The following is a 57,671-nucleotide window of genomic DNA, read 5'->3' as shown; positions in this document are numbered from 1 at the left end:
CATCATATGATGTGTACAATACCCGGTGGTATCCGACTCGAACTAATTTGCGGATAAGGATTAATAATGACGAATGAATCTTTGCCTATCTGGCATCAAGGCGAATTGACCATCCAACAGTGGACAGGTACCACCGAAAAAATGGCTCATATAGGCCCTAGATTCATTCGAGAATTCTTGCAACAGCAACATCGAGACTTCTTTGAATCTTTAACGATGATTTTTATTGGCTATGAAGATCGTCTGTCTGGCATCCAAGCGAGCGTGTTATTTGGAGATAGTGGCTTTATTCAATCAATTACCGAGACAGAATTGAGGATTAATACCCAAAATTCGATAGGTGATTTTATACTTGATGCATTAGATATAGGAGATAGAATAGGTTTATTGGGTATCGAGTTTAATAGCAAAAGACGCAATCGAGCCAATGGTATAATAATAGATAGTAGCCAAAAATATATTACAGTGAAGATATTACAAAGTTATGGTAATTGTCCTAAGTACATTCAACCTAAAACTTTGTTAAATAACCATCGATATGGCGATTTTTCTAACGTAACTCGTTATAAATTACAACCTAAAGACCTCACTTTGATCACCAATGCTGATAGCCTTTTTATCGCGAGCAGTTTCAACGACGGTAAACATATAAATAACCGAGGATCAGATATATCCCACCGCGGAGGCAATTCAGGTTTTGTCTCGACTAATTCCAACGGACAATTAATCATGCAGGATTATGTTGGAAATGGTTTTTTTAATACATTAGGCAATCTACATGAAAATCCGATTGCGACGTTACTTTTTTTAGATTGGCAAAATGGCCACGTGTTAAAAATAATGGCAAAAAGTGAAATTTTCTACGATAAGAATATATTGTCAGGAGCAACTCAAACAACAGGTATAACCTTATGCTTTACTCCAAAAAAGATAGAATACATTTCAAATAGTCTTGCTTATCTAACTAAAACCAAGCTTATATAACTAATATAGAAATCATATTTTATATTAATATCATATTTATTAAATTTCAATTAATAATTTTAATATTTAACTATAAAACTCAAACGTTCATTTCATTCTGTAATTCTTTTAATTGTTCTAAGATATGGATAAATTTCTTTCCAAATGGAGTGGCAACATATTCCACTTTTGGTGGAACTTGATTATATTCGATTCGATCAATGATACCAAATTCGACATTTTTCCGTAGGCACTCATTCAGAACCTTTGTTGTTAATCCTTCAACGCTACGCACCATTTCTCCTGGTCTATTAATATCTTCCGCCAATAGTTGATAGACAGTTAATGACCACTTGCATCTAAATACACTTTCAATCATACGAGCACTTCGCTCTGGAGCTGAATTTCTCATAAATATTTTTTTGTTATTATTCATAAAGATATACCTATTAGTTCCTACCTTACTTAATTGTACCTACTTTTTTGTGGCAAACAATCCTTGTAGCCTTTGTTTCGTACAATACATACTAACAAGGAATGGAACATGGAAAATACAAACCAACCAATTGCACTTATCATTGGCGGAACAAGTGGAATGGGATATGAGAGCGCAAAACAACTACTCAATAGAAACATAAAAACCGTTATCGTAGGACGAAACCAAGAAAAGCTAAATAGAGCTAAAGCAGAACTCTCATCATTCGGAGATATTAGCACAATTCAAGCTGATTTATATAATAACAATGATATTAACAATATTATTAATTTTGTTGTCAATAGTAAATTTCATATTAAATATTTACTTAATTCAGCTGGCTATTTTAAACCAAAATCATTTATTGAACATGATAATTCTGATTATGATATTTATCATGAATTAAACCGAGCAATATTTTTTATATCACAAGCGGTATCCAAAAACATGATTGCTCACAATGGTGGTTCCATTGTAAATATTGGCTCTATGTGGGCGAAGCAAGCAATTAAAGCCACGCCTTCTTCTGCTTACTCGATGGCAAAAGCAGGACTGCATGCATTAACACAACATTTAGCGATGGAGTTAGGTGATCATAATATTCGTGTTAATGCGATATCGCCAGCATTGGTCAATTCAACCATTTTTGAGTCATTTATTGAGCCTAGTGCTATGGATGAAACTCTGGCGACATTCAATGGTTTTCACCCAATCGGTCGAATTGGTCAACCTGAAGACATAGCAAACGTAGTGAATTTATTGCTTAGTGACGATTCCAGTTGGGTTACAGGCGCAATTTGGGATGTCGATGGCGGCGTAATAGCAGGTAGAAATTAACCCTTAACTACAATTTAACTGGCTCGAAAAATTAACTCACTAAAGAGGATCAGAGCTGATCCTCTTTAAATTCTACAAGGTGAGAAATGGATTCTACCTGGAGGAATATAATGCTGAAGGGCAAATCTTAATTGGCCGCTTCTATCGTGCCTTTAAAGGTGTCTGTTAAGAAATCACTAATCTCGTCAGAGTGATAAATAGCCATAATTTTCTTGTATAACTCTTTATCTTTGTCTTCTTCTCTTGCTGCAACTACCATTACCGCTAAAGGTGCGTCTTTTGGCTCTAAGTAGATACCTTGTTTGTTAGGATCAAGGCCCGAAGACATGACATAGTTCATGGTAATAGCCGCCGCGTCTACATCGTCAAGTGTTCGTGGTAATTGAGCGGCATCCACTTCAACAAATTCAATGTTTTTAGGATTACTAGCTATATCATTCAAAGAAGCTTTAAATCCCACGTTTTCTTTTAACGTAATCAATCCTGCACTTTCGAGTAATAGTAAACCGCGTCCACCATTAGTTGGATCGTTCGGAATCGCAATTCGTGCATTTTCAGGGATCGCGTCCAGTGTCTTATATTTATTAGAGTAAACACCCATGCGCATTAAAATTGAACGGCCAATAGAGACTAAATTACTACTGTGATTATCATTAAAGTTATCTAGAAACGGTTGATGTTGATAGCTGTTAAGGTTGATGCTTCCATCACTTAGTGCGGCATTAGGCGTAATATAATCTGAGAACTCCACTACCTGAATATTGATCCCTTGCTTCGCCGCTTCTTTGGCAACCGCCTCCACAACTTGTGCGTGTGGACCAACAGTCGCACCAATTTTAATAACCGATTCTTCCTTTTGTTCACACCCTACTACGCCGAGTACGAGAGCCAATGCCAGTAGCGATGTTGTGATTTTTTTGTAGCTTTTCATGATAACTCCATTTAAAAATTAGAAGACGTTTAGATGTCCAGACAGCTATACTAGCGATTAACACGATTTGGTCAATAGATTTATTAAAATGAAGCTTAAAAAAGAGTAAATTAAGCTTAAAAAAGAACAATATGGGAAGTCGAGGTTAAGAATACCGACCAACCACCGCTTAAGCAGCGCTACTTAAGCGGTGGTAACAGTTTTAAAAGGGTCGAATGCTGTGGCTGAATGTTGTAATGTCATGTGCATTATTATTTATAAACGGTTGAAAAGGCAGACAGCTATTTGATCTCATTCAGTTGATTTACCTATTCAACAATCTAGGAGAATATAATGAAAGTTTCATTTTTCAGTGCTAAACGCTATGACCGAAAAAGCTTTGAACTGCATAAAAAGAATGTGATTAATAGTGATGAACTACAATTTGAATATTTCGATACTGTACTGAATGAAAAAACGGCCAGCCTTGCACAAAACAATGATGCTGTGTGCGCTTTTGTCAATGATGATTTAGGCGAGGCAACACTCAAAGTCCTCTGCGAGCAAGGCGTAAAACTGTTATTGATGCGATGTGCAGGCTTTAACAATGTCGACTTGGATGCTGCCAAGCGCTACGGCATACGAGTATCCAGAGTCCCTGCCTATTCTCCTGAATCGGTAGCAGAACATGCAATCGCTCTTATGATGACACTTAACCGTCGGATTCATAAAGCTTATCAGCGTACCCGAGATGCAAATTTCTCGTTGGAAGGATTAACCGGAATGAATATTTTCGGTAAAACAGCAGGGGTTGTAGGCACAGGAAAAATTGGGTTGGCGACGCTGCGGATCCTTAAAGGTTTTGGCTGTAAACTACTGGCATTTGACCCATATCCTAATGAAGAAGCAAAAGCATTAGGGGTAGAATATGTTAGTTTGCACACCTTACTTGCACAATCTCATATTATTTCACTTCATTGCCCATTAACCACTGAAAATACTTTTTTAATCAATAAAGAAGCGTTCAGTCAAATGCAAAAAGGAACGCTTTTAATCAATACCAGTCGTGGAAAACTGGTTGATTCACAAAGCTGCATCGATGCATTAAAAGATGGGACACTGGGCGGCTTAGCGTTAGATGTTTATGAACATGAGAAAGAACTGTTTTTTGAGGATTTGTCCGCAGAAGTCATTCAAGATGACATATTTCGCCGACTTTCAGCCTGCCACAATGTTATTTTTACAGGTCATCAAGCCTTCCTTACCGATGAAGCACTGCAAAATATTGCAGAAACCACTCTATCCAATATAGTGGCCTATCGTAAAGGTGAGACCAATGGCAACGAAGTAACGCCACACGTTTTTGATAATAGTTAGCCCAAAAACAGTTAACCGAAAAAATTCCCAGCAAGTTGCTTGTTTAAAAACTGCTTTTAAATATACACAGGCTCACCTTTTCGTTTTAGGTGAGCCATAGTTTAGCCACCCTACCCACCTAAAATACGACCTAGCCAAATACATTAAAAGCCAACTTAGCGGGACATTAGAGCCGTTTTAGAACACTTGAATTGATATCACTAATGGTTTTGCAGCCTAATTGAGCCATGGTTCTTTCCACCTCTTGCTTTAACATACTCATCATATTTGTTGCACCTTGCTTGCCGTCTGCTGCCAATGCATATAAGAAAGGACGGCCAATCAACACTCCGTTAGCCCCCAGAGCGATGGCTTTTACGATATCGGTACCTCGTCTAAAACCACTATCAACCAACAACAACTTATCTTCTCCCATCACTGATCTGACCGTCTGAATCATTTCTATTGGCGAAATAGTACCGTCGAGCTGACGTCCACCATGATTAGACAAAACCACACCGTCGCATCCACATTCCATTGCTTTTTTTGCATCGTGTTCGTTCAAAATACCTTTGACTATCAACTTACCCTGCCAAACTTCTCTGATCCAACTCAATACAGACCAATCCAATGTTGGGTCCATTTGTTCTGCAAAATAAGCTGCAGCACCGACACCTTTTTGATATTCCTGTGGAAGATAACGCGCGAGATTACCAAACCCCGGGATCCCTTGAGGCAAAATCACTTTTGCCACCCACCAAGGATGCATTGCTATGTTTATATTACTTTTTAAAGATAGATGTAGTGGTTTTGAATAGTGTCTTTTATCCCGTTCACGATTTCCAAAATAGACGGCATCCACAGAAACAACTAAAGTACGACAGCCTTGGTTCTTTGCCCTTTCTAACAGATCCCTTGTTACCGCACGGTCTCGTAATACGTACAGTTGAAACCAGTAGTTAGGTAGTTGGTGTTGACCTATATCTTCAATGGAACTAGTGGAAACCGTACTTTGAATATAAGGAATATCTATATCTCGTGAGGCAAGTGCCAGATGTTCATCTGCTCGATGACATAACATGCCATTGTAGCCTGTTGGCGCAACCGCAAAAGGAGCTGAATACGAGTTATCAAGCCAGGTAACGGAAGTGTCACACGTGTCACAGTCGACCAACACGGATGGAACAAAGCCCCATTTATCGAAAGCATCTCGATTTAATTTCATCGTTGATTCGCTTTCTGCTCCCCCATCGACATAGTCAAAAACAAACTTAGGAAGGAGGAATTTCGCCTTTTTTCTATAGTCATCACTATTTAAGATCATGTACTTTCCTTTTTACATGCATAGTGTCAATGTCGATCATCACTGACATTCAAAAAATGTGTCGTATACATCGCATCATGTTACATTACATGTATATACAATAAAAGTGTCGAGTAATAGACTCGCGGATAAAACATAAAAAGTAGTATCCAATAACGAAATGTAGAGTAAGGGTATGGGTTAGATTTTATTTATTATCGAGTTTTAATTGAGAGAGTATTGCATATTCCCACCAATCTTGTATAAATATGTCTATACAAGATTAAGGATGACACTATTTTATGATGCAGTATTTTTTTAATAAAGCCCTAGTGGGTAATGCTTGGGCAGAAGATGTTCTTGTATACGTCGATAGTAGTGGTGTGATCACGTCAATAAACGAAGGTGCACCTTGCCCCACCGATGCTAAAAAACTCAATGGCTTAGTAATCCCTTCTATGCCAAACCTCCACTCTCATGCATTTCAGCGTGCCATGGCTGGTCTGGCTGAAGTTGCCGGTGATCCTGATGACAGTTTCTGGACTTGGCGCCAACAAATGTACGCTTTAGTTGGGCAATTGACACCTGAGCAAGTGGGTATTATTGCTCGTTATCTCTATGTTGACATGTTGAAAGGTGGTTATACACAAGTCGCCGAATTTAATTACCTTCATCACGATAAGAATGGCGACCCATACAAGCAAGATGATATGGCAATTCAGTTACAACAGGCCGCCAAAAGTGTCGGCATTGGGCAAACTTTACTGCCTGTTTTATATACGTATAGCGGCTTTGGCCAACAACGCCCAGATGAAATACAAAAACGTTTTATTCAAACAACTCAACAATACCTAGAACGGTTCCATCACTTACAAACACAATGTTCATCTTTGAATAGTTTAGGTATTTGTTTTCATTCTTTACGCGCTGTTAGCAAAGCGCAAATTCAGCATATTTTAGCGGAACTGCCTGCTGATTTACCGATCCATATTCATATTGCAGAACAGATAAAAGAGGTGAACGACTGTCTCGACTGGAGCGGTCTTCGTCCAGTGGAATACTTATTTGAGCACTTTACTGTCGATAAACGTTGGTGCTTGATTCATGCCACGCATCTAACCGACAAAGAAGTAGCCTCGATTGCGCAAAGTGGCGCAATTGCAGGCATTTGCCCAACAACAGAGGCTAATCTTGGCGATGGATTATTTCCTGCGGGCGAATTCTTATCTCAGCATGGTAATTGGGGGATCGGATCAGACAGCCACGTATCAGTGAGCGCATTAGAAGAGTTGCGCTGGTTTGAATATGGGCAGCGATTAAGACAACAAAAGCGTAATCGTTTAGCGTCAGAAGTTCAACCTTCTGTTGGGCAATCGCTCTGGACTCAAGCAGCCAAAGGGGGTGCACAAGCTTGCGGTGTTGCAATCGGTGAAATTAAGGTTGGATGCCGTGCTGATTGGTTAGAGTTAAAAGAAACGGAATGGTTATCGGGTTTATCTTATTCGCAACAGTTGAATCGTTGGTTGTTCTCCGGCGAAAAATCACAAATAAACCATGTCTATGTTGCAGGAAAGCAAGTAATTAAAAATGGTGATCATGAGCTCGACCAAGAACTAAACGCACAGTTTGCCGAAGTCATGGACACATTATTTACTTAGCCTCGTATTTAAAAATGCTCTTAGTGTGGTTATCTTCATTTGGATATTGCTATTAGTACGCCATCGCCATCTTTTACCACGATATCCCACAGAGACCAAACTTGAGTCGGTTTAATAACCAGTAAGCTATTGACTGGCAATTTTATTTGTATATTTTCCATAGAATAGTGCTTCAAACATATACTGCATTCCGTATGCGCATAAAATGCGTTCAATAAAATATTGGCTTCGCTAGACACGCCCAATGATTGTGGTGCACGCACGACCGTTACCGTCGACGATGTATCGGTATCGCGCACCATGATGTTCAGATCGTCAATCGAGCCTTGATTCAATATAGCATTGGTTTTATCCCCGCCAGAAAAGCAAGCCATATCCAAAGCATTGTCTAATTGATGTGTGTATTGATGATGTTGATCGTGCCGATTACTGTGCTGTAACAGCATACCGTTACCTGACAGTAAAATAAGCGTGCGATGCAAGCCGCTAAAATCGGAAAATAAACCATCTTGTACAACACTGGCCTGGCTAATACGATAACGAAGACCATGTTTATCGTCACTACGTACGATCTCAAGCGTACTGCCAAGTCCGTTCTTCCAAGGCATACATTTAAAATCACTCGACGACATTACCTCATAATCAGGCGTTATCTCATTATTGGTCATCATTTCTATATTAGGCATTCATTGCCACCTTGTTGTTGGAAAATCAGCGCGATCTTTCTAGTTAAATCAATTTCTATACTATCTATGTCTATATTATCTATTTCTCGATATCTTTACTTCTTTACTTCTTTACTTCTTTACTTCTTTACTTCTTTACATAGAAACAGATAAAAAATCGCGCTGGAAAACAATAACAAACGCTACTGGATGAGTGAATCAAGCAATGAATCGTCCGCAAAATGTGGAATGGTAACGGTCAGGTTTGGTTCGGCGGCCATGGCGCGTTTAATCGCAAATACCGCCCCTTCATTTCTCGCCCAGCTTCGTCGAGAGATGCCATTATTGACATCCCAATGAAGCATAGATTTTAGCTTTTTATCGCTCTCTTCCGACCCATCAAGCATCATTCCAAAACCGCCGTTAATTACTTCTCCCCAACCAACGCCACCGCCATTATGGATACTCACCCAAGTTGCGCCTCGGAATGAATCTCCAATAACATTTTGAATCGCCATATCCGCAGTGAACCTTGAGCCATCGTAAATATTCGACGTTTCACGATAAGGTGAGTCGGTACCAGAAACATCATGATGATCTCGTCCCAGGATAACCGGAGCAGAAATGGTCCCATCCTTAATAGCCTCATTAAACGCTTCTGCAATTCTCATGCGACCTTCTGCATCGGCGTATAAAATTCGCGCCTGAGATCCAACCACTAATTTGTTCTCTTTTGCTTGTCGAATCCAAAGCAAGTTATCGGCAATTTGTTGTTTTATTTCTTCTGGTGCCTCTTGATGCATTGCTTCTAACACATCGCCTGCGATTTTATCGGTCATATCAAGGTCTTTAGCATCGGAAGACGAACAAACCCACCTAAATGGACCAAAACCATAATCGAAACACATAGGTCCCATAATATCTTGGACATAAGATGGGTATTTAAAGGAGCCATCCTGATTAACAATATCAGCTTCAGCGCGACTTGCTTCCAAAAGAAAGGCGTTGCCATAATCGAAGAAATACATTCCTTTAGCCGTCAGTTTGTTAATTGCTTCTACATGCCTTTTTAGCGTGTCTTGCACCGCTTGTTTAAATTGCTCTGGTTGATTGGCCATCATTTCATTGGATTGCTCAAAACTATAACCGACAGGGTAATATCCTCCGGCCCAAGGGTTATGTAATGAGGTCTGATCCGAACCTAAGTCAATAGTAATATCTTCATCAACCAAGCGTTCCCAAAGATCAACAATATTACCTACATACGCAAGCGATACTGGCGCATGTTGTTCGATGGCGAGTTTCATTCTGGTAATGATTTTATCTAGATCTTCGTGGACTTCATCAACCCAGCCTTGCTGATGTCTTTTATAGGCCGCTTTAGGGTTAATTTCGGCAACTACGCCAATGGTTTTGGCGATCACTGCGGCTTTAGGTTGTGCACCACTCATACCACCTAGTCCAGAGGTGACGAACACTGGTAACTTAGATTTATCGCGATTTTTTTGCATTCTTACGGCATTTAATACTGTGATCATTGTCCCATGTACAATACCTTGAGGGCCAATATACATAAAAGATCCAGCCGTCATCTGTCCATATTGAGTGACACCTAGCGCACTAAATTTCTCCCAATCATCCGGTTTTGAATAATTTGGGATCATCATTCCATTGGTAACGACCACTCTTGGCGCATTCTTATTGGATGGATACAGCCCCATCGGATGCCCAGAGTAAAGGACCAAGGTTTGCTCATCCGTCATCTCTGCCAAATATTTCATGGTTAAACGATATTGAACCCAATTGGAAAAAACGGCGCCATTGCCACCGTAGGTGATCAGTTCTTCAGGGTGTTGAGCAATCGCATTGTCAAGGTTGTTATTTAGCATCAACATAATCGCTGCGGCTTGCTTAGACTGGTGTGGAAATTCATTAATCGAGCGAGCCTTCATCTCGTAGTCAGGCTTGTATCGATACATGTAAATTCTGCCGTATTGCTGTAACTCTTGATAAAACTCTTTAGCAAGAACGGCATGGTGCTCTGTATCGAAATATCTCAACGCATTTTTCAGCGCCAATTTTTTTTCATCAGATGTCAGAATGTCTTTTCTTTTCGGCGCATGGCTCAGGCTGCTATCCCTTTCTCGTTTTGCAGGCAATGTTTTAGGAATGCCTTCTAATACCAATGCCTTAAAATTTTTCTCGCTCATCATAGGACTCCTTTACTATTTTGAAAATTAACGAACATACTGTTGATTGCCTGTGCTGATTAAGGTACTAATTAATTGCTTTAAAATAGGTTTAAGCTGCTGCGTTTTAACAACATCGAGTTGATACCGATTTGCTGCATCCGTTAAGGCCTTATCCGTCAAATAAGTTGCTTGCGATAACTCTAACTGAATGGCGTGGATATCCTGCTCTGGTTGGCCAAAACATCGGGTGATATAGCCCCCTTTAAATCGACCATTACTCACTTGATTAAAACCACTATTGGCTATGACTTCTTCTATGCTTGAAAGTAAGGCTGAAGCACTAGCCGCTCCGTCATTATTACCAAAGTTAAAGTGAGGTAACTTACCATCAAATAACATCGGCACTTGCTCGGCGATACTATGCGCGTCAAACAGAATAGCGTAGCCGAACTGCTGTTTAATACGATCAAGCTCATGCCCGATTTTTTGATGGTAAGGGCGCCAAATATCGCTTTTTATCTGCTCTTTTAGTTCAGCTGAATGTTGCTGACCGGATAAAAACACCGCTTGATCGGAAAATAAAATCTCTGGGAAAAGACCCGTGGTTTTACTTGTGTACAAAGGTTTATCATCAATAGGTCGGTTTAAATCAACTACATAGCGTGAATAACTTGCGCTGATCACACTGACATTCAATTCTGATAAAAAATCATATAATTCAGCAAGATACCAATCCGTATCGGGCAAGTTTTTCGCTTGCTCTGTTAGACGTTGTTCCATGTTCGGTAACAATGACGTACCACTGTGCGGCATACTCACTAGAACAGGACTATTTCCTTGCTGAAAATGGAAAGGGCTTGTGATCTCATGCATGTTGAATCTCTCCTGATTTCACTCGGGTTTTTAGCACATCACCACCAATCCAATAGCTGAGTTCGCCGGGACTTTCTACGTCCCAACAAACAAAATCTGCGACTTTTCCAAGGCTCAAATCTCCATGCGTTGCAGATAACCCTAAGGCTTGCGCGGCATGCACCGTGGTGGCAGCTAAAGCTTCTTCTGGTGTTAAATCAAATAAAGTGCACGCCATATTCATCATCAATCGAAGTGACAGAACCGGTGATGTACCCGGATTAGCGTCGGTTGCAATGGCCATCGGAACATTATATTTCCGCAGCAAATCAATTGGTGGTTTCTGCGTTTCTCTAAGGGTAAAAAAGGCCCCCGGTAGTAAGACGGCAACCGTTGCCGAATCTGCCATAGCGGAGACATCAGCTTCAGTCATAAACTCAAGATGATCGGCAGATAAGGCCTGATAACGCGCGGCCAATGATGAACCGCCCAAAGAGGACAATTGCTCAGCGTGCAACTTAACCGGTAATCCAAGGGAATGCGCGGTTTTGAAATACTTTTCTACCTGTTTAGGATTAAATGCGATGCCTTCACAAAACGCGTCAACTGCATCGGCAAGTTCCAATCTTGCTACTTCAGGCAGAACCTGATCACATAAATAATCAATATACTCGTCTGCTCGGTCTTTATACTCGATTGGTAAGGCATGTGCGGCTAAACAAGTTGTGCGAATATCAACCGATAACTCCTCAGCTAAAGAACGGGCTACTTGTAGCATTTTTATTTCATGTTCAAGCGATAAGCCATAACCAGATTTGATCTCTAAGGTGGTCACGCCATCTTTTATTAATGAAATCAAACGACGTTTTGCCGAAGCAACTAATTGTGCATGGCTTTCTGTTCGTGTTGCATTGACGGATGCGGCAATCCCACCGCCCTGTTCAGCGATCTCTTTATAACTCACACCATTGAGCCTTTGTTCAAATTCATTGGCGCGATTGCCACCAAAAACCAGATGCGTGTGGCAATCAATTAAACCGGGCGTCACCCATCCTCCAGCCAAGTCATTCTGCTGTTTCGCTTCATAGTTCGGTAAATCAATCTGTTTACCAATCCACGCGATACGGCCATTTTTTACACCAATCGCCGCATCTTCGATCTGGTGATATCGCCCGTTAGTCATGCTAGCGAGATGAAATCCAAACCAGATCGAATCAAATTCTATATGATTATTCATGCAATCCCCCTTTAACAGCTAGGTAGCAGTCCTTCAGGCATAAGCTTGTTATGTACCGCCTCTGCCAATAAGTCGTTCGCTTTCTCAATATCTAGCGCGAAATAACGATCTTTATCATAAAACGGTACTTTTGCTCGAAGCTCAGCTTTGACTTGTTGTAACACTTCAGATGAGGCAAGAGGAGCTCGAAAATCTAATCCCTGTATGGCAGATAAAAACTCAACTGCCAAAATTCCACGGGTATTTTCAGACATATCTTTTAAACGACGAGCAGCAAAAGTGGCCATTGAAACGTGATCTTCTTGGTTAGCCGAAGTGGGTAAACTGTCAACTGAAGCAGGATGCGCATAAGTTTTATTTTCACTGGCTAACGCAGCAGCCGTTACTTGAGCAATCATAAATCCTGAGTTTACACCACCATTATTAACCAAAAATGGCGGTAAGTTGCTCAAACTGCTATCAATTAGTAAAGCCATACGACGTTCTGACAAACTGCCAATTTCAGCAATCGCCAATGCAAGATTATCAGCAGCAAACGCGACGGGTTCTGCATGGAAATTTCCGCCTGAAATAATATCGTCTTCCGCGGCAAAAACTAATGGGTTATCAGATACCGAGTTTGCTTCGACTAACAATGTTTCAGCTGAGTGACGAATTTGATCTAAACACGCCCCCATCACCTGTGGTTGACAACGTAACGAATATGGATCTTGAACTTTCTCACAATCAACATGAGACAAACTCAATTCGCTACTCTCAGTTAATAAATGACGATAAGCAGTCGCTGCATCTATCTGACCTTGATGTCCACGAACTTGGTGTATTCTGTCATCAAATGGACGACGGCTGCCAAGGGCCGCTTCTACCGATAATGATCCACAAACAATCGCCGATGCATACAGATCTTCGGCATAAAATAATCCTTCTAAAGCAAACGCCGTGGATGCCTGCGTGCCATTCAGTAGCGCTAAACCTTCTTTGGGTGCCAACGTTATTGGCTCTAAGCCAGCAATCGCTAAAGCAGCTTGTCCGGAAATAATTTCGCCTTTGTAACGTGCTCGACCTTCACCAAGAAGTATCGCGCTCATATGAGCCAGTGGAGCAAGATCGCCCGACGCACCAACCGAGCCTTTTTGTGGAATACACGGATACACTTGCTTGTTGACTAACGTCATAAGCGCTTCAATTACCGATAAGCGAATGCCGGAGAATCCGCGAGCAAGGCTGTTTACCTTTAATGTCATAATTAACTTAACAGTCGCATCGTTCATCAGCTCACCGATACCAGCGGCATGCGACAGCACAATGCTGCGCTGCAATTGATCAAGGTCTTCTGCCGCTATACGGGTATTCGCAAGTAAACCAAAGCCGGTGTTAATACCATATACCGCGCGATCTTCAGCTATTACATCATTTACTACCTGTGTACTCGCATCAATACCTGCCACTGCATTTTTATCTAAGGTTAATGACACTTGTTCTCGGCTGATGTGGCGCAATTCAGCTAGCGTTAATTTCCCTGGTTTTATTGTCAATTCAAACATGAACAATGTTCTCCGTAACGTCTGTTAATTCAAGTTATATGTTTGTATACCACTGATTGAGATCAGGCTCAGACTGTATCATTGCAACAAATTAACCTTACATGTATATACAAGTCATTACAAATGATAAGAGCAAATCAAATTTAGTACAAGATATTTTTATAGAAGTCGCTATCAGAAAAAAAGCAAAGTACCAATACCTTACTTTTAGATAACGAGATAAATGAACGCCATCAACAAATAATGTCCCGATGACCTGTATAGACGATGCTAATCTATATGGATGCTAAATATCCACCATCAACATATATCACCTGCCCAGTTATATATTTTGAGGCATCAGAAGCTAAAAATATGGCACTGCCGATCAAGTCATCCAGTTCACCAAACCTTTGTTGAGGAATTTTACCCAACATAGATTCACACCAATCACTATCGTTATAAAAAATCTCGGTCATCTCTGTCTGAAAATAGCCAGGTCCAATGCCATTAACACGTATCCCTTGTGATGCCCATTCGGTACTCAACGCTCTTGTCATACCTAAAATACCAGATTTAGATGCACCATAAGGCACCGCGCCAGGAACACCTACTTCACTTGTAAGAGAACACAAATTAATAATGACCCCGTCTCCTTTTTCGATCATCTTTTTGGCCGCGGCCTGAGCACAAAAAAACGCACCTTTCAGATTGGTATCAACCACTTTATCCCAAATATCTTCTGTTACATCAATAGAAGAGCAAACCTGTTCTACGCCCGCATTATTAACAAGAACATCTACACTGCCGAGTTGGCTAAAGGCAGAATCAATACTGGCTTGGTTTGATACATCTAATTCTAATGTCGTTATGCTGCCCGAAACGTCCCCAATCAAGCAAATCGCTTTCTCTAGCCGATTTTTAGAACGAGCAGCTAACACCACATTCGCTCCTTCTTGTGCAAACGCTTTTGCTATAGCGAAACCAATACCGCGACTTGCCCCAGTAACAACAACGGTCTTATTAGATATAGAGAAACGTGATTTGGTCATAATACACCTCGAATTTATGGACAAATAATAGCTTTAAGATAAGGCGCCGGTTTGTCCCTTAACCTTTGATAAGTTGAAGGAATATCTTCTATTGGAATAGGCAATGAAATGAGTTTTTCTAATTTTGGCGTTAATTTTTCCAATAGTTCAATAACCTCCATTTGCTCATGTTGAAATACACTGCATCCAATTAGATGAAGTTCTTTCTCGACAACAGATAAAATATCAATCTCTTTATTTGAATGCGGCAAACCAACTAAAGCAATACGCCCAGCAGGACGTATCTCTTGAACTAGAGTATTAATAACAGAAGGGATACCAGTTGCATCAACGCCAAACGAATATTGGTCGAATGACGTAAGGCTCATTATATTTTGTAACAATGCCTTCCTATCAACATTTGGCTCTGACAAATCGATTTCACAATCATATAACTCTTGGAGTAATAGCGCGGTTAACCCTCCTATTGTTCCACCACCAAACACCTTAATTCTTTCTCCTCTATTTGGTGCTAATTGATTAACGGTACGCAATGCCACCCCTAAAGGCTCACTAAGCACAGCGATAGAAGGAGCAAGTTCAATCGGTACTTTAAGTAACGAGGTTTGAGATATTGTTACAAATTGGGCAAATCCACCATTGCACACTTCACCAACAAATCCTAAATGTTCACAATGGTTAAACGCCTGATCTAGACATGCAGGACAATGTCCACAATATGAGCGCGAATCGGCAACGACTTGATCTCCAACAGCAAAACCCTTAACGTCACAACCAACCTCAATAACAGTGCCACAAAATTCGTGCCCAGGAGTAACAGGCACAGATGCCAACCATTGCCCTGTTTTAAAATTATGTATATCTGAGCCACAAATACCTGCTGCGGTAACACGAATTTTAACGCTATCACCAAAAATTGGATCTTCAGAAATATCTTCAATTCGAATATCACCGATTCCATACAATCGTGCTGCTTTCATATTAACGCCCTCTTTTAAGGTGTCTCTAATGAGTCTACCCAATGGCTTAGCCCTGCATCATTGGAACTTGCTAGACTTACCGCAAGCGCAAAACCAAGTGCAGAACTGTAGGCAGTATTCGAATTGTCTGCAGATGCCCTTAAGTTCATAACCAAGGTCGGACAACAGAATAAACCTAATCGAATTATTTCTTTCCAGTGAGCAGGTAAGGCATTTTTATCGGCCAAAAACTGTATCAGTGGCTTCCAATAATGCGTCATTTTTGAATCTAAAAATGACTGACGTAATGGGGTTAAATCCCAATTATGATTGATGTGAATCGTCGATGTTTCATCGTTAAAATACACATTGATATCATAGTTACTCTCCACTTCTTTTGGTTCATACAGCCAATATGGGTGAGCAAATATATTATGAAACGTTGCTTTTATTTCAGATAAAAGTGCAGGAATATATTCACCAGCAAAAGCAGGATCAAACATAGACAAACTTGGCTTATCTGATTGTTCGAACCACACATTGGCATTATGCGCATCACCATGCGCGGTTACGACACCATGATTCGCTAAGTTGATAGGATCAAGAACGTTTGAAGCTTGCTGAAATAGCTCAAAAATAGTGTGAGGATAATCAATCCCATTTATCTGCCATTTTGCATTGGCAAAGGTATCCCAATCCAGCACTACACTGCCAAGCGCGAAAGTTTTACCTACGTAAAATTTAGCGACTCTACCACCAAATCCTACAGGGTTTACCTTGTCCACCAATCGGCGATAAAAAAGTTGATGAATAGCTTCAGAGTTTACTTGTGTCTTGGTTCCTACTCGATACGAGTTCAATGTTTTTCCTAATACAAGTTTATCAAAAGCAACTTGAGCTTCGATAACCGGAGCCATATTTGCCCAGTCCTTTTGCATTTCTATCGTTCTACATACGTCAGCAAGGCGTTGTTCGTCTCGTTTGGTATACAGCAATATTTGCCGACCTGGCTCTTTACAGGCAAACACCGGCACATCAACTGGAAAACCATGTTGCTTGAGTAACTCAGCTCTATAGTATTCCTCGATAGAGTGTTCTTCTCCCTCTTCGTGGTGATATTTAAAAAAATAATCCGATGAATCGATGAGCGATACAATACCGTTCAGCGAATTCAAGCTGTATTGATCTCGGTTAATGGTAAGCTGTTTAACTTCAACACCTGTTATCTGGGATATAAGAAGCATCAATTTGGCCCGCGCTTCATCCCATTGTGCAAGTTTACTTAATGCATGAGCTTCTGCCGCTAATGGCTGTTTATGAACAGGTAAATTCATAAATTATCCTAATATATCAGTACGTTTACTTGAGACCGCCAAGGCATGACTTGAAAACCCTTCGTACTCAGCAAAACACTTGGCTTTCTCAGCAAGTTCGGTGTACCCCTCTTTCGTTACATAACCAATCGAGATTCGTTTCATATAATCAAATACAGATAGCGGTCCAGCCGTTTTAGCTGCGGAGTTTGTTGGAAGAACAGCGTTAGGACCTAACACAAAATTACCTAAAGAGACTGGCGTATAATTACCCAGCAATATTTCCCCAGCATTGCGAATTTTTGTCATTATCGCCATAGGTTCTGCCGCTAATATTTCTAGATGCTCCGGAGCATATTGATTAACAAATTCAATGGCATCGACAAAGGTCTTAGTTAAAATAATTCCACCATGTTCTCCACAAAGTACGGCCTGTGAAAAATTGGCTCTTTGCTCCGTTAGCTCTTTCCAATATCCCGGAATGGCTTTAATTGCTTCATCAACAACTCGCTGAGATGATGTCACTAGGAATGCAGAGGAATCAGGGCCATGCTCGGATTCAATAAGAAGATCAAGTGCCGCAAGTCTGCCGTCAACCGTTTCATCAGCCAGAATCACACTCTCACTAGGTCCTGCCGGAACTCCTGGGTCTAGCAGATGAGTCAATTGTTTTTTCGCTGCCACAACCCAAGGACTGCCAGGGCCAACAATTTTTAAACATTTTGGCACAGATTCAGTACCATAAGCGACCGCAGCAACACCTTGTGCTCCACCACACTTATACACCTCTTTAATTCCAACTAAACGAGCGGCAACTAACGTGGCATCATCCACTTTTCCATCTGGACCCGGAGGAGTAATAACAACTGGGCGTAATACACCAGCCACCACAGCAGGCACCGCAGTCATAATTAAAACACTAGGAAACGATCCTTTACCACGAGGCACGTAACAAGCAACCGAATCTATCGGAACATGTCTATCGCCAGCAAAAGCACCTGGTTTCATTTCCTTTAACCACATCTCTTCTGGCTTTTGTGCTTCATGGAACACTCTAACATTCTCAACGGAGTATTTAATCGTTTCAATAATCTCTGGATCAAGATTATTGAACGCCGCTTCAAATTCACTTTCTTCTGCTTTGATAGAAAAATGTTCAGGGATCACACCATCAAAATCACGACCAAATTGAATTAGTGCTTCATCCCCTTGTTCTTTTACCTTAGCAATAATAGGCGTCACTTTATCGCTAAAGAATGAAAGGTCAGATTCCGTTCTAGCCAATAACTCTTGTGGGATTTCTTTATTATCAGTTAAATCAAAAAAAGAAATATTCATTTTTTACATCCTTATAAATTTATACCATTTCTAATGGCTGACTGATTCTGTCATAGATATGTTTCTGGAAATTGGCAAAGGTTTCGGTACGGGTAATAGAAATAGGTCTTGGCCTTGGTATATCGATATTCAATGTGTCGTCAATTGCACCAGGCTTCATAATCACCACTCGATCAGCAAGATAAACGGCTTCTTCAATATCATGGGTAACAAACATAACCGTTAGGCGATGCTTTTCCCAAACCTCAAGTAACAGTTGCTGCATCTGATGACGAGTCATAGCATCCAGAGCACCAAAAGGTTCATCCATCAATAAGATTTTTGGTCGATAAGATAACGCTCTTGCGATAGCAACACGTTGCTTCATGCCGCCAGATAATTCAGAAGGGAACTTATCTGCTGCTTGACTCAATTTAACCAATTCTATATGTTCTTGAGCTCTTTCTTTACAATCCACACCAGTATAACCAGCCGCTTTTAAGGCAAATTCAATATTCTGTCGTACGGTGAGCCATGGTAATAACGTATATGATTGAAATACGACACCTCTATCAATACCTGGTCCTTGAATGGGATTATCATCGACAAGAACATCACCTGAATCAAAACCTTCTAATCCTGCTGCGATAGAAAGTAAGGTACTTTTACCACACCCCGATGCACCAACAATAGCAACAAATTCATTATTGGCTAAGGTAAGGTCGATACCATTCAAGACGGTATGCATTTGCTTTTTCTTGCCGGGATAACTTTTAACTAGGTTCTTTATAGTTAAGGAAGACATACTTATCCTTGTTTGTTATATCGGAAAAGGAACTTCTCAGCGGCACGCATGATTTGATCAGTAATTAAACCTAATAAACCTAATAACAATATGTAGCCAATGATAGTATCTGTTTGAAAATAACGCTGGGATACGACAATTCTGTAACCTAGGCCAGAAGTAGAAGCAACAAGCTCTGCTAGTACTAACCAAGTCCAAGCCCACCCTAAACTAATTCTTAACGCATCCCATATATTGGGTAGAGCAGCAGGTAAGACTATTTTTAACAAAATTTTGCTGTCACTCATTCCTAGAGTTCGCCCAAGACCAATGAAATCTTTTGGAACTCGTTTTACGGCATCAATCATCATAAGCACTTGCTGGAAAAAAGTGCCGATCCAAATAACCAAAAATTTCTGAATATCATCGGTACCAGTCCAAAGAATGGTCAATGGTACAAAAGCAACCACTGGCATATAGCGAATAAAATCGACCAACGGCTCGACAATCGCCTTAATCACTCCATAACATCCTGCTAGAATACCAATCAAAATCGACATTACTGAGGAAATAAAAAAAGCAATTGTAATACGGTAGAGACTACTCTGCATATCCTCAAACAAGGTGCCGTCGCTGGCTAGACTAATAAGACGAGTGACAACTTGTTCTAAACCTGGTAAAAAAATTGGCTTAACTCTGCCTGTTGAGGTTACGAACCACCATACAAAAAACAGCACAAAGAAAGTCATTACACCAATGACAATTGCTTGTGTTTTACTTGGCGTTTGTCCAATAGTTAAAAATGAACGTTTCAAAACGGTACCCTGCTTTGGCTTAGTTTCAACAGGAGAGCTTTCGCTCTCCAGATTCGTTTCAGACATAAAAATCCTTATTCTTTTTCAATGAATGAAGAATCAATAACCTGACTGAAAGTTAATTGGGTTGAAATAATGTTGGCCTCATTCGCTGCTTTGAGAATATGAGGGTAGGTTTCATTCTTAAACTCGTCTGCTAACATACTTTTGTTTGCTGCAACATCGAGGTATTTAACGCCATCGAAAGCCGTTTCCAGATCCTTGGGATCCGCGCCAACTGCTTTGGAAATGATTGCACGTCCTCGAGATGTATTAGTATTATATTCATTTAGAGAATCAGCCCAGACATTGATTAATGCGGTTACTTGCTCTGGATTGTCATCAATTACCGACTGACGAACCACAAGTACATCACTAATCAGCCCCGGATCAGATGCGCCTGAATACAACATTTTTATTGATGAGTCGTTCTTTTTTGCAACGGTTAAATAAGGTTCATAAGTAACGGCAATAGGTACTTGGCCTGCGATAAGAGCACTACCGGCATTTGATGCTGGCATAGGTATTGGGCTAATATCATCTATAGTTAACCCAACTGAACTTAATGCACTATGTAACAAAATATCACTAGTAGTGCCTTCTTCATACGCGATACGCTTGCCTTTTAAATCTTCTAATGATGTTATATCACTAGAAACAATCAATGCATCCGCAGTTTCACTTTGGTCAAGCAACATGACAACTTTAACGGGTAAGCCAGCGGAAATCATTCCCATTGCGGTATGAGTTGCAATATTCGCGGCATCAATTTGACCACTCGCTAAGGCGGCATTAATATCTTTATCTTCAGCAAAGTTAATCACATCAACTTTATCGAATCCTTCCTTTTTAAATAATTTATCTTCAGACGCTATATGCCAAAGCCCATAACCTAACCAAGGTTCTATTCCCATTTTTAACTGTCCTAAACCAGCGGCTAACGCATTAGAGGAACAAGCAAGTGCTATTGAAAACGCGACGCTTTTACAAAATGTTTTACTGTGTTTTAACATCATTATCTGACTCTCCATGTGATAAATATTTTATTTGAATAGATATGTATAGATGAGCAAGCAGATTCTATGCCATCCCCGTGTTCATTATTTAATTTGAACAACAAGGCTTCTCCTAGCTAACGCTTCATTTTATCGACAGTATTGATAAAATACGTTTTAAATTATTGTTTATATTGAATATTTATAAATATAAAGGCAGGTTTTTTTTTATACATTATGTCAAATGAAACGTAGTATTGACGCCAAAATTTAAATGCTATTCAGCTAACGAGCGCTATAAGAGAACGGACTAAAATAAAAGAACCTCGCGACTCTTAACTAAATTTTATCCAGATTAAGCTAATTTATCCCGTGTTCTATCTGAATTTCAGCAAGAATCAATCTTATATATACATGTACGATCGTTTCTAGGTTTTATCCAAGCTTATTTTTATTAACACAATTAGTGGATAAAAAGTATGCGTAGAATATCTTGTTATTGACGCACTACTCTCGCTCAACTCACCATAATAGGGCGCAAAACTGGTGCGAGCGATTCACATAATGCAAATGGTCTCGACCATTTAATCGATGTTATTACCTATACCTATTTGGCAGCTGGATCCGTTTTAGACACAATCTGTAGAGCTTTTCTTTTACGCATTAGAGACATACTATATAAGCATGCTGTTCTGGCTTTTCAAAAGTGAGCACATCAACAAGTTGTATATACGTGTACATAAAAATACTGATTTTTTGTCAACAATTTTTGCAAGTTAATAAGTTATAAAATTAACAAATATCAGCATTTATTATTTATAACTCAAGATAAAATGGTTGACAGTCCCTACGATAATAACTGTACAAGAAGGAATGGCGGAGGCCTAGGTTACAATATGAATGATTAAGGAAGTAAGTTTTGTCCGGCTTCGTTCATCATACTACTTTGGTTTACCTAGACTCCGTAAACATATTAGTTTGTTGAAGGATAGTGAATCGTCACTTGGTACTGTTTTCCTTCCTCTATATTTTTAATTACATTGCCACTTATCGGTTGCCCATCAACTACAATGCTGATGTGAGCGTTATCATGACTCTGGATATAATCAATGTTAAACGTCGCTTTTCTAAATAAGCGGATTACCTGTGCTTTATTCCAATGAGAAGGAAGTTGGGGGGTTATCTCAAGCCCTTGTGCACAACCTTTTAAGCCGAACATCTGCTCGATAATCAATCTATATATCCATGCCCCCGTCCCCGTATTAAATAGGTTGCTTGAACGACCTGCGGTTTTTGGGTACTGGTAGTATGCGCCGCGATAATAATTGGGGATATAGATAGGTAACTGGCCACGTTGCTCAAAAGTATTACCGTCACTTAACATTTTTCTAATCACGTCATAAGCTCGATCAGACTCGGAAATGCTATAAAGACTCGCGGCGTAAAATGCAGCTGCATGATTATATACCGAACCATTTTCTGCGCTTCCCGGCCATTTTTGTGTCACTCGACCAACATCTTCCCGCATTTTAGTGTAAGCAGGTGCTAACAGCATGACGCCATAAGGAGTAACAAGCTGTTTATCGACGGCAGTCAGCATGGTTTGCTGTTGGTCTTTATCGCAAATATTAGCCAAAATTGCCCAACTTTGTGCATTAAGATAAATTCGACCTTCTTTATCTTCTGCAATACCAAAAGTAACACCGTCGTCGGTAATGCCTCGAGCATACCAATCTTGTTGCCATAGGTGTTTATTAACAGCAACTTTAAGATCTTGAATTGTTTTAGAGAAACCTAATAATGTCTCTTGATCGTTATGCTGTCGACTGATTTCACTCCAAAGTTGTAAACTATAACTGAGAGCTTGAGCAAGCCAACCCGATACCCCTTTGCCTTTGTGTCCTACCATATTCATAGGGTCACACCAATCTCCTTGCGCGATATAAGGCAACCCACGAGAATCTCGTGATTGAGTCATAAAGCGCATCGCTTGATTCATATGCTCAAGGACACTACTTTTTTCTCTATTATCTTTCCATTCGATTTCTTCAAATAGAATTTGAGTGTCGTTGGTTTCATTCAGATACGCTTGCAAAATTAGCGAGAGCCAGACGCCATGGTCAGTGTGCGGGACTTGATTTATGAATTTTAATTCTGCTTCTGGCGTTAACAATATTCCATCAGGCATTTCACCATTGCAATGTTGCTGAGCCAACGCAGTCAGTATCACTTTTCGACATGCCGTTGAGTCAATGTATGCCATACCCATACCGTCTTGTAGTAGGTTTCGTGTTTGAGGATCGGTGGTTAAACGGTGGGTATCACCATGGTAAAACACTTGTCTAGGCAACCAGTGATTTACGAAATGATCAAAATTAGTGTCCGATGTTTCTATATCAATAACACCTTGGCCTGACATCACATAATCTTTGTAAACCTTAGTCTCTAATACTGGCTCCTTCTTGCCAAAATGCAGCTGTTTTATTTCTGCAACTTCTTGTCTATTTAAAGCCGGACCAAAAATCAAATTAACTTTTTCACTAGCTAATGAGGAAAGAGAAAAACAATATTGCATCGCGCAAATCGGCATTTCATAACTGGATTCACCATTCGAAAGATTGCTCCCTTTTTGCAACGCAGTTGGATTATGTAACCCTCCCTGCCCTTCGAACGCTTCCATTCTAATTTCAAAATAATCGGGTGTTCGGTCAGCAAGCAGATAGGTAGTGTCTTTTAGTGATGCGTTTTTCGAATAATCTTCTACTTTCTGATATGGAGTAATCGAGGTGCAAATAATGCCATTTAACTCATGATCAAAATGACCGCCCATATTCATCCAAGACATATAACCCACCGGAAAATAAGGAACCAAAGACACTCGTCTTTGACATTCTGAAAGGTTTTCTATTGAAACAGTCCAAAGTTCCGCAGCATGCGTCGCACTTAAAGTGAGATAAACATGAACACGAATATTGAGTTTCTCTACCGTCCACTGTATGTCAGCAAGCCCGGGCGCATATTGGTAGCAATCGAGCTCACCTTTTACTGGCGCGAACGGCGCTGAAAATAACTCACCCGTTTCATCATCTCTGACATAGAAGAAACGGCCAGGATGATGAGCGAAATAAGGTTGCTCAGGTTGCATAAAACTTTTGGCAGCTAAGTTAGGTGCATGAGCGTATTTTTGCGGTTCAGGGTTCATATACTGTGCAACCGCATAGCCCTGACAATTCATATGAATCATCATCTTTTTATTCCAAAGATAGCCTGCCGAATTAGGAACTAACGTGGGGTCAGACAATAAAAATCGTTTTCCATTTTCAATAAACTTTGACATCAGAGCTCACTTTTATAAAGGTTGATAATGCATCAAATTCTCATCAGAACGGTATGCTTTATAGTATTAACTGGACTCTCGAATACTTAGCTGTGGAACAAAATGCGTTTGAATAGGTAACTGCTCGCCATAACATAAATTTAATAATTGATGGCAAGCATTTCGCGAAACTTCTTCTAAAGGAGTATGCACACTAGTCATTGTAGGAGAGGTGTAAGCAGCAATATCAATGTCATCATAACCGACAACTGCAACCTCTTTTCCCACAACAATACCATTGGCATTGAGTTCAGACATGGCAGCCATTGCGCTGTTATCATTACCGCAAAATAGAGCAGTAAATGGTTTGTTTTTCGCGATTAGAGTTTTGGTTGCTTCGAGACCTTGAGCAAAACTATACCCTCCCGAAACGATAAGGTCGGTATCGATATTGATGTTATTTTCAGCAAGCACATCCATAAAACCTTGATGGCGCTTTTGTGCATCTTGTGCATTCATACGACCAGTTACTATCGCAAAAGCAGTGTGCCCTAAACTGACCAGATGTTCAGCAGCTAAGCGGCCGCCTAAGTAATGATCAATGCTGAATGATTTATTGGGCAAATCAGGAAGTTCTCGATTTAAAAAAATGATATTAGCGTATCTGGATTCAACTTTAACCAGTTCGACAATAGACAATTCAGGGCACGACATAAGAATGCCATCACAATCTCTTTCTATTAGATAATCTAAACACTTCAACCTTTCTTGGTCGGTATGAGCATCTTCTGCATTAGCCAAAATAATATGCTTATCTCGTTTTCTTAGCTCTCTTTCGATTGTTTGTAGCATTTTGCGGTGAAATGAGCCGGAAAACGAAGGAACCCAAAGCCCGATAATATTGGATTTTTTTGATGAAAGAGAACGAGCCATGCTATTTGGACGGTATTGTAAGGCGAGCATGGCTGCATCAATTTTCTCTCGTGCTTTATCAGAAACAGACTGGCTCCCAGAAATATGCCTGGAAACGGTTCCAACCCCAACTCCAGCTAATTTTGCTACATCTTTTATTGTTGCCATATTGTGTTTTATCTGCGCGTTTTCCAATGTAATACACATATTCTAGAGTCTTTTTATTCCTTTTTGTAGTGATAATTACCTCAATTTCGTAAACATCATCAAAATGTGACCGGTAACACAAGACTAAAGATTAGACAAAACTTAGAGTAGAATAACTAGATATTTTTGATGTATAAATAAATACATGGAATCGGTTCCATTTGTATATTTGAGTATCCTACAACTTATATAACATACAAAAACAAAAGGTACATATGATGAAGAATAAATTAACGTTAGCTATCGCACTTGTTACTACTTCTTTCGGAGTGGCGGCAAAAGAAGAAGCTGAAGTCATGCACTGGTGGACATCTGGTGGAGAATCAGCAGCAATTAAAGTATTAGCTAATGCTTATGAAAAAGAAGGCGGAGTTTGGAAAGACAGCGCCATTGCAGGGGGATCTAATGCACGTTCAGCCGCTATCAATCGCATGATTGGAGGCTCACCTACTACTGCTGCCTTATTTAATACTTCTCAGCAATACCATGAGATGATTGCGGAAGATATGTTGAATAACATTGATGTAGTAGCAAAAGCCAACAACTGGGATCAAATTCTTCCTCAACCAACTCTCGATGCCATTAAAGTGAATGGACATTTTTATGCAGCCCCGGTCAATATTCACATGCCGGGGTGGTTCTGGTACTCAAAGGAAGCATTTGAAAAAGCGGGCATTGATAAAGAACCACAAACAACTGAAGAATTATTTTCAACATTGGATAAGTTAAAAATCGCTGGCTACATACCACTAGCATTGGGTGGGCAAAGTTGGCAAGAAAATCTGTTATTTGCCACTGTATTAAGTAATGTCGGTGGTAAAGATCTTTATCTAGATGCGCTTGGCAAGCGAGATAAGGAAACACTAGATTCAGCCGAGTTTAGACAGGTTGTTGATACCTTTCTTAAATTAAAACCTTATGTAGACTCAGGCTCTCCAGGACGAAACTGGAATGATACAACATCATTAGTAATCAATGATAAAGCAGGGATCCAAGTGATGGGCGATTGGGCAAAAGGTGAATTTACTCAAGCCAAAAAAGTAGTTGATGAGGATTTTGGTTGTTTCCCTGGCTTAGGCGATGATTCGCTATACATTGTTGGTGGTGATGTATTTGTTTTCCCTAAAACCGATGATAAAACGCAAATGCAAGCTCAACATAAACTGGTTGAAACAATGTTAATGCCAAGCACACAAATCGCATTTAATAACCTTAAAGGTTCGATTCCTGTACGTACCGATTTAGATGTTTCCTCAATGGATAGTTGCGCCCAAAAAGGAGCAGAAATTCTTAAGGTAGTCGAACGTCAAATACCTGATGGTTCTATGCTAATGGAAGAATACTTATACGGTTCATTAAAAGATGCAGTAACAGAAGTCTGGAACGGTAAAAATATGACGACTGATAAAGCCGTCGGGATTTTCACGCAAGCTTTACGTAATTAATATCGATTATGCACCTAGCCGAAAAGCTAGGTGCTATCGTTAGGATACGAATGAAAGGAATGACAATGGATATCGTTGTAATGAAGCGGCATATGAGGCGAAACTTACTCGCGTACTTAGCTGTAATCCCCATGGCACTAACCGTATTTATTGCTTACATGGGCACCATGTTTTGGTCAGTTCGATTATCTTTTAGTAGCTCGAGAATGTTACCTAAAAGTGACTTTGTTGGATTTGCACAATATGAACGATTATTTGAAACCTCTCGCTGGATCATGTCACTAGAAAACTTAGTAATTATCGCCGTTCTTTTTTTGTCTATATGTTTTATTTTAGGATTTTTATTATCCATTTTTATAGACCAAAAAATCAAAGCAGAGAGTTTTTTTAGGACCGTTTTTCTCTTTCCTTATGCGATGTCATTTATTGTTACTGGTTTAGTGTGGCAATGGATATTCAACCCACAACTAGGTATTCAAAAGACAATACAAGATATTGGATGGGAATCTTTTTCATTTGATTGGATAGTTAACCCTGACATGGTGTTGTATACCATAGTAATAGCAGCAGTTTGGCAAGGTTCAGGCTTAGTTATGGCGCTATTGCTAGCCGGTTTACGAGGAGTGGATGAGGATTTGTGGAAAGCGACTAAGATTGATGGGATTCCTACTTGGCGAGTGTATGTAAGCATCATATTGCCAATGTTACGACCAATGATTATTACTACCGTTGTATTACTTTCTATCAGCATTATAAAAATGTATGACGTTGTAGTCGCAATGACAATGGGTGGACCAGGGATTGCGAGTGAAGTCCCAGCTAAATTTATAATGGATAACTTGTTTGAACGAGCCAACATTGGACTAGCAACAGCAGCATCGACAGTGTTGTTATCGACAGTACTTTGTTTGATTGCACCATTTATCTATTCAAATTACATTAAAAAACAGGGACGCTAATGACGATGAATAAAACAATCTCAAAAAATAATAAGCGCCCAATAAAAACCGAAATTAGAATACAAGACAGAAAAAAAACCGTAAAAGCAAAGTGGACTAGAATTGGTATTTATGGCTTTCTAACTACTACTGCTCTGTTTTTTTTATTACCTTTGTATGTCATGTTAGTGACTTCTTTCAAGGAAATGGATGAAATTAGAATCAGTTCTATTTTTGCACTACCTCAGCAATTCAATATGGATGCATGGAAAATAGCTTGGAGCAGTGCGTGCACTGGTCTGGAATGTACAGGGTTACAAATTGGTTTTTGGAACTCAGTGCAAATATTAATTCCTAGTGTCATTATTTCCGTTATGTTTGGTGCGATAAATGGATATGCACTCTCTTTTTGGAAAATTAAAGGAGCAAACCTACTTTTTGCTTGCCTGTTACTTGGTGCTTTTATTCCCTATCAAGTTTTTATCTATCCTCTTATTCGTGTGTACGCCAGTATTGGTATTTATGGAACGTTAAGTGGTGTAGTGCTTTCTCACGTTATATTTGGTATGCCGATAATGACTTTGCTGTTTCGAAATTATTACAGTGGCTTACCAATGGAGTTATTCAACGCGGCCAGGATCGATGGCGCTGGGTTCTTTAAGGTATTTTTCTCTATTATTTTCCCTATGTCGGTCCCCATTATTATTGTCGCAGTTATCATGCAAGTGACAAATATTTGGAATGACTTTTTAATTGGTCTGGTATTTGGAGGCAACAACAACCTTCCAATGACAGTTCAACTTAATAATATCGTAAATACCACCACTGGTGAGCGTGCGTACAACGTTAATATGGCAGCAACCATATTAACTTCGCTAGTGCCACTGGTCATATATGTTGCCTCTGGGCGTTGGTTTGTTAGAGGCATCGCCTCTGGTGCAGTAAAAGGATAAATCATGGGTGTAGTTAATATAAATAAACTTGATATTAGTTATGAAAATACCAAGGTTGTTAAACAATTAGATTTAGAAATCAAAGATGGTGAGTTTTTAGTATTGTTAGGCCCTTCTGGATGTGGAAAATCAACCTTACTTAATGCCATTGGTGGACTGATTGACACTAGTGGTGGAAGCATACACTTCGATAATACCGATGTAACATGGTTGGATCCAAAAGATAGAGGTATCGGTATGGTTTTTCAGTCCTATGCCCTTTATCCAACCATGACAGTTTACAAAAATATGTCATTCGGACTCAGCATTGCTGGAGTTGATAAAAAGACTATAGATAAAACCGTTGCTTGGGCAGCTAAGTTATTGCAACTTGAACCTTATCTTGACCGCAAACCTTCGGCTTTATCTGGTGGACAAAGGCAACGAGTTGCTATTGGTCGAGCTTTAGTAAGAGATGCTGATATTTATCTATTCGATGAACCTTTATCTAATTTAGATGCAAAATTACGATCTGAATTAAGGTTAGAGATTAAAAAACTGCATAAAAAATTATCGTCTACCATGATATACGTTACTCATGATCAAATAGAGGCATTAACACTAGCCGACCGTATTGCGGTAATGAAAGACGGAATTATCCAACAATTAGATACTCCACATGCTGTGTATAACAAACCTACCAATTTGTTTGTGGCAACGTTTTTAGGCTCCCCTGCTATGAACTGTATTGAAGGAAAACTAGAACATGAAAGCAACATGATCTATTTTGTTTCAGGAGATTTACGAGTTGATGTTACAAACTATCCATTTATAGATAAAACCACTAACAATCAAAAAGTAACATTAGGAGTGCGACCAGAGCATTTAACTTGCCAAATAGATTTAGAAGATATAAAGCACTCTTCACATCAAGGTAATGTTGAACTTAGTGAGCCAATGGGTTCCGACACTTTGTTGTGGACTCGATTACCATCTGGGCACTTACTTTCTCATCGAATATCAAGTGAACAAGTTGTCACCGTTCAAGACAGTGTAAATTTAAGTATTGATGCAGAGAAATGCTCTCTGTTTGATAGTCAAACGACAGTAAGGTTGTAGTTACTGAGGTACTAAGTAAATATCAAACTAAACAATATTAAATAATGCGGCGATTACTGAGATTCTACCTGCCTAAAATCATAGGTTAGTGCAGATAAAAAGAGGGAATTTAGACCATCAATATTTAGACTAAAATTGACGAAAATTTTAAAAAAAATAAGAGCCTTGAAGCAAAATGTCAAGGCTCTATCTTATTGCATGTTGGCTATTATTTTCCATTAGCTTAAGCATAGTTTGCGGAAAAATCTCGCTAAAATAGACTGCTTTTCTGCTGTTTCTTCAGCGGCTTCGCGTGACATTTTCTTAAATTTTTCATCTAAAATAAGAGTCGAAACATACATAGCACTAATATCATAATTCATAATTTTCTCACTTTTTTGTATTTTAATTACCTGACAAATGTGATTCTAATCACATTTTTATCAAAATTCAAGGCGAGAAGATTAATTTTTAGTATTTTTATTACATAAATTAAATTTCAGTATGCATAAATCAGCCTTGAGACAATCAACTATCAAATCAGCAGATAGACTTTACTTGATCTCATGCTTCAATCTATTTAACGTGCTTCGCGAGCTATTTAACGTACTTCGCGAACAAGAACGTTTCTTACGTATATTTTAATGACATGTATTAGCTTTGATTGCGACAGTGTGGTTGACTCTAGATGGGTGTGACTAATGAAGAATTACAGTAATGGAGAAAATATACAATTGCCGATGCTAGTTGTTAGTCAGAATTAGAACTTTCTGTACGATCTCGGATTAATCGTTACTATCATCAGGATAAGGAGCTTTCCTTGATAAAGCAAAACACTAGTTGTGCTCTGCCTTACCAAGAACATCATTATTAAGCAGGGGTAAACCAAGAATTAAAATAAAGCCTTCATGCCTTTGAGCATATCTCCAGCGATCGTATAATGATCGGCTTCCCAAAGTTGATCATTTAAAAACTCACCTGAATAAAAACCGTCATAACCAGTACTTCTGATAGCGTCAACCCATTCTTTTAATGGAATATCACCTTCACCGATAATAACGTCTCGTAACTCTTTCTCATCAACCCAAGGTTGACCTTCATCCGGACGAGAGCCATCTGCAATATGCACATTATAAATTAACTCTTTATCAATAGTCGCCATATCTTCAGGTGTGGCACCACGACAAGCCCAAAAATGCCATGTATCTAAAATAAAGCCAAAGTTATCTCGGCCTACCGCATCATGTAAACGATAATAATCATCCAGCGATGCAATCGGACACCATGCTGCCCCCTCATATTGGAAGCGGATACCATGTTCAGCGCCTATATCTGCCATATGGCGAATATTTTGTGCAGTAAGTCGAATATTATCTTCTTTTGAAAAGCCATTAAGTGCTTCAAACGCATTCAATTGAATTGTTGGGCAGCCGATTTCTTTAGCAAATTTAGATAATACCTCAACTTCTTTGAAAACACGTTTTTGCATCTCTTTATCTGGAGCTTCACAGTGACCAATAATATCAATCGCAGAAGGAGCTATACCCGCAGCATCCATATGAGTTTTAAAAGCTTCGGCTGTAAGGCCAGCATTGATATAACGCCATAGTTTTTCTGTGTGGATCTCTAAACCCGTATAGCCTGTTTCTTTTGCTAATCGAATATCACTAATTATATTCCCGTGAAGCGAGCACATACCATGCAATGCAAATTTCATAATGATTCCTTTTAAAATAGAGTTATTTCGTTAAGAAGTAGCATACAATTTAATGAAAAATATTTTCTGATTTAGATCTCAATTTTGAAAAAATCAAATAAAAATGCAATAAATCATTAGAAACCATTCAAAAATATAGAGAAAATATGAAAATTATTTTCCAAAACAGAGGGGCATCATGCTTAAGATCACATTTAATCATGCTATTAACAATAATGAGGTTGATCGTAGTATTGATGGATATGATGAAATAGTGCTATGGGATATTCATAAAAAGAACAAAAAACGAGACAATACGCTGACTTTCACTACGTGATTTAATAAAAACATTCGACTAACAGCATCTAGAATAAGTAGCTAAAATAATAAAACTGATATTTAAAATCAGAATGTGAGGCCGATTAAAAACACACGAAATAACACCTCTCAATTTACAATAAAAAGCGGTAATATAGAAACGCAATTTCAATTTGTCTATGTGTATATCTCTGACTATTCAAATTTTATTAGGTGAACTCATTCAACCTTTTATTTTACAACGAGAGTGTATGATAGAGAACAACATAATAATTAAAAAAGGGTTCACATGCTCGATAAAATGGCTTTTTTTGTTTACGTTATCCGTACAGGCTCTATTTCATCAGCCGCGAGAAAGTTTAATATTTCTGTATCTGCGGGTAGTCGATGGTTACAAGACTTAGAACAGCATTTTAGTACTACGTTATGTCGTCGTTCTAATCGTCTATTAGAAGCAACCCAAGCAGGTCAAACATTATATGAAGAATTTTCACCTTTGGTTGACAACGCTGAACGTATTAGCCGTAAGTTAGAAGATTTTCAAGACCACGAAAAAGGCCAAATTAACATTGCTTGTACGCCTGTTTACGCTAACCATTTTTTAATAGCACAAGTAGCAAAATACACAAAACTAAACCCACAGGTCACGTTCAATATTAACGTAACCCCTTGGGGATTAGATCATGCTAGCACTAGTGATATTATGATTACGGCGAATGCCAACTTTCAAGGTTATCGAGAAAAAGATCTACTACTTGTTAAAAGAGAATTAATGCAATGCCCTTTTGTGGTTGTTGCATCACCCGATTATTTAGCACTCCACTCTCCTATTTCTCATCCTCAAGAACTAAAAAATCATTCATGTTTAGTTGCCACCACTTTAACGGGTAGCAATGACTGGATATTTCGACAAGGGATAGACCATCTTATTTTAAAAATTCCAAAAACGATTGAAGTTAATGACAGTGATCTCCTGTTAAATAGTGCTCTTAATAGTGCAGGAATAGCCTATTTACCTAATTTTGTCGCTGAAAATGCAATATCAAATGGCACCTTAACACCATTATTTGAAGACTACGAAACCAGTATGTGGAGCCTTAATATCTATTATCATTCATTAAAAAGTGCGTCACCTGTGGCAACTAAATTTAAAGAGTTCCTACTCAAAGAATGCGAACGTTTAAACCAAGAACATCTCTCATTAAGAAACGAGTTTCCTGCAAAATAACAACATTCAAACACAAACATAACTTAAAATACGTAAGTATTATTGGCGTAGGAAAGAGGCTATGACAGTAACTACTATCCGTAAAAATCACATATTTTTATCACCTATTAATCTGTGATCTATGTTTAATTTGGTCCTTGCATTTACGCAAAGCGACTTTGATTTTATGTCTATATCGTCGTTTCATCATGCCCTCTAAACTAAATCCAACAGAAAAACAGAGTTGGAGCAAAATGAAATGAAACGTGTATTTATCGTCGCAGCAAAACGTACCCCTATCGGCAGTTTTAACGGTGCACTGTCATCTTTATCGGCTGTTGAGCTTGGTGTGCATGCCATTAAATCTACCCTTGAACAAGTAGAACTTCCCGTCGATCAAATTGATGAAGTTATCGTAGGCAACGTATTAACTGGCGGTACAGGAATGGGACCCGGTCGTCAAGCGGCGATTAAAGCAGGGATACCAGATTCAGTCCCAGCTTATACCATTAATATGATTTGTGGCAGTGGTATGAAAGCCATTATGGAAGGCGCTAGCCATATCCGTTCAGGGGACGCCGAAGCCGTTCTAGCTTGCGGTATGGAAAGTATGTCTAACGCTGCTTATACCTCGAGTGGACAAATTCGAAGAGGTTATCGAATGGGCCACCAAAGCATGGAAGATACCATCATAAAAGATGGTCTTACCGATGCATTCCATAATTATCATATGGGTGTTACCGCTGAGAATATCGCTAAGAAACTCAATATCACTCGCGAAGAACAGGACGAATTTGCGCTTCAAAGTCAAAAAAAGGCGACCTTGGCTCTCCAAAATGGTGACTTTGAAAATGAAATCGCACCTATTTCTATTGTAGGGCGCCGTGCAACCGTTGAAGTTCATCAAGATGAATATCCAAAAACAGATTGTACTATAGAGGCGTTACAAAAACTTAGACCGGCATTTGATAAAGAAGGTACTGTCACCGCCGGTAACGCCTCTGGAATAAATGACGGAGCATCAGCCATCTTGTTAGTTTCTGAAAGTACAGTTCAACGCTACAACCTAACTCCTCTCGCAGAATTGATTGAATATGGTCAAGGTGGCGTGTCACCGGAGGTTATGGGGTTAGGCCCTATACCTGCGATTGCTAATACGCTAACAAAAGCCGATATCGCATTAAGTGATATCGATGTATTTGAGCTCAATGAAGCCTTTGCATCTCAAGCTATTGGTGTAATTAAAGGGCTCACAGAACAACATGGCGTAGACGAAAACTGGTTACTTGAACGTTGCAATTTAAGTGGTGGTGCAATTGCACTCGGACACCCAATCGGTGGCTCTGGCAACCGTATCGTAACAACATTAATTCACCAACTTCAACGCACCCAAGCGACTTATGGCCTAGCATCACTATGTATTGGTGGTGGCATGGGAACAGCCGTACTACTAAAACGTTGTTAATAGGGGGAAGACCATGAAAAAAGCAGCAACGGCTCAACAACTGGAACACCTCCTACATGATGGCATGACCATTATGATCGGCGGTTTTATGGCAACAGGCGCGCCAGAAAAGCTGATCGATTTACTTATCTCGAAAGATATCAAAGACATCACACTTATTTCAACAGATACAGGATCTCCGGGCAAAGGAGCAAGTAGATTAATTGCAGAAAAACGAGTATCAAAATTATTTGCATCTCACATCGGAACTAACCCAGAAACCGGTCAGCAAATGAATGACGGGACACTTGAAGTTGAACTCGTTCCTCAAGGCACATTAGCCGAGCGTATTCGTTGCGCTGGTGCTGGATTAGGAGGTGTCTTAACCCCAACAGGACTTGGTACTATTGTCGCAGAAACAAAACAAATCGTAACGGTTAATGAAAAAGATTACCTGCTCGACACACCACTCAAAGCTGATCTCGCTTTTATTCGTGGGTCAATCGTCGATAAAAGAGGAAATGTTTTTTACAATAAAACAACTCAAAACTTCAACCCACTTATGGCAACTGCAGCTGAAACCGTGGTTGTAGAAGCGGAATCTATTGTGGAATTGGGCGAGATCCAACCGGAAGCAATCCATACTCCGAGCCTTTACGTCGACTATATTTTGGTGGAGGAATAACAATGACAGTTCAATTAGATAAGCATACAACCCGCCGCCGAATTGCTTGGCGTGTCGCTCAAGAAATGAATGATGGTGATATTGTCAATCTAGGTATAGGTTTACCTACTTTGGTTGCAAACGAAGTTAACAGTGATGTCGAGCTTCTTCTACAAGCTGAAAATGGTTTACTCGGAATTGATAAGCTCGCTGACAATGACAATGTTGATGCAGATTTGGTCAACGCCGGAGGCCAAAATATCACTGCAATTTCAGGTTCTTGTTATTTCAATAGCGCCGATTCTTTCGCTATTATTCGCGGTGGCCATGTTGACGCCACAGTACTTGGAGCATTGCAGGTTGATGCACATGGGAATCTAGCTAATTGGATCATCCCTGGGAAAATGGTTCCAGGTATGGGTGGTGCTATGGACCTTGTGGTTGGTGCCAAAAAAGTAATCGTTGCGATGGAACACACCGTTAAAGGCAAGCCAAAACTACTAAAAGAATGCACCTTGCCTCTGACTGCAGTTGGACAAGTAGACCTTATTGTCACTGAAATGGGAGTATTTAAAATCAATGAGCAAGGTATGGTTATAACCGAAATTGCACCCGAATATTCCATTGAAGAAATACAAAATGCGACCGAAGCACCACTCATAGTCGACTCAAACCTCAAAACTATGCAACTTCCTATTGAAAGTTAACAACCTGCGATTTTACTGTTTTGTTCAGTTAGTCGTTTATTAGTTTTATAGCACTGAGATAAAAAGGCGACTCGATTATATCGAGTCGCCTTTTTTCTAATCTTCCTTGACCGGAAAGTCTCTAATTATTATCCAGCGTTATTTCAGTACCACTATACTCGCCAATATTACTGAATAACCCGCTCTGATTTAGAAAATACCGTAGCATAAATAACAGCATAACCAATAATCACAATATACCCGATAAGCGGTACTATATAGCTGGTTGCAATATTAAACATATCGATAACAGCAGCTTGCATTAATGGCACAACCCCACCACCAATATTGCACATTATTAATATTGCAGAGCCTAAGCCGGTTAATTCACCTAGTTTTTTTATCGAACTAGAAAAAATAATAGGATGAAGAAACGAATTACATAAACCAATACAAATTAGGGCAATACCCCCATAAAAATTTTGTACATACATAGAAAATATTAATAAGCAAATAGCTGTCACACCACTCAACATCAAAGAAATTGACGGATTTACTTTGTCAGCAATGGCACTATACAGAAAACGACCGACCATAGCGCACGCCCAATATAATCCAATTAAAGTCGTTGCGTAATTCATTGACACATTGCCAATATCTGGATGATGCAGATAACTAATCGTTATCGTTCCTATCGCAACCTCTATACCAACATAAACAAATATAGCAATGGCACCAGCAATAAACTCATAATGGTAACGTATTGCTTTCATCTGAGTAATAAATGATAGCGTCTCTTTGTTTTTGAAGTTTGTGATAGACGCGCGATAGATACACATTATTAATATTAAAATAAATAATGCCAATATAAGATATATATTGGCAATGCCTAATATAGCGATAGTCGCGCCAATACCAATAGGGGCAACAACCGTACCTAATGAATTAATAGATGACGTAAAAGAGAAAATCTTCAGTGAAGATATATTAGGAGTTAACCTAATTATGTATGGGCAGGCCACCACTTGCATTGACGCGACACCAACCGCAATAAAAAAAACTGATAGTAGTACACCTACATATGAATGTACTTCAATCATCAAATAAAACAATACCAATCCAAAAGTGGTGATACTTAAAGAATAGAGTAACGTTTTTTTGTAACCTTTTGAGCTCATTATCATAGATGTAGGAATACAAGAAACGAAAGGAGCAATATAAAAAGCCACTTGTACTAACATCGACTGCTGGTAATTTAATGAAAATAATTCTTTAAAGTACGGTACTAACACAGAGTTTGCTGAAGTAATTATCCCCCAAGCCATGAATACCGATGACAGTAACGCAATAATTTTATATGAGTTTTTTTCCATGCTTCAGCCTATTAAAAAATATATAACGCATAAAAATAAAGAAATGACATCTCTGCCACTTCTTTAATTTAAAAACTAACGGTGCCATTTTAGATATTAAGAAAGCAACTCAATATTTCTTAATGCTTCAGCTCTAACATGAGGCATTGCTTTTTGCATAAAATATATGCGGTCAAATTTATTTACTTCTTCATTCATATAGCGTCTCAAGTTATTACCTAAAGCTTGTCTTAAACACGTACCGATATTGAACTTAGACACTCGAGTTGTTTTTAATTTAAGAATATCTTCATCTTTAATACCACTAGTACCATGGATCACTAAAGGTTTTGATACTAATAATTCCACTTGCTCTAATAAACTAAAATCAATAACACTCGTTGCTTCTGTTAAACGGTGGACATTACCTACAGACAAAGCCATACAATCTAATTCACTTTCTTCAGCGTACCTTTGTGCCTCTTTCGCATCAGTCAAAATAGATTTTATGTGATCGCGACCTTCTTGGTATGGTACTGAACCGATTTCACCTTCAACAGATACATTACAAGCATGGGCAACTTGTGCCACATTTCTTGTTCGTCTGATATTCTCTTCTAAAGGAAGCTGAGAACCATCATACATAACAGAACTAAATCCAGCTGATATTGCTCTATAAATAATATCTTCTTCATAAGTATGATCTAAGTGCAATACTATTTTTTGAGAACTCGCTTCTGCCAACCCTTTAAACAAACTTACGGCGTCTTTGGTACCATAAAAATCGATTACATCTTTATTACACGCAAGAATAACTGGTTTCTTCGATTCCTCTGCGGCCTCTACAATAGCGCGTCCATCTTCATATCCAAATACATTGAAACAAGGTATCGCATAATCACCGTCTGCTGCATCTGGTAAAATTTCGTTTAAATTAACTAACATGTATATGTATACTCCTCAAAATAACGCTATTTAAATTTACTAACCATGTCTTTGATGCCTGGTATTGTATGAACTTGGTATTCATGATGAGGGTCAAAGTATTGAATTAATGACTTGGATTTTTCACCAACAATAATAGTGAAGTAGTACATTTCATAGCCAGGTGCCGCGACGCTTGGGTGATACCCTTTGTCAATAGCAATAACGCTACCTGATTTAACATGATAAACAGGACCGCAATCGTCTTCATGCTCGTATAAAAACTGAGCACCAAAACCTTGCCCTGGATTGAATTGAAATTGATACACTTCTTGATAATTCGTTTCCATTGGCGGACGCTCACTATCATGTTTATGCGCAGGAAAACCAGACCATCCACCAGCACCAACAGTAAATAACTCGCTAACCAATAAACGTCCACGTTTGTCAGAGTTCGCCTGACCAAGAACGTGCTTTATTTTACGATGCGTTTTAGTATCATCAGAGCCGTATTGAATTTTATCGACATTTTCTTGTACAACAGCGAAAGGCTCAAGAACTTCATCATATTTACCGCCTGCTATCATCACGTCGGCTTTATCACTAACACAGGTGATAACAGCTTTCATACCAACTGGTACGTAAACAGCTTCAGGATCACCATCCCAAATACTTGCACGCTTACCAATATTGCCAAATGTTTCGCCGTTCACTTCGATAGAGCATGTTCCACCCGCAAGAACCACCACACTCTCGTATCCATCAATTTGATGAGTAAAACATTCACCTTGAGTTAACTTCACAGGATTGAAGTAACATAGTGGTGTTGTGTCATCATTTACATCAACAATTGCTTTATTCTTATTGTCAAAAGGAGCTATATGTTTACCCATTTTAAATCCCTACTTATCTAATTTTTAATCGTCACGATTCATTTGTGTGAATGTCGCCATAAAGTCTTCTAATTGATCTTTTGTTGGCATGGCTTCCGTACAAGTTGTGCCACTTACATTAATAGCAGCAGCAGCCGATCCATTAGATGCTCCTTGCTCTAATGTTCCGCCATTGATAAGAGTCCAAATCAAAGCACCTGCAAATGAATCACCAGAACCAAACGGTTTTTTCGCTTCAACTCGAAAAATACCTTGTGTAAAGCTTGTACCATCAGCACAATAAACTCGAGAACCAAACTCGCCCGCTTTAATAATCACAACTTTAGTATTTCCACCTAAGAAACGCTCAGCGGTTTGGTCATCATCTTTATTACCTGGAGCAAATACTGTCTCCATCATGTCAAACTCTTCGCGATTACCAATGACAATGTCTGATAAATCAGCAGCAATACCGTAGTAGATAGACGCATCGACATCGGTACGCCAAGAATATGGACGATAATCCACGTCAAGGACCACAAGCACATTATTATTTCGTGCATATTGCATCGCTAATAATGTCGCTTCACGACTTGGACTTTCAGAAAGGGCGGTCCCCGTTACAATGAGAATCTTGCTGCTTGCAATATAATCTTCGTTAATTTGTTCTGTTTTTAACGTAAGATCAGATGCTTTATTACGATAAATAAGAACGTCGCACTTAGAAGGTTTCATCTCTGTAAATGCAACGGATGTACGTGATCCAGAACTATCTACCATCATGCCATCAAGGTTAATCCCTTGGTCTGACATATAACCTTGTACATAACGGCCAAATGAATCATCCGCAACACAGCCAATGAAGCCAACATTTGCGCCTAATCGATTAATTGCTACAGCAATATTAGCGGCAGAACCACCAACGAACTTGTCGAAACCGGAAATATCGGCGATATCAGTATTGGCTTCTCGAGCGTAGAGATCTACACCTGAACGCCCAAGAACAATCGCATCAAACTTTCTATTTTCTTGTAAAATAATTTTTGTCATTATTAATCCTTAACTCTCTACTAATACTTATTCGAACAATAAACCACTTGTCCCTAGGACAAAGTGGCTATATCAACCTAGTATTTAGAGTTCGTATTTTTCTGCGTAAGCTTTAATGTTTTTGTGTGCAATCGTTGCGTATTCAAGAGGATTTGCTTTTGCTGGATCTTGTTCTGCCTCAACTAAAAGCCAACCTTTATAATCGCGTTCTTTTAAGGCTTGGAAAACATCGTCATAATTAACATCACCGGTACCTGGAACAGTAAACACTCCGTCCAAAACCGCATTCAAAAATGATTTTTCAGCCAAACGCGCTTTTTCCATTATTTCAAGGCGTAAATCTTTAAAATGCATATGACCAATACGGTGTCCCCAACGTTGGATCATCGTAACAGGGTTACCACCACCATAAGTGATGTGTCCAGTATCTAAGGTTAGGAAAACCGATGGCCCTGTCATTTCCATTAACAAATTGATGTCATTTTCAGTTTCAACGATTGTTCCTACATGATGGTGGTACGATAATTTGATACCATGCTCGTTCAATAAGTAATCAGCAACTTTGGTCAGTTTTTCTCCGTAAGATTTCCACTCATCCATAGTTAAGATGACGCGTTGAGAAAGCGATGTGTTAATGTCACCATGTACCGAATTACTTACCTCGCCATAAACCATCGCTTTGCAATTCGCTGCTTTTAACAAGGCAATGTGATCTTGCAATGCCGCGATTTCTTGTTCTGGCGTGTTTTTTATCAAATTACCACTGAACCAACCTGATGCTAAACTCAAGCCATAACTTTCCAACATTGGAATTAGTGTCTCAGGATCACGTGGATATTTTGTGCCAAGTTCTGTGCCAGTAAAACCTGCTTGTGACATTTCACTTAAACAAGTTTCTAGAGGGATATCGCCGCCTAATTCAGGCATGTCATCATTTGTCCAAGTTAATGGGCTGATACCAAATTCAACGTTACTCATTTTTATACTCCAATACGGCTAATCAAAAATTAATTCTGAAACTAATATACAATATAAATACTATTTAATAAAAAATATTTTTCATTAAATGTTCTATAGATCTCATTGTTGAAAATTGTATGCCACGATAGTTAAAAATATGATATACGATGCGATATGATAAATTAACACCAAAAAACAATAACTTATATTATAAAAATTATAATAGAGTAAACTCTAATGTGATGGGAGTAACATTCTAGGATGAAACCTAGAGCAACTGTTATTTTGAAACATTATTTTCAAAGACGTTTGTCGAAAAATATTTTTCACAAAACAATGGTTACATGACAGTCTCTACAAAGTAGAAAATTAACACTATCGAATCTATTTATCTGCATAACGAAATAATGCTAAGAAGGAAAGCCGCAAGCCACACACTCATATCTATAAACTGACTACACTACCCCCATAAAACCAGAAAAAAACAATTTACCACCAGACAACAGCAACAAAAAATAACAGATTCGGTAAACTTGTTCTTGTGTAGCAACTTGAAGGAGATAAATACCAAGCTTAACTCCAATTGGTGCAAGCGGGATCAGCACTAATGAAGTTGATAAATTTTGACTGTCGAACTGACCAAAGTATGCATACGGTATCAACTTAAGAAGGTTCAAAATACCGAAGAACACCGCCATCGTTCCTACCATCACTTTTTTATCGAGCTTCTTAGGTAATAGATAAATACTAATTGGCCCACCGCCGGCGTGTATCATCGTGCTGGATATACCGGACAAAAAACCCCAAAAATACCCACTATATGGATTAATTTGTTTACCATTACCTTTTAAGTAATATTGTGCGCAGAACAGCAACGACAATGCACCAATAAATAATTCTACTACCTCGCCAGAAACCACTCCCATAATAAAAGCAGCCACTATAATGCCTAGTACAGCGGACGGTAGCATTAATTTTACTTCTGAATAGTTACAGTTTTTAAGATGATACTTCACTGCAAAAACATCCATAACAACAAGTATTGGTAAAAGGATTGACGCAGCCTGAAAAGGAGACGCAGTTAACGACATAAGTGGCACCGCTATAACTCCAAGTGCTCCACCAAAACCACCTTTTCCTAAGCCATAAACTAAAACAGCAGGAACAGCAGTTAAATAAAACCAAATATCAGTAATCATGTAGTAGCCTTATAGCCATTTGATCTAGCTATATAGTAGAAAATTAAAGCTCGGGCCTGTTATCCGACATATCAAAAAGAGTCATATCAACCAAAACATTAATCCCATAGGTTCATATCTAATATGAGAATTCATTATAGATAGCTAAATTCTCATGCTTGAATGATAATATTTATCAACTCAAAGTAATTAAAATATTAATTATAAAAAGGATAAGTTAGCACTGGTAATTATTAAGTTATTGAGGCATTCATCATGCTAAATAATTTATCTTAACTACAATTAAATTCATTAAAACTTTAGTAAAAATCACATCTCGTGATACTAATATGAATAAAGCTCAGATAAAAAAATGGAAACTAAATTGATAAAAGACCACCATGAACGTCGAATATAGCTAAAAAAAATCAACCTAAAATCTGCCTTAATCAACTTGATAGTTTTAATATGATCAGTCTATTTTAATTCTGCATCATTACCAACAATCAACAAATCGCTTCAACTCTTAGCGCTCATTTTTTCCATAGGAAACGCCTTAAAATTATCAATAGTCAACCTCCACTCCATTCATGGTTGCTCAATATTACAGCGATAAAAACCTCATTCCCCTTTCGTGTTTTACAAGTATAAAAAATCGACCAGACACAAGTATACCTACAAATGAAAATTATTTTCTACATCAAAGTCGATGTTGTACACGCTAATACATTTACGTTTAAATATATTTTGTTGATATTAAAAATAAGATCCGAGTCATGGAAATATTTTTAATTATTAAAATACAATAACTTATCAAACATAAATAGATAAAATAACGTTAAAACCCAATGAAGCGTGATGAAGTTATCATTCTGGAAACAAAAAACAATACAGGTGTAGCTATCATAAAATGTACGTTTTAATATTCTCAGCAACAAAAATGAAAAATATTTTTTATTCATTATGTTTTCAATGTAATGAATTGCTTTTCGTAAAAATTTCAATCCAAGGTTCATATTACGATTTTTATCGTGTGAATAATCGAATGTTGTGTTGTAATTTTTTAATTTTAAACTCTAGAGGTGTTCTTTATGGATAATACCGTTAATAACTCAAGTAAATCGAATATTAAGACTTCGATTTCTGAGAAAATTTCTTACGGAATGGGAGATGTTGCATGTAATGTTGTTTTTGCATTAACATCAGGATTAGTTGTTTATTTTTATACAAATGTCATGGGTATTTCGGCAGCAATGGTTGGTACAATCATTATGTGTTCGAAATTATTTGACGGATTTACTGATTTTGCAATTGGGTTTATTGTCGATAAGGTACATTCTAAACATGGTAGAGCACGAGCTTGGGTATTATGGATGGCTATTCCATACGCAGTATCTGCTATATTATTGTTTTCGATTCCTGCAGAGTCCTCTACATTAGTTCAAGCAATATATATATTTATCACCTACAATCTTTGTACAACCGTTGTGTATACTGCTTTAAACTTGCCTTATGGTCTTATGGCCCCATTAATGACAACTAATGAAAAAGATATAGCGACTATAAATATTTTCAGAATGTCAATGTCTCCTATTGCCTTTATGATTGTATCCGCTTGTTCTTTCCCTCTAATTAATTGGCTTGGGGGTGGACAAGCAGCTTGGATTCAAGCAATTACTTTATATTCAATTATTGCAATAGCTTGTTTAGCGTGGTGCTTCTGGGGAACAAAAGAACGCGTAAATATGGTTGCAGCAACTGAAGCAGAAAAACTTCCTGTTAAAGAAAAGCTTAAACTACTATTCCAAAATAAATATTTCATTAATTTAACTCTAGCATCAATTGCACTCGGTTTTTATCAAAACTTTAGTGGAACAGGAGCAACTTACTACGCTCAATATATATTGGGCAATAACGAATACTTTGGTTCACTGACTATTTCTGAAACTATCCCTAAAATAATTGGTATAATCGCAATTACGCCATTAATTGTTAAATATAATGTAAGTAAAAGAGATTTGGTATTATTAGGCGCTATTCTTATCGTTTTAGCTCAATTAACTTTTTTAATTACAGATCCAGATCCTACTACGGCTTGTATTATTGCGGCTATTCGCGGTTTGGGTCAGGCTCCACTATTTGGCCTTATGTTTACTATGATGGCAGACGTTGTTAACTATGGACATTGGAAAACCGGTATACGCCTCCAGGCTGTGGTATTTTCGGCCTTCACAATAGGTCAAAAAGTAGGTGGTGGCTTCTCGTCTGCTGCTATTGGTTGGCTAATGGGTAGCTCTGGTTTTACAGGGTTAGAAAATGAAATCCCTAGTGCGATTAAAATGACAAATGACATGTATATCTGGGGTATCACTCTATCTTGGCTAGTAATTGCAATCTTTATGTGGAGATATAAATTAGATAAAACATACACTGGCATGATGAAAGAAATGGAAGCTAAAGGTATGACAGCTGAAATCTAATCACATAAAAATAATTAGGTATCTTAATTGAAAGTACGAGAATGAATACCGATTAGTGAGTAAATGTGTGCTGCTTAATTTAATACGAAAGTTAAGCAGCACAAAAATATGTACATAAGCACCTCTTGACCACCTTCTTTAAAACTACGCATTATAATATCCCCTACTGGCTCCAAAAACTTACTCTGATTTACCCACAATATTTCCAGGGCCTTAATGTGAAAAGTATTTTTTATACTAAAGTTTATTTTCAGCTCTTATATATTTACCTTTCTTTGTTTTAAAAGTGCTTTTGATCACTTTTTCTATTAAGTACAAACAGTTATCATTTATGGTACAATCGGAAGTAACAATGATAAATCTTTATCATATTAAAAATTAAGTAACATGTAGTAGGAAAATGCAATAATGACTAATAATACGCAACCACGAGATTTAGATTCTTTAAAAGAACTCATTGCTAAAAGATACGATGGTTTAAGTAGTAGATTGCAACAAACCGCTGACTTTGTTATCTCGGAACCAATGGTTATTGCTATAGAAAAAATGACCGTGATTGCAGAAAGAGCGAATGTTCCTTTATCAACATTAAGTCGATTCTCCAACACTATGGGATTTTCTGGCTTTAGTGAAATGCAACTACTGTTTAAAGATCATTTTTTCAATACACCTATCGAATATGAAAATAGGATAAAGAAAGCACATATATACAACGATCTATCCAGCAAAAGTTCATTAGATATATTCCAAAGTTTTGGTGACGCAAATTTAGAAGCAATGAAAAACCTTCAGCATTCTGTCTCCCCTGATAAATTAAATAGGGCACTACATATTTTAAACAACGCCGATACTATTTATATACACGGCACTCGACGCGCTTATCCTGTCGCTTTTTATTTTTGGTATGCACTTATGAAGTCAGACAAAAATGCCGTGCTATTGGATGATGCAGGAGGTATGTTAAAGCCATTAACGCGTGCGATGAGTAGTAATGATGCTTTATTTTCAGTGACTTTTACTCCATACGCCCCTGAAACAACAGAAATAATTGAGATAGCCAGAAATAAAAAAGTCTCCTCTGTAGTAATTAGCGACTCGCAAATTACCGACATAGGAAAAAATACCGATGTTTGTTTTGTCGTTGAAGAAGGCAACCTTATGGGCTTTCGCTCATTAAGTTCTTCGATTTATTTGGCACAAAGTTTAGCTGTAAGTTTAATGTGTCAAAATACGATTATTCAATAATAAAGAAAAAATACGTCATATATAAAAAAACCTATCAAAGATAGGTTTTTTTATTAGCCAACGAATTTAGAAATGTTCTTAGTTATCGAAAAACAATGGTTTCAAAATATATTTTGAAATTAATATACTTTGAAATTAATATTGTCTAGCAATGGTTTTTAACTTTTCTTTAATATCAGCTGCAGCAGCTTCGATTTCAGGCTTGTGTGCGACTTGGGCCGTACCAGTACGCCACCATGCTTCATAGCCATGGGTCATAGTTTTTGGCAGAATTTTCACGTCAATCAATGTTGATACAGTTTGTTTTTTAGCGTCGGCCAGTGCAGCGATTAGCTCTGCTTCTGTTCTAGCAGTATAGGTAACACAACCGTAACTTTCAGCGTTCTTAGCAAAATCAACAGGAACCGGTGAACCAGTTAATTTGCCAGTTTTAGGATCACGACGACGGTTTTCTGTACCGAAGCTTCCCATCCCTTGACTCATCTGTAGATTATTAATACATCCAAAACTCATGTTGTCTAGCAACACAATATTGATCTTAATACCTTCTTGAATTGCGGTATGAATCTCTGAATGTAGCATCATGTATGAACCATCACCTAAAAACGCATACACAGGTTGATCTGGTCTTGCTATTTTAGAACCAACCGCCGCTGCAACCTCATAGCCCATACATGAATAACCAAACTCCATATGATAAGTATCAACTTGCTTCGGACGCCAAACACGTTGTAAATCTGCAGGTAATGAACCCGCTGCACCGACAACAATAGCATCATCTTCAAGCTCTTGATTTAAAATACCTAATACACGAGTTTGTAATAGCTTAGATTTTAAAATTTCAGAGTATTCATCTAGCACCTTGTTTTCTACATGATTTGATATTTCAGGAATAAAACTATCATCGTCATAAGTAACGTTGTCGATACGTTCAAGTTCAGCAGCCCATTCACTTCTAGCACTACTAATTTCATCAGTATATTCTGATTGGTAGCCTATCTCATCAAGCGCATCCGATAATGCGTTTAACCCTTCACGTGCATCTGCAACGATACGAGTTCCATCAAGTTTGTAAGCGTCGTAAGATGCAACATTAATATTAATAAACTCAACATCTTTATGTTGGTATTGCGACTTTGACGCCGTAGTAAAGTCGGTCATTCTTGTACCAACGCCAATAATGACATCGGCTTCTTTTGCCAATAAATTCGCAGCAAGCGCACCTGTCGCACCGATTCCACCACAGTTTAAATGATGATCATAAACAACTGCTGATTTGCCGGCTTGAGTTTCACCAAATGGGATATTGAATTTTTCCGCAAATGCCGCAAATGCTTGGTGAGCTTCTGAATATCGTACGCCACCACCACAAACAAGCAGCGGTTTCTTTTTATTCTTGAGAACTTTTACTGCATCTTCAATCATCGCAGTGGTCGCTGGGCGACGCTCAATTCTGTGGACGCGTTTAGCAAAGAAACTTTCCGGATAGTCGTGAGCTTCACCTTGTACATCTTGTGGTAGAGAAATAGTTACCGCACCAGTATCTGCTGGATCAGTAAGAACTCGCATTGCATGGATCATCGCACTCATGAGCTGTTCTGGTCGTAAAATTCGGTCAAAAAACTTAGATACAGGTCTAAAACAATCATTAGTTGTTATCGAATAATCGTGAAACTGTTCAACCTGCTGAATTACAGGGTCAGGTTGACGAGTTGCAAAAACATCGCCAGGTAGTAATAACACTGGAATACGATTTGCTGTTGCCGTTGCTGCTGCAGTCACCATATTGGCAGCACCAGGTCCTACAGATGAAGTTACTGCATAAATTTTCTTACGTTTTTGTTGCTTAGCAAATCCAACTGCAATCTGAGCCATTCCTTGCTCATTACAGCCTTGGTGTACTATCAGGTCACCTGCATCTTGCTCAAGAGCTTGCCCTAGCCCGACCACATTTCCATGACCAAAAATAGTAAACACACCATGGACAAATTTTTCTTCTTTGCCATCCACTTCAATATATTGTTGGTTTAAAAATTTCACCAAAGCTTGTGAGGTCGTTAGATGGATTGTACTCATAATTCAATTAGCTCCGCTTTACAGTATAAATACCATTGGTTACACCATTGATATTGTATTTTTTTAATCTCAACACCCAATCAGTAAATGGGTGAAGAATGAAACAAGTTAAAACATTAAAGAATGTTATCTCTGACAATGAAGGCAGTAACGAGCTTAAATGAACGATAAAAAGGGTTGATTGCAAAAACCCTTTTACACATATTTTAAGCTATTATCAGTTTGCCAAATCCAGTAACACCGCTTTTTGGGAACGTGCCGATTCACCAGCAGCCTCCGCTAATTGCAGAGCAATCTGACCATCGATACCGCTACAACAAGGCTCTACTTTTCCTGCTAGAATCTCAGCAAAATGATCCCATTCTGCAATATAGGCGTTGTTGTAACGTTCTAAGAAAAAGAACTCAGGATTTGTCCCTGTACAACCGTGTTCACCCCAATGTTGAACCAAATTTTCTGTTTGATTATCAACTTTAAGTAAACCTTTTTCACCATGCAGTTCTAAACGTTGATCGTAACCATAACCTGAGCGACGACTATTAATGATAGTTGCACTTGCACCTGAAGGAAATCCGAGTACGATCGTTGCTGTATCCACATCACCTGCATCTCCGATCGCAGGATCAACAACGCAAGATGCATGTACTGTGATTGAAGTGGGTTCTTCACCAATCATAAATCTTGCCATATCCAGATCATGAACACTCATATCTCTAAACATACCACCTGACACCTTGCAGTATTCTGCTGGTGGCGGTAAAGGATCTCGAGAGATAATGACAAGAGATTCAGCTTTACCAATTTTTCCTTCAGTAAATTTATCTTTTACATAACGAAAGTTCGGATCGAAACGGCGATTAAAACCAACTAAAAATGGAACTTTATAGTCATTGACAACAGCAAGACATTCTTGAATTCTCGTCAAAGACAAATCTATCGGCTTTTCACAAAAGATAGCTTTGCCTTTCCTAGCCGCTTGCTCGATAAGATCAGCGTGTGTGTCAGTAGCAGAAGCAATACATACTGCATGAACATTTTCATCATCCATAGCTTCTTCTACAGACTGAATGGTAGCCTGATACTTATTAGCAATACTTTCTGCTCCTGTTAAATATGGGTCAATCACAGAATACAAATTTATTTCAGGGTGATTATTAATAATTGCCGCATGAACTTTACCGATGCGACCGGTACCAAATAGTGCAACATTAAACATAACAGCTCCTTAATCAAATAATAAACGATGATAAATGAGGCAAGTTGAAAATTATTTTTCAATCAGTATCAACCTAAAACTCAAGTAAAATCGACATCTAAGGCTAATATACCAATAAGATTTTAATTTTTTGGTTATTTTATTAAAAAATGAGACATAAAGCAGAAAATATTTTTCATTAATTTTCATGGGAATTATTTATCCATCATACGAATGAAATAATTAAAATATTATTGTATCCATCGAAATAAGCGCGTTGCTTTTCAATTCACGAGTTTCAATTTTTCTGGAAACAAAGGAGAAACTTAGACAGGATAGAATGCTGATAAAGAACTCATCTAATATGCATCAAATTGAGTTTCTCACCCCCATTAACCTTCCGAAATGAATCATTGCCAGTACAATCACTGGTCTATCCAGGTAAAATTTAAATGTACACTTGGTATTGATGGTCTATAGTCATGTTCATAAAACTCACGAAGAATGAGTAGTTGGCGTAACAATTAGGCTTTTAACTATATTTAGTCTCATTGGATAAGCTATATGAAAATTAAACACAAACTTATTGGCCTCACTACCTTTTCCTTCCTTGCGCTTATTGTTGTTGTAACCATTACAGAAATTAGTAACCTAAAATTAATTAAGCTAGAAAAAACTCTTATTGAAGTTAAAAGTTTAGAGATATCTTTACTCGATCTTAACCGACTTGAACTTGAGTTTTTGAATGAGCACAACACGTCGATATTAGATGAATTTTCGCAGGAATATGAGCACTTCCAAGATATGTTCTCTCATCTAAATAATCGTTTAGATGAACTGGATATAATTGTTAAAGAGTTACCTAAACTCAGCCGTGAAATCATTCAGTATGATAAAGACTTCCACAAGTTAGTACGTACTTTCGGTGACGACAACACTCAAGATCATGCTATCCAGGCAGAAATGAAGCTTTTATTCGAAGATATTTTCTCTATTTTCCATAAAGTTGAAGCTCAAATGGACAACGAAATGGAAAGAACACAAAACGATATTGAAACCTTCATTTTTATCTCTCTTATCGTTGTCGGTGCTGTCCTTACAAGCCTTTCTTATTTTATCATTAGAAATATACAGTCTAGTATTTTGCAACTCAGCCAAGTTATGTCAGTTGTGTCACAAAACCATGACTTAACGATTCGAGCCAATGTTGAATCCAATGATGAAATTGCAGACATTGGAAAGCAGCTCAATGCTGTTTTCATAAGCCTGCAGAAATTAATTATCCAAGTTCAAGGTAGCATTCATCAGCTTGGTTCGGTATCAACTCAACTGCAAAATTGTAGCCGCGATACACAACAATCTTTAAATCAACAACTGTTAGAAACAGACAGCGTAGCAACCGCAGTAACGGAAATGGGAGAAACAATCAAAGAAGTTGCTGCAACAACAGAAAATGCCGCTACAAACACACAAAAAAGTTACGAGATTGCTCAGTTAGGATTATCAGAAATCGAAAATACACGAAATGTAATTTCAGGCTTATCTACTGATCTACATACTGCGAGTAATGAAGTCGATCAACTCTCAACCTTATCCGAACAAATTAGTTCAGTATTAGAAGTGATCGTAGGCATCGCCGAACAAACAAACTTATTGGCACTCAACGCTGCGATAGAGGCAGCACGTGCTGGTGAACAAGGTAGAGGTTTTGCTGTCGTAGCAGATGAAGTTAGAACCCTTGCTAGCCGCACTCAAAACTCAACAGAAGAAATATCAACCATTATTGATTCAGTTCAGGAGCAAACCAAAACTGTGGTTTCAACAATGAAACGTTGTAGCGGAAATGGCGAAAAAAGTGTCGAATCTTCAAATTCTGCCTACCAAAAAATTCAAGAAATAATGAATGAGATGCAACACATTTTAGATAATAGCACTCAAATTTCTTCTGCGGTGGAAGAGCAAAGTCAAGTATCCGGAGAAATTTCCAGAAACGTCAATAACATAAGAGATTTAACATCAATTAATGTGCAATCAGTAACAAACAACACCCAATCAGCTTCGATTGTAGCGGTACAATCAGACGAACTTGCTAGTGCGATTGATAAATTTAAAGCATAGAAAAACACCGGCTGATTGGTAAATAAATTGCTGCTCGGTATTAAGAACTCGATAGTGTCTATGAAGAACAAAATTTCCGCTCCCTATTCGATAATATGACATTGAGATTACTAGGGAGCAAACCGTTTAGTGGATTAATACATAACATTAGGTAAACACAAATTTATCACTCAAAATAAAATTGCTTACAGTGCCTGCAATAATACCTGCACAAAAAGGAATGTAGGTCAGCAGTCCAAACGGGAAAAATGGGACTAAGGCAGCAAATACGGCTAGATTAGGTATAAGAGAAATCAGCGCACCAACAAACGCTCGTATAATTTGTTGTTTTGCTTTAGTTTTCTGACGTGCTTTGAAAGTAAATGTGCGGTTACCATACCAAGTAATCAGCACCGCAACGCTAAACGCGACAATACGAGCAATATATATCCCAACCTCTGCCAGCGTAAACAATAACCAAAACACCAAGCTATCAACTAAAAAGGCGCTTCCACCGACGAGTAAAAAACTAAATTGTTGGTGGCATCTTATTAATCTAAACATAGATAAAGAGACCTTTTGCTTGTTTTTTTCTGTAATGCGCATCCTTCCATTTCAATAACAGAGGCTTTCAATTGATGATTAGTCACAACCATAAAGTAAGGATACAGGTCAGAGTGAGTATCGTTGTTCCACAACTGAGCTTGCCCTTTTGTATAGAATCGCCCAGAAAAAGAACGTTTATTTAAATAGTAAACCGGAATAGCATTATCGATGTTCAATAATAAAGACTTGTCACTTTTAGCTTCTAATGAAGCTGAACCAAAAATAATAAGTAAACATACTGCAAGTGGTGCAATGCTGCTGAGCACATATTCAACACGGCCATAGTTTTTCTGTACAGAGGCAATATACAAGGCTAAAGCAGGTACGCCAGGCAATACATACATGGGTAATATGTTGCCTGCAAAAGAGAATAAAGCCATCGGTGACACAAGCCAAAAAAGCAAAAAGGAATGCCAACGTTTGTCCGATTTATTTTTAAACGCTGCACGTCGCTTAGACGGTCTTACTAACATGTAGATAATCAATAGAGACCATGGAAACGCCGTATAGAGCCAAAATAGCCATATGGTACCTCGGACTTCATCATGAGCGCTTCCGTATAAATCGCCAGTCCAACCACTAACGGTAAAACGTGACCAATGTTCTCCAATCAAAAAATAATCTAAAAATCCAGGCGTCGTCTGCTCGGCCAATAGATACCATGGAACAGCGATAAGTGCAGATACAACGAAACCAGAAATAAGTGGGATACGTTTCCATAGTTTTGCTATACCACTGAACAGCCCTTCGTTAACAATTATCCATGGCAATACAGTGAGACCAACCAATACTATGATTATAGGACCTTTAATCAGTAACCCTAAACCAATACCAACAAACCCTAAATAGGCAAAATAACGATTTTCATTTTCCCAAGCTTGATAAAATCCTAGCATAGATATTGTCATGGATAATGTCAGCAGTGAATCAGTCATAATTGCACCGCTTGCGATATAGAAACCTACGGTGGTAACGAGCGTCAGCATGGTTAATAGGATCGAAACCCTTTTGACTTTGGCAAAGTAGCCAACGAAAGCTAACGTCAATACACCACTTAAAAGATGCGGAAGCCTCAAAGAAAATTCGCTGATCCCTAATGCTTTTCCAGATATAGCACTCACCCAAGTTTGCATTGGTGGCTTGCCCCAAAAAGGAACATTGTAATCGAACTGGGGAGTTATCCAATTATTGGTTTCAACCATAATTCGAGCCATTTCGCCGTATCTCGCTTCAGTTGTATCCATTAATGGATACAACTGAAGCGAAAGAACTCGAATTAAAACCACAACAATAATCGCAAAAAATAGCTGATAAGATAACCGGTTAATCATTAGTTTTCTTTCCTATTGGCGATTATTGAAACTACTTTTTCACTATCTAAAGCCGACTTTTGTAATTGAGAAGCGACGATAAATCGAGGTCGATTTTTAACCTCGTTATATATTCTACCTATATAAGAACCTATTAAACCAATTGACAGTAACTGGAACCCACCTAACGCTAGTATAGCAACCATGATCGTTGGAAAACCTGACACCATCTCTCCAAACACTAATGTTTTCAATATGATGCCAATTCCATAAACGAAAGCAAAAATGGCAATAGCACTACCAAGATAAGTCGCGATTTGTAGTGGCTTAGTGCTAAACGAAGTGATTCCATCCATGGCTAAACCAATGAGTTTTTTTAGTGGCCATTTTGAGTCACCAGAAAAACGCTCATCTCTTTCAAAAGGTAGTAAAACATGGTTAAAACCTGGCCAAGCAAGTAGCCCTTTCATGTAAATATTTTTCTCACGCAATTGTATCAATTCAATCACAACCTTTCGGTCTAACAAACGAAAGTCACCAACATTTTCAGGGATATCACAATCTGCTAATTGATTGAGAATCTTATAAAATAACAACGCTGATGTTTTTTTAAACCACGATTCACCATGTCTTTCACTACGTTGCATAGCAACAACATCAGCCCCTTCTTGCCATGCTGAAATCATCTTAGGGATTAGCTCAGGAGGGTCTTGTAGGTCGGCATCTATAATTATCGTTGCATCGCCAGTAACTCTTTCTAGACCAGCACACATTGCTGCTTCCTTACCAAAATTACGACTAAGGTTAATCAATACTATGCTGTATTCTAAATTTTTAAGGTTACCTATTTGCTCCGCGGTACTATCTTTACTTCCATCGTTTACATAAATGACCTCTGTTTTAATACCTAACGTTTTAATGACTTGGTTAAGTCTTGAATGAAATTGATGTATTACTTTTTCTTCGTTGTACAGAGGGACAACGACCGACATAATCGGTGAGTTTTGATTAAAAAACATTCGGTTTTTCGATGGCATAATGATTTCCTCTAAAAGATAAGAAGAACAATCGCATCAAAGACTTAAGGTTTACTTAAAGTAAACTTAATGTTCAGTCATTACTGTTTATTTATTATTTAAAACCGTCAATTAAACGTGACTTTAAACGTAATAATATGACCAATAGCTGACACGGTAATATCGGCATCAATGGCTTTGCAAAGTGACGCAACAATAGTGAGGCCAAGACCGAAATGTTCAGTAGAAGTTCGCGAAGAATCTTTTTGCCACATAGGCTCAAACATTCTTTCTAAATCTTCAGGTAACAAAACGTCGACAAGTTGATTGGAAATAGATATAACAGCGCCCCCGTCAATCTCATTAAACGAGACATTCACGGCGGAACCTTTGGGGCTGTGCTCTAACGCGTTATTGATTAAATTGGTTAAAACCATTTCGATAGCAAATAAATTATTTTCAACAGGATCTAACTCACAATAGATAGCGGTTTGTATGTTCTCGTTTGCGTATCTATCGCAAATAGCTGTCGTCACTTGTCCATAATCAAAAATATCGTTTTTGGGTAAACCTGTATCGTTTACTTTATTGAGGAGTAAAATATTGGAGATAATATTTTTGAGACGGTATGAAATCGACAATACTTCATGTTGGTAATTTAAACGATCAAAATTATCTTTAGGAAACTTCATTGTTACTTCGGTCAAACTGATCAATTCAGTAATCGGTGTTTTTAGCTCATGAGCGATATCTGAAGTTAATCTTTTTTCTTTTTGGTACAACGCTTTATTCTTGTCAATAAAACTATTGATACTATCCATGACAGGCAGTAGTTCAGTAGACAAATCATGATGAGATAGTTTTAAATTTGTATCGCTGATACTGATTTTTTTCAGTTCACTATTGAGCTTATTTAGAGGATTTAAACCTTTATCAACCTTACGTTTGACCACGTGAACCACAATAAATACAACAAATATGGTCGCGAATACAAATAATGCATCGAGAAAAAGTAGAATATTCTCTGTTTTTTGAATAGAAGCCGCATACGCAAGTGTCATCGTCTTTTGCTCGATACCTTTTTGCTCTAGATTAGAATAAAATTCTTTACGGTAAGAAGTATCAACTTGTGGTTTAAAAGAGTAGTAGATAATTCGACCGTCGCGACCATCAGGTAAAACAATGTCAAAGATATTTTTTTTGTTGCCGTTCACGTCTTTAAATGGCAGGTCTTTTTGTTGAAAATAAGACAACGAATGAGAACGCTCAAAAACACGGTCTTCAATCCAAACCTGAAAATATTCAGGATTCTCGCTCCTTTCAAATTCAGGCATAAACTCTCCTGAGAACTCAAATTCCAAACCGTGTTTGTATTCTTCGACTAAAGTAACAAGAAGAGAGGCTTTATTTAATAATACTGTCTCAAATTCATTATCGACCCATCTATCAATCACAACATCAATGGTTAACATAACCAAAGCAAGAATTAGAGATAAAGATACAGAAAGACTACGGACTAGATTGGTTCTTATCGAATTCATGATTCTAAAGCGACCATATAGCCAAAACCACGTTTATTTATGATAGGTAGCGTTCCTCCCGCGGCCCTTGCTTTTTTTCTAGCGGAAGACAAATGCGCTTCTATTGCATTTTTCGATATCGTGTCATATTGACCAGCAATATGTTCACTTAATTTTTCAGGAGACATCACCACATGTTTTTGTTTAAAAATACATTCAATCAATTTGTATTCATTAGGAGTTAAGTTGATCTGTTTCTCTTGATAAGACAGCGTGACCAAATAAGTATTTAAAACAAAATCATTAATTTTAATAACGTTATCACTGGTTAATAATCCTCCACGCCTAGATAATGCTAACAGGCGAGCATGCAGTTCATCAAAAGAAAATGGCTTTGCTAAATAGTCGTCAGCACCAGTCATAAGCCCTTGAACACGATCCTCAGCTTCTCCTTTTGCTGAAAGAATAAGCACTTTAATAGCACTCTTACTGCGTCGGATTGTTTTTAGGACAGTAAGCCCATCAACATTAGGTAACATCAAATCTAAGATCATAAGGTCATACTCTTCCATTAACGCCATTGTTAACCCTTCTGCGCCATCTCCAGTCTCATCCACCGTAAAACCTAGATTTTCTAAGCCAATTTTCAAGCTATTTCTGAGTGAAAGAGAGTCTTCAACCAACAGTAACTTCATCCGATACCGATTCCTAAAATCCTATTGATATTATATTGCACCATAAGTCTTAAGTTTTGCTTAAGACTTATGGTGTTTGTTTATATTTCACAATGAGTCCAAAATTGAATTCACAATGAAGAATATTTTATGCATCATGCATACCGTCAATATTGTAGCGCACTGCTATATAGGTTAGATATTCAGAATAGTTTAGATATTCAAAATCACCTTTCATCTATGGAGTATTTATGAAAGAACTAACAAAACAATTAGATTTCATCCTAGAAATGGATAAATTGAAAGCGGTCTATCGCCGCGCCTTGATCAAAGACGATAAAAACAGGTTTGAAAATAGCGCTGAACATAGTTGGCATATCTCACTTATGGCTCATGTTTTGGCTCCATACGCTGAAGGTCCTATTGATATATCGCGTGTTACCTTGATGCTATTGCTACATGATATTGTCGAAATTGATGCAGGTGATACGTTTGCTTTCGACACAAAAGCCATTCTTGATCAACAATCAGATAAAGAAGTTGCAGCAGCAAAGCGTATTTTTGGATTATTACCTGAAGGTCAGAGTAAACAATTCATAAACTTATGGCACGAATTCGAGCAAGCAAAAACACCTGATGCGTGCTTTGCTAAAGCAATGGATAGAATTTTGCCATTAATTCAAAATGTACAAAATGAAGGTGGCAGTTGGTCACAACATCATGTTCTTAAACAGCAAGTCATCAACCGTAATAAACATCTTGAAAAGTCCGCACCTAAACTTTGGTCATTCGTATTGGAACAGATTGAGTTTGCAACTGAAAAAGGCTGGTTAAAAACTGAATAGTCCTTGCCCTAAATATTAACAATCGGAAGCCTCACATCTGCTTTTTGTACATAAAAAAGAGATGGGCTTCTTTTTTAAATTAGAGATTTTTATCCGAATCCATTTTGATGGGAGATTTTTTCTTTTTAAAGTACTTCAACCCTAGCCAAATAACATAACAGGA

General features: G+C 38.3%; 51 protein-coding genes (2 of these 51 cut by a window edge). 18 read left to right on the top strand and 33 right to left on the bottom strand.

Annotation, left to right across the window (positions count from 1 at the left end; all coding sequences use genetic code 11):
- Together ACLKML_RS07095 and ACLKML_RS07090 are read left to right on the top strand one after the other, a co-directional pair.
- On the top strand, nt 1-57 hold the end of the coding sequence (locus ACLKML_RS07095) for a VOC family protein (RefSeq protein WP_413283014.1). The gene continues 378 nt to the left of window position 1, outside the view; only the last 57 of its 435 coding nucleotides appear in the window; its start codon lies off the left edge, out of view; the stop codon is at nt 55-57.
- 9 nt (nt 58-66) lie between these two features.
- On the top strand, nt 67-984 hold the full coding sequence (locus ACLKML_RS07090) for a hypothetical protein (protein ID WP_413283013.1): 918 nt from the start codon (nt 67-69) through the stop codon (nt 982-984).
- Nucleotides 985-1,063: 79 nt separating this feature from the next.
- On the opposite strand, the gene ACLKML_RS07085 is transcribed toward ACLKML_RS07090, so the two are convergent.
- Nucleotides 1,064-1,399: a winged helix-turn-helix transcriptional regulator gene (locus ACLKML_RS07085; RefSeq protein WP_413283012.1), complete on the bottom strand. Its 336-nt coding sequence runs from the start codon at nt 1,397-1,399 to the stop codon at nt 1,064-1,066.
- A 108-nt stretch (nt 1,400-1,507) separates the two neighbouring features.
- Here ACLKML_RS07085 and ACLKML_RS07080 point away from each other — a divergent pair, with 108 nt between their 5' ends.
- Nucleotides 1,508-2,275, top strand: coding sequence for an SDR family NAD(P)-dependent oxidoreductase (locus ACLKML_RS07080; RefSeq protein WP_413283011.1), 768 nt, complete (start codon nt 1,508-1,510; stop codon nt 2,273-2,275).
- A 127-nt stretch (nt 2,276-2,402) separates the two neighbouring features.
- Here the strand turns inward: ACLKML_RS07080 and ACLKML_RS07075 are convergent, their stop codons facing one another.
- On the bottom strand, nt 2,403-3,206 hold the full coding sequence (locus ACLKML_RS07075) for a MetQ/NlpA family ABC transporter substrate-binding protein (protein ID WP_413283010.1): 804 nt from the start codon (nt 3,204-3,206) through the stop codon (nt 2,403-2,405).
- A 330-nt stretch (nt 3,207-3,536) separates the two neighbouring features.
- Here ACLKML_RS07075 and ACLKML_RS07070 point away from each other — a divergent pair, with 330 nt between their 5' ends.
- The gene (locus tag ACLKML_RS07070; RefSeq protein ID WP_413283736.1) at nt 3,537-4,562 is read left to right on the top strand and encodes a 2-hydroxyacid dehydrogenase; all 1,026 of its coding nucleotides are present in this window, start codon (nt 3,537-3,539) and stop codon (nt 4,560-4,562) included.
- Between the two features lie 166 nt (nt 4,563-4,728).
- On the opposite strand, the gene ACLKML_RS07065 is transcribed toward ACLKML_RS07070, so the two are convergent.
- On the bottom strand, nt 4,729-5,865 hold the full coding sequence (locus ACLKML_RS07065; RefSeq protein ID WP_413283009.1) for an alpha-hydroxy acid oxidase: 1,137 nt from the start codon (nt 5,863-5,865) through the stop codon (nt 4,729-4,731).
- A gap of 281 nt (nt 5,866-6,146) precedes the next feature.
- Between ACLKML_RS07065 and ACLKML_RS07060 the strand changes: the two genes are divergently transcribed.
- Complete coding sequence (locus ACLKML_RS07060) at nt 6,147-7,502, top strand: formimidoylglutamate deiminase (RefSeq protein WP_413283008.1); 1,356 nt, start codon at nt 6,147-6,149, stop codon at nt 7,500-7,502.
- Nucleotides 7,503-7,537: 35 nt separating this feature from the next.
- Here the strand turns inward: ACLKML_RS07060 and ACLKML_RS07055 are convergent, their stop codons facing one another.
- The 14 genes from ACLKML_RS07055 to ACLKML_RS06990 form a co-directional block, all read right to left on the bottom strand.
- Nucleotides 7,538-8,188, bottom strand: a complete 651-nt coding sequence (locus tag ACLKML_RS07055; RefSeq protein ID WP_413283007.1) for a HutD family protein — start codon at nt 8,186-8,188, stop codon at nt 7,538-7,540.
- A gap of 182 nt (nt 8,189-8,370) precedes the next feature.
- Complete coding sequence (locus tag ACLKML_RS07050; RefSeq protein ID WP_413283006.1) at nt 8,371-10,380, bottom strand: urocanate hydratase; 2,010 nt, start codon at nt 10,378-10,380, stop codon at nt 8,371-8,373.
- A gap of 24 nt (nt 10,381-10,404) precedes the next feature.
- Nucleotides 10,405-11,232 carry an N-formylglutamate deformylase gene (gene hutG, locus ACLKML_RS07045; protein ID WP_413283005.1) on the bottom strand — a complete coding sequence of 276 codons (828 nt, stop codon included), beginning with the start codon at nt 11,230-11,232 and terminating at the stop codon, nt 10,405-10,407.
- Complete coding sequence (gene hutI, locus ACLKML_RS07040) at nt 11,225-12,448, bottom strand: imidazolonepropionase (RefSeq protein ID WP_413283004.1); 1,224 nt, start codon at nt 12,446-12,448, stop codon at nt 11,225-11,227. Before hutI ends, hutG begins: the two co-directional genes overlap by 8 nt.
- An 11-nt stretch (nt 12,449-12,459) precedes the next feature.
- Nucleotides 12,460-13,992 carry a histidine ammonia-lyase gene (gene hutH, locus ACLKML_RS07035; RefSeq protein WP_413283003.1) on the bottom strand — a complete coding sequence of 511 codons (1,533 nt, stop codon included), beginning with the start codon at nt 13,990-13,992 and terminating at the stop codon, nt 12,460-12,462.
- A 275-nt stretch (nt 13,993-14,267) separates the two neighbouring features.
- Complete coding sequence (locus tag ACLKML_RS07030) at nt 14,268-15,023, bottom strand: SDR family NAD(P)-dependent oxidoreductase (protein WP_413283002.1); 756 nt, start codon at nt 15,021-15,023, stop codon at nt 14,268-14,270.
- Nucleotides 15,024-15,037: 14 nt separating this feature from the next.
- The gene (locus tag ACLKML_RS07025; RefSeq protein ID WP_413283001.1) at nt 15,038-16,003 is read right to left on the bottom strand and encodes a zinc-dependent alcohol dehydrogenase; all 966 of its coding nucleotides are present in this window, start codon (nt 16,001-16,003) and stop codon (nt 15,038-15,040) included.
- Nucleotides 16,004-16,017: 14 nt separating this feature from the next.
- Complete coding sequence (locus ACLKML_RS07020; RefSeq protein ID WP_413283000.1) at nt 16,018-17,316, bottom strand: hypothetical protein; 1,299 nt, start codon at nt 17,314-17,316, stop codon at nt 16,018-16,020.
- Nucleotides 17,317-17,319: 3 nt separating this feature from the next.
- Complete coding sequence (gene hisD, locus ACLKML_RS07015) at nt 17,320-18,633, bottom strand: histidinol dehydrogenase (protein ID WP_413282999.1); 1,314 nt, start codon at nt 18,631-18,633, stop codon at nt 17,320-17,322.
- A gap of 19 nt (nt 18,634-18,652) precedes the next feature.
- Nucleotides 18,653-19,417 carry an ABC transporter ATP-binding protein gene (locus ACLKML_RS07010; RefSeq protein WP_413282998.1) on the bottom strand — a complete coding sequence of 255 codons (765 nt, stop codon included), beginning with the start codon at nt 19,415-19,417 and terminating at the stop codon, nt 18,653-18,655.
- 2 nt (nt 19,418-19,419) lie between these two features.
- A complete protein-coding gene (locus ACLKML_RS07005; RefSeq protein ID WP_413282997.1) occupies nt 19,420-20,277 on the bottom strand; it encodes an ABC transporter permease in 858 nt (285 codons plus the stop codon).
- 8 nt (nt 20,278-20,285) lie between these two features.
- Nucleotides 20,286-21,266 (bottom strand): ABC transporter substrate-binding protein, encoded by a 981-nt coding sequence (locus tag ACLKML_RS07000; RefSeq protein ID WP_413282996.1) that lies wholly within the window; start codon nt 21,264-21,266, stop codon nt 20,286-20,288.
- A 952-nt stretch (nt 21,267-22,218) separates the two neighbouring features.
- Entirely contained in the window at nt 22,219-24,582 is a 2,364-nt protein-coding gene (locus ACLKML_RS06995; protein WP_413282995.1) for a GH36-type glycosyl hydrolase domain-containing protein, read from the bottom strand.
- A 66-nt stretch (nt 24,583-24,648) separates the two neighbouring features.
- Nucleotides 24,649-25,680, bottom strand: coding sequence for a LacI family DNA-binding transcriptional regulator (locus ACLKML_RS06990; RefSeq protein ID WP_413282994.1), 1,032 nt, complete (start codon nt 25,678-25,680; stop codon nt 24,649-24,651).
- A 215-nt stretch (nt 25,681-25,895) separates the two neighbouring features.
- On the opposite strand from ACLKML_RS06990, the gene ACLKML_RS06985 reads away from it, so the two are divergent.
- From ACLKML_RS06985 to ACLKML_RS06970, 4 genes are read left to right on the top strand one after another with little or no spacing between them, the layout of a single operon-like run.
- Nucleotides 25,896-27,125 (top strand): ABC transporter substrate-binding protein, encoded by a 1,230-nt coding sequence (locus tag ACLKML_RS06985; RefSeq protein WP_413282993.1) that lies wholly within the window; start codon nt 25,896-25,898, stop codon nt 27,123-27,125.
- Between the two features lie 50 nt (nt 27,126-27,175).
- The gene (locus ACLKML_RS06980; RefSeq protein WP_413282992.1) at nt 27,176-28,084 is read left to right on the top strand and encodes a carbohydrate ABC transporter permease; all 909 of its coding nucleotides are present in this window, start codon (nt 27,176-27,178) and stop codon (nt 28,082-28,084) included.
- Nucleotides 28,085-28,089: 5 nt separating this feature from the next.
- Nucleotides 28,090-29,016: a carbohydrate ABC transporter permease gene (locus ACLKML_RS06975; protein ID WP_413282991.1), complete on the top strand. Its 927-nt coding sequence runs from the start codon at nt 28,090-28,092 to the stop codon at nt 29,014-29,016.
- 3 nt (nt 29,017-29,019) lie between these two features.
- Nucleotides 29,020-30,114 (top strand): ABC transporter ATP-binding protein, encoded by a 1,095-nt coding sequence (locus tag ACLKML_RS06970; RefSeq protein ID WP_413282990.1) that lies wholly within the window; start codon nt 29,020-29,022, stop codon nt 30,112-30,114.
- Nucleotides 30,115-30,332: 218 nt separating this feature from the next.
- Here ACLKML_RS06970 and ACLKML_RS06965 read toward each other — a convergent pair whose 3' ends face one another.
- Nucleotides 30,333-30,476 (bottom strand): hypothetical protein, encoded by a 144-nt coding sequence (locus ACLKML_RS06965; protein WP_413282989.1) that lies wholly within the window; start codon nt 30,474-30,476, stop codon nt 30,333-30,335.
- 509 nt (nt 30,477-30,985) lie between these two features.
- Complete coding sequence (locus tag ACLKML_RS06960) at nt 30,986-31,810, bottom strand: sugar phosphate isomerase/epimerase family protein (protein WP_413282988.1); 825 nt, start codon at nt 31,808-31,810, stop codon at nt 30,986-30,988.
- Nucleotides 31,811-31,988: 178 nt separating this feature from the next.
- Here ACLKML_RS06960 and ACLKML_RS06955 point away from each other — a divergent pair, with 178 nt between their 5' ends.
- The 5 genes from ACLKML_RS06955 (at nt 31,989) to ACLKML_RS06935 (ending at nt 36,129) form a co-directional block, all read left to right on the top strand.
- Entirely contained in the window at nt 31,989-32,126 is a 138-nt protein-coding gene (locus ACLKML_RS06955) for a hypothetical protein (protein ID WP_413282987.1), read from the top strand.
- Nucleotides 32,127-32,396: 270 nt separating this feature from the next.
- Entirely contained in the window at nt 32,397-33,335 is a 939-nt protein-coding gene (locus ACLKML_RS06950) for a LysR family transcriptional regulator (protein ID WP_413282986.1), read from the top strand.
- Between the two features lie 238 nt (nt 33,336-33,573).
- Nucleotides 33,574-34,779: an acetyl-CoA C-acetyltransferase gene (locus tag ACLKML_RS06945; RefSeq protein WP_413282985.1), complete on the top strand. Its 1,206-nt coding sequence runs from the start codon at nt 33,574-33,576 to the stop codon at nt 34,777-34,779.
- A gap of 13 nt (nt 34,780-34,792) precedes the next feature.
- Nucleotides 34,793-35,443, top strand: a complete 651-nt coding sequence (locus ACLKML_RS06940) for a CoA transferase subunit A (RefSeq protein WP_413282984.1) — start codon at nt 34,793-34,795, stop codon at nt 35,441-35,443.
- Between the two features lie 2 nt (nt 35,444-35,445).
- Entirely contained in the window at nt 35,446-36,129 is a 684-nt protein-coding gene (locus ACLKML_RS06935; protein WP_413282983.1) for a 3-oxoacid CoA-transferase subunit B, read from the top strand.
- Between the two features lie 167 nt (nt 36,130-36,296).
- Here ACLKML_RS06935 and ACLKML_RS06930 read toward each other — a convergent pair whose 3' ends face one another.
- From ACLKML_RS06930 to ACLKML_RS06905, 6 genes are all read right to left on the bottom strand, one after another.
- The gene (locus ACLKML_RS06930; RefSeq protein WP_413282982.1) at nt 36,297-37,481 is read right to left on the bottom strand and encodes an MFS transporter; all 1,185 of its coding nucleotides are present in this window, start codon (nt 37,479-37,481) and stop codon (nt 36,297-36,299) included.
- A 96-nt stretch (nt 37,482-37,577) separates the two neighbouring features.
- Nucleotides 37,578-38,405, bottom strand: a complete 828-nt coding sequence (locus ACLKML_RS06925) for a class II fructose-bisphosphate aldolase (RefSeq protein ID WP_413282981.1) — start codon at nt 38,403-38,405, stop codon at nt 37,578-37,580.
- A gap of 26 nt (nt 38,406-38,431) precedes the next feature.
- Nucleotides 38,432-39,277 carry a 5-deoxy-glucuronate isomerase gene (locus tag ACLKML_RS06920; protein ID WP_413282980.1) on the bottom strand — a complete coding sequence of 282 codons (846 nt, stop codon included), beginning with the start codon at nt 39,275-39,277 and terminating at the stop codon, nt 38,432-38,434.
- 24 nt (nt 39,278-39,301) lie between these two features.
- Nucleotides 39,302-40,306: a 5-dehydro-2-deoxygluconokinase gene (gene iolC / locus ACLKML_RS06915; protein ID WP_413282979.1), complete on the bottom strand. Its 1,005-nt coding sequence runs from the start codon at nt 40,304-40,306 to the stop codon at nt 39,302-39,304.
- A gap of 84 nt (nt 40,307-40,390) precedes the next feature.
- Entirely contained in the window at nt 40,391-41,284 is an 894-nt protein-coding gene (gene iolE, locus ACLKML_RS06910) for a myo-inosose-2 dehydratase (protein ID WP_413282978.1), read from the bottom strand.
- A 437-nt stretch (nt 41,285-41,721) separates the two neighbouring features.
- On the bottom strand, nt 41,722-42,465 hold the full coding sequence (locus ACLKML_RS06905) for a sulfite exporter TauE/SafE family protein (protein WP_413282977.1): 744 nt from the start codon (nt 42,463-42,465) through the stop codon (nt 41,722-41,724).
- A 1,070-nt stretch (nt 42,466-43,535) separates the two neighbouring features.
- Between ACLKML_RS06905 and ACLKML_RS06900 the strand changes: the two genes are divergently transcribed.
- Together ACLKML_RS06900 and ACLKML_RS06895 are read left to right on the top strand one after the other, a co-directional pair.
- A complete protein-coding gene (locus ACLKML_RS06900) occupies nt 43,536-44,924 on the top strand; it encodes an MFS transporter (protein ID WP_413282976.1) in 1,389 nt (462 codons plus the stop codon).
- A 408-nt stretch (nt 44,925-45,332) separates the two neighbouring features.
- Nucleotides 45,333-46,169, top strand: a complete 837-nt coding sequence (locus tag ACLKML_RS06895; protein WP_413282975.1) for a MurR/RpiR family transcriptional regulator — start codon at nt 45,333-45,335, stop codon at nt 46,167-46,169.
- A 135-nt stretch (nt 46,170-46,304) separates the two neighbouring features.
- Here ACLKML_RS06895 and iolD read toward each other — a convergent pair whose 3' ends face one another.
- Nucleotides 46,305-48,245 (bottom strand): 3D-(3,5/4)-trihydroxycyclohexane-1,2-dione acylhydrolase (decyclizing), encoded by a 1,941-nt coding sequence (gene iolD / locus ACLKML_RS06890; RefSeq protein ID WP_413282974.1) that lies wholly within the window; start codon nt 48,243-48,245, stop codon nt 46,305-46,307.
- Between the two features lie 217 nt (nt 48,246-48,462).
- The gene (iolG, locus tag ACLKML_RS06885) at nt 48,463-49,461 is read right to left on the bottom strand and encodes an inositol 2-dehydrogenase (RefSeq protein WP_413282973.1); all 999 of its coding nucleotides are present in this window, start codon (nt 49,459-49,461) and stop codon (nt 48,463-48,465) included.
- Nucleotides 49,462-50,004: 543 nt separating this feature from the next.
- Here iolG and ACLKML_RS06880 point away from each other — a divergent pair.
- Nucleotides 50,005-51,558 (top strand): methyl-accepting chemotaxis protein, encoded by a 1,554-nt coding sequence (locus ACLKML_RS06880; RefSeq protein ID WP_413282972.1) that lies wholly within the window; start codon nt 50,005-50,007, stop codon nt 51,556-51,558.
- Nucleotides 51,559-51,705: 147 nt separating this feature from the next.
- Here the strand turns inward: ACLKML_RS06880 and ACLKML_RS06875 are convergent, their stop codons facing one another.
- The 5 genes from ACLKML_RS06875 to ACLKML_RS06855 form a co-directional block, all read right to left on the bottom strand.
- Nucleotides 51,706-52,101 (bottom strand): GtrA family protein, encoded by a 396-nt coding sequence (locus ACLKML_RS06875; RefSeq protein WP_413282971.1) that lies wholly within the window; start codon nt 52,099-52,101, stop codon nt 51,706-51,708.
- Nucleotides 52,089-53,474, bottom strand: coding sequence for an ArnT family glycosyltransferase (locus ACLKML_RS06870; protein ID WP_413282970.1), 1,386 nt, complete (start codon nt 53,472-53,474; stop codon nt 52,089-52,091). The genes ACLKML_RS06875 and ACLKML_RS06870 overlap by 13 nt, the downstream gene beginning before the upstream one ends.
- A complete protein-coding gene (locus ACLKML_RS06865; RefSeq protein ID WP_413282969.1) occupies nt 53,474-54,490 on the bottom strand; it encodes a glycosyltransferase family 2 protein in 1,017 nt (338 codons plus the stop codon). Before ACLKML_RS06865 ends, ACLKML_RS06870 begins: the two co-directional genes overlap by 1 nt.
- A 107-nt stretch (nt 54,491-54,597) precedes the next feature.
- Nucleotides 54,598-56,010, bottom strand: a complete 1,413-nt coding sequence (locus ACLKML_RS06860) for an ATP-binding protein (protein ID WP_413282968.1) — start codon at nt 56,008-56,010, stop codon at nt 54,598-54,600.
- A complete protein-coding gene (locus ACLKML_RS06855) occupies nt 56,007-56,684 on the bottom strand; it encodes a response regulator transcription factor (protein ID WP_413282967.1) in 678 nt (225 codons plus the stop codon). The genes ACLKML_RS06860 and ACLKML_RS06855 overlap by 4 nt, the downstream gene beginning before the upstream one ends.
- 230 nt (nt 56,685-56,914) lie before the next feature.
- On the opposite strand from ACLKML_RS06855, the gene ACLKML_RS06850 reads away from it, so the two are divergent.
- The gene (locus tag ACLKML_RS06850; protein WP_413282966.1) at nt 56,915-57,508 is read left to right on the top strand and encodes an HD domain-containing protein; all 594 of its coding nucleotides are present in this window, start codon (nt 56,915-56,917) and stop codon (nt 57,506-57,508) included.
- Nucleotides 57,509-57,587: 79 nt separating this feature from the next.
- Here the strand turns inward: ACLKML_RS06850 and ACLKML_RS06845 are convergent, their stop codons facing one another.
- Nucleotides 57,588-57,671, bottom strand: the 3' portion of a protein-coding gene (locus tag ACLKML_RS06845) for a hypothetical protein (protein WP_413282965.1). 132 nt of this gene lie beyond the right edge of the window; 84 of the gene's 216 nt are visible here — the last part of the coding sequence; its start codon lies off the right edge, out of view — the gene reads right to left on this strand; its stop codon occupies nt 57,588-57,590.

Origin of the sequence: Vibrio sp. MA40-2 (assembly GCF_047302445.1) — a bacterium.
Taxonomy (GTDB): Bacteria; Pseudomonadota; Gammaproteobacteria; order Enterobacterales; family Vibrionaceae; genus Vibrio.
This window is presented reverse-complemented; position numbering and strand designations above follow the sequence as displayed.

What these genes read in the sequence shown, in the direction of transcription:
- ACLKML_RS07010 (WP_413282998.1), bottom strand. Translation starts at nt 19,417, where the DNA reads ATGTCTTCCTTAACTATAAAGAACCTAGTTAAAAGTTATCCCGGCAAG.
- ACLKML_RS06875 (WP_413282971.1), bottom strand. Translation starts at nt 52,101, where the DNA reads ATGTTTAGATTAATAAGATGCCACCAACAATTTAGTTTTTTACTCGTC.
- ACLKML_RS06920 (WP_413282980.1), bottom strand. Translation starts at nt 39,277, where the DNA reads ATGGGTAAACATATAGCTCCTTTTGACAATAAGAATAAAGCAATTGTT.
- ACLKML_RS07075 (WP_413283010.1), bottom strand. Translation starts at nt 3,206, where the DNA reads ATGAAAAGCTACAAAAAAATCACAACATCGCTACTGGCATTGGCTCTC.
- ACLKML_RS06880 (WP_413282972.1), top strand. Translation starts at nt 50,005, where the DNA reads ATGAAAATTAAACACAAACTTATTGGCCTCACTACCTTTTCCTTCCTT.
- hutI (WP_413283004.1), bottom strand. Translation starts at nt 12,448, where the DNA reads ATGAATAATCATATAGAATTTGATTCGATCTGGTTTGGATTTCATCTC.
- ACLKML_RS06980 (WP_413282992.1), top strand. Translation starts at nt 27,176, where the DNA reads ATGAAAGGAATGACAATGGATATCGTTGTAATGAAGCGGCATATGAGG.
- ACLKML_RS06900 (WP_413282976.1), top strand. Translation starts at nt 43,536, where the DNA reads ATGGATAATACCGTTAATAACTCAAGTAAATCGAATATTAAGACTTCG.
- ACLKML_RS06895 (WP_413282975.1), top strand. Translation starts at nt 45,333, where the DNA reads ATGACTAATAATACGCAACCACGAGATTTAGATTCTTTAAAAGAACTC.
- ACLKML_RS07080 (WP_413283011.1), top strand. Translation starts at nt 1,508, where the DNA reads ATGGAAAATACAAACCAACCAATTGCACTTATCATTGGCGGAACAAGT.
- ACLKML_RS07025 (WP_413283001.1), bottom strand. Translation starts at nt 16,003, where the DNA reads ATGAAAGCAGCACGATTGTATGGAATCGGTGATATTCGAATTGAAGAT.
- ACLKML_RS07060 (WP_413283008.1), top strand. Translation starts at nt 6,147, where the DNA reads ATGATGCAGTATTTTTTTAATAAAGCCCTAGTGGGTAATGCTTGGGCA.
- hisD (WP_413282999.1), bottom strand. Translation starts at nt 18,633, where the DNA reads ATGAATATTTCTTTTTTTGATTTAACTGATAATAAAGAAATCCCACAA.
- ACLKML_RS06940 (WP_413282984.1), top strand. Translation starts at nt 34,793, where the DNA reads ATGAAAAAAGCAGCAACGGCTCAACAACTGGAACACCTCCTACATGAT.
- ACLKML_RS07055 (WP_413283007.1), bottom strand. Translation starts at nt 8,188, where the DNA reads ATGCCTAATATAGAAATGATGACCAATAATGAGATAACGCCTGATTAT.
- ACLKML_RS06945 (WP_413282985.1), top strand. Translation starts at nt 33,574, where the DNA reads ATGAAACGTGTATTTATCGTCGCAGCAAAACGTACCCCTATCGGCAGT.
- iolD (WP_413282974.1), bottom strand. Translation starts at nt 48,245, where the DNA reads ATGAGTACAATCCATCTAACGACCTCACAAGCTTTGGTGAAATTTTTA.
- ACLKML_RS06870 (WP_413282970.1), bottom strand. Translation starts at nt 53,474, where the DNA reads ATGATTAACCGGTTATCTTATCAGCTATTTTTTGCGATTATTGTTGTG.
- ACLKML_RS06990 (WP_413282994.1), bottom strand. Translation starts at nt 25,680, where the DNA reads ATGTGTATTACATTGGAAAACGCGCAGATAAAACACAATATGGCAACA.
- ACLKML_RS06960 (WP_413282988.1), bottom strand. Translation starts at nt 31,810, where the DNA reads ATGAAATTTGCATTGCATGGTATGTGCTCGCTTCACGGGAATATAATT.
- ACLKML_RS06950 (WP_413282986.1), top strand. Translation starts at nt 32,397, where the DNA reads ATGCTCGATAAAATGGCTTTTTTTGTTTACGTTATCCGTACAGGCTCT.
- iolE (WP_413282978.1), bottom strand. Translation starts at nt 41,284, where the DNA reads ATGAGTAACGTTGAATTTGGTATCAGCCCATTAACTTGGACAAATGAT.
- ACLKML_RS07000 (WP_413282996.1), bottom strand. Translation starts at nt 21,266, where the DNA reads ATGATGTTAAAACACAGTAAAACATTTTGTAAAAGCGTCGCGTTTTCA.
- ACLKML_RS07090 (WP_413283013.1), top strand. Translation starts at nt 67, where the DNA reads ATGACGAATGAATCTTTGCCTATCTGGCATCAAGGCGAATTGACCATC.
- iolC (WP_413282979.1), bottom strand. Translation starts at nt 40,306, where the DNA reads ATGACAAAAATTATTTTACAAGAAAATAGAAAGTTTGATGCGATTGTT.
- ACLKML_RS07065 (WP_413283009.1), bottom strand. Translation starts at nt 5,865, where the DNA reads ATGATCTTAAATAGTGATGACTATAGAAAAAAGGCGAAATTCCTCCTT.
- ACLKML_RS06985 (WP_413282993.1), top strand. Translation starts at nt 25,896, where the DNA reads ATGATGAAGAATAAATTAACGTTAGCTATCGCACTTGTTACTACTTCT.
- ACLKML_RS07030 (WP_413283002.1), bottom strand. Translation starts at nt 15,023, where the DNA reads ATGACCAAATCACGTTTCTCTATATCTAATAAGACCGTTGTTGTTACT.
- ACLKML_RS07050 (WP_413283006.1), bottom strand. Translation starts at nt 10,380, where the DNA reads ATGATGAGCGAGAAAAATTTTAAGGCATTGGTATTAGAAGGCATTCCT.
- ACLKML_RS06865 (WP_413282969.1), bottom strand. Translation starts at nt 54,490, where the DNA reads ATGCCATCGAAAAACCGAATGTTTTTTAATCAAAACTCACCGATTATG.
- hutH (WP_413283003.1), bottom strand. Translation starts at nt 13,992, where the DNA reads ATGTTTGAATTGACAATAAAACCAGGGAAATTAACGCTAGCTGAATTG.
- hutG (WP_413283005.1), bottom strand. Translation starts at nt 11,232, where the DNA reads ATGCATGAGATCACAAGCCCTTTCCATTTTCAGCAAGGAAATAGTCCT.
- ACLKML_RS06925 (WP_413282981.1), bottom strand. Translation starts at nt 38,405, where the DNA reads ATGTTAGTTAATTTAAACGAAATTTTACCAGATGCAGCAGACGGTGAT.
- ACLKML_RS06970 (WP_413282990.1), top strand. Translation starts at nt 29,020, where the DNA reads ATGGGTGTAGTTAATATAAATAAACTTGATATTAGTTATGAAAATACC.
- ACLKML_RS06850 (WP_413282966.1), top strand. Translation starts at nt 56,915, where the DNA reads ATGAAAGAACTAACAAAACAATTAGATTTCATCCTAGAAATGGATAAA.
- ACLKML_RS07085 (WP_413283012.1), bottom strand. Translation starts at nt 1,399, where the DNA reads ATGAATAATAACAAAAAAATATTTATGAGAAATTCAGCTCCAGAGCGA.
- ACLKML_RS07020 (WP_413283000.1), bottom strand. Translation starts at nt 17,316, where the DNA reads ATGAATTTACCTGTTCATAAACAGCCATTAGCGGCAGAAGCTCATGCA.
- ACLKML_RS06930 (WP_413282982.1), bottom strand. Translation starts at nt 37,481, where the DNA reads ATGGAAAAAAACTCATATAAAATTATTGCGTTACTGTCATCGGTATTC.
- ACLKML_RS06975 (WP_413282991.1), top strand. Translation starts at nt 28,090, where the DNA reads ATGAATAAAACAATCTCAAAAAATAATAAGCGCCCAATAAAAACCGAA.
- ACLKML_RS06935 (WP_413282983.1), top strand. Translation starts at nt 35,446, where the DNA reads ATGACAGTTCAATTAGATAAGCATACAACCCGCCGCCGAATTGCTTGG.
- ACLKML_RS06860 (WP_413282968.1), bottom strand. Translation starts at nt 56,010, where the DNA reads ATGAATTCGATAAGAACCAATCTAGTCCGTAGTCTTTCTGTATCTTTA.
- iolG (WP_413282973.1), bottom strand. Translation starts at nt 49,461, where the DNA reads ATGTTTAATGTTGCACTATTTGGTACCGGTCGCATCGGTAAAGTTCAT.
- ACLKML_RS06905 (WP_413282977.1), bottom strand. Translation starts at nt 42,465, where the DNA reads ATGATTACTGATATTTGGTTTTATTTAACTGCTGTTCCTGCTGTTTTA.
- ACLKML_RS06965 (WP_413282989.1), bottom strand. Translation starts at nt 30,476, where the DNA reads ATGAATTATGATATTAGTGCTATGTATGTTTCGACTCTTATTTTAGAT.
- ACLKML_RS06995 (WP_413282995.1), bottom strand. Translation starts at nt 24,582, where the DNA reads ATGTCAAAGTTTATTGAAAATGGAAAACGATTTTTATTGTCTGACCCC.
- ACLKML_RS06855 (WP_413282967.1), bottom strand. Translation starts at nt 56,684, where the DNA reads ATGAAGTTACTGTTGGTTGAAGACTCTCTTTCACTCAGAAATAGCTTG.
- ACLKML_RS07005 (WP_413282997.1), bottom strand. Translation starts at nt 20,277, where the DNA reads ATGTCTGAAACGAATCTGGAGAGCGAAAGCTCTCCTGTTGAAACTAAG.
- ACLKML_RS06955 (WP_413282987.1), top strand. Translation starts at nt 31,989, where the DNA reads ATGCTTAAGATCACATTTAATCATGCTATTAACAATAATGAGGTTGAT.